At 60.6% G+C, this 56,142-nt stretch carries 55 protein-coding genes (1 of these 55 cut by a window edge); 24 read left to right on the forward strand and 31 right to left on the reverse strand.

The annotated features are described in order from the left end of the window. Positions 1-463, reverse strand: partial view of a hypothetical protein gene (locus AC07VO_RS07405; protein ID WP_026286571.1) — the 5' portion only. Its footprint begins 8 nt before the window's first position; only the first 463 of its 471 coding nucleotides appear in the window; its start codon is at positions 461-463; its stop codon lies beyond the left edge, outside the window. A gap of 410 nt (positions 464-873) precedes the next feature. Between AC07VO_RS07405 and AC07VO_RS07410 the strand changes: the two genes are divergently transcribed. The 3 genes from AC07VO_RS07410 to AC07VO_RS07420 all read left to right on the forward strand — a co-directional run bounded on the left by AC07VO_RS07410 (position 874) and on the right by AC07VO_RS07420 (position 1,891). Further along, complete coding sequence (locus AC07VO_RS07410; protein WP_081626538.1) at positions 874-1,122, forward strand: hypothetical protein; 249 nt, start codon at positions 874-876, stop codon at positions 1,120-1,122. Between the two features lie 159 nt (positions 1,123-1,281). Next, a complete protein-coding gene (locus AC07VO_RS07415; protein WP_018928020.1) occupies positions 1,282-1,512 on the forward strand; it encodes a hypothetical protein in 231 nt (76 codons plus the stop codon). A 139-nt stretch (positions 1,513-1,651) separates the two neighbouring features. Beyond that, positions 1,652-1,891: a DUF2789 domain-containing protein gene (locus AC07VO_RS07420; protein ID WP_018928021.1), complete on the forward strand. Its 240-nt coding sequence runs from the start codon at positions 1,652-1,654 to the stop codon at positions 1,889-1,891. A 7-nt stretch (positions 1,892-1,898) separates the two neighbouring features. Here AC07VO_RS07420 and AC07VO_RS07425 read toward each other — a convergent pair whose 3' ends face one another. The 15 genes from AC07VO_RS07425 to AC07VO_RS07495 form a co-directional block, all read right to left on the reverse strand. Then, on the reverse strand, positions 1,899-2,102 hold the full coding sequence (locus tag AC07VO_RS07425) for a hypothetical protein (RefSeq protein WP_495007507.1): 204 nt from the start codon (positions 2,100-2,102) through the stop codon (positions 1,899-1,901). Positions 2,103-2,223: 121 nt separating this feature from the next. Next, positions 2,224-3,828, reverse strand: a complete 1,605-nt coding sequence (locus tag AC07VO_RS07430) for a methyl-accepting chemotaxis protein (protein WP_086945497.1) — start codon at positions 3,826-3,828, stop codon at positions 2,224-2,226. A 251-nt stretch (positions 3,829-4,079) separates the two neighbouring features. Beyond that, a complete protein-coding gene (locus AC07VO_RS07435) occupies positions 4,080-4,484 on the reverse strand; it encodes a TraR/DksA family transcriptional regulator (RefSeq protein ID WP_007935965.1) in 405 nt (134 codons plus the stop codon). Between the two features lie 326 nt (positions 4,485-4,810). Next, positions 4,811-5,833, reverse strand: a complete 1,023-nt coding sequence (locus tag AC07VO_RS07440) for an ABC transporter permease (protein WP_018928024.1) — start codon at positions 5,831-5,833, stop codon at positions 4,811-4,813. Positions 5,834-5,890: 57 nt separating this feature from the next. Beyond that, positions 5,891-7,456: a sugar ABC transporter ATP-binding protein gene (locus AC07VO_RS07445; protein ID WP_018928025.1), complete on the reverse strand. Its 1,566-nt coding sequence runs from the start codon at positions 7,454-7,456 to the stop codon at positions 5,891-5,893. A 69-nt stretch (positions 7,457-7,525) separates the two neighbouring features. Beyond that, positions 7,526-8,452: a sugar ABC transporter substrate-binding protein gene (locus AC07VO_RS07450; RefSeq protein WP_086945496.1), complete on the reverse strand. Its 927-nt coding sequence runs from the start codon at positions 8,450-8,452 to the stop codon at positions 7,526-7,528. Positions 8,453-8,818: 366 nt separating this feature from the next. After that, the gene (locus AC07VO_RS07455) at positions 8,819-9,871 is read right to left on the reverse strand and encodes a Gfo/Idh/MocA family protein (protein WP_086945495.1); all 1,053 of its coding nucleotides are present in this window, start codon (positions 9,869-9,871) and stop codon (positions 8,819-8,821) included. 109 nt (positions 9,872-9,980) lie between these two features. Beyond that, a complete protein-coding gene (locus AC07VO_RS07460) occupies positions 9,981-10,841 on the reverse strand; it encodes a sugar phosphate isomerase/epimerase family protein (RefSeq protein ID WP_007939382.1) in 861 nt (286 codons plus the stop codon). A gap of 143 nt (positions 10,842-10,984) precedes the next feature. Further along, entirely contained in the window at positions 10,985-12,010 is a 1,026-nt protein-coding gene (iolG, locus tag AC07VO_RS07465; protein ID WP_086945494.1) for a bifunctional inositol 2-dehydrogenase/D-chiro-inositol 1-dehydrogenase, read from the reverse strand. A 31-nt stretch (positions 12,011-12,041) separates the two neighbouring features. Beyond that, positions 12,042-13,973, reverse strand: coding sequence for a 3D-(3,5/4)-trihydroxycyclohexane-1,2-dione acylhydrolase (decyclizing) (iolD, locus tag AC07VO_RS07470; RefSeq protein ID WP_086945493.1), 1,932 nt, complete (start codon positions 13,971-13,973; stop codon positions 12,042-12,044). A gap of 31 nt (positions 13,974-14,004) precedes the next feature. Then, positions 14,005-14,826, reverse strand: a complete 822-nt coding sequence (locus tag AC07VO_RS07475; RefSeq protein WP_086945492.1) for a TIM barrel protein — start codon at positions 14,824-14,826, stop codon at positions 14,005-14,007. 26 nt (positions 14,827-14,852) lie between these two features. Continuing rightward, positions 14,853-16,355 (reverse strand): CoA-acylating methylmalonate-semialdehyde dehydrogenase, encoded by a 1,503-nt coding sequence (locus AC07VO_RS07480; protein WP_086945491.1) that lies wholly within the window; start codon positions 16,353-16,355, stop codon positions 14,853-14,855. 30 nt (positions 16,356-16,385) lie between these two features. Then, positions 16,386-17,195, reverse strand: coding sequence for a 5-deoxy-glucuronate isomerase (iolB, locus tag AC07VO_RS07485; RefSeq protein ID WP_086945490.1), 810 nt, complete (start codon positions 17,193-17,195; stop codon positions 16,386-16,388). Next, positions 17,192-18,085, reverse strand: coding sequence for a myo-inosose-2 dehydratase (gene iolE, locus AC07VO_RS07490; protein WP_086945489.1), 894 nt, complete (start codon positions 18,083-18,085; stop codon positions 17,192-17,194). Before iolE ends, iolB begins: the two co-directional genes overlap by 4 nt. 202 nt (positions 18,086-18,287) lie before the next feature. Further along, complete coding sequence (locus tag AC07VO_RS07495; protein WP_086945488.1) at positions 18,288-20,225, reverse strand: bifunctional 5-dehydro-2-deoxygluconokinase/5-dehydro-2-deoxyphosphogluconate aldolase; 1,938 nt, start codon at positions 20,223-20,225, stop codon at positions 18,288-18,290. Positions 20,226-20,536: 311 nt separating this feature from the next. Here AC07VO_RS07495 and AC07VO_RS07500 point away from each other — a divergent pair, with 311 nt between their 5' ends. Next, a complete protein-coding gene (locus tag AC07VO_RS07500) occupies positions 20,537-21,457 on the forward strand; it encodes a MurR/RpiR family transcriptional regulator (protein WP_007939390.1) in 921 nt (306 codons plus the stop codon). A gap of 109 nt (positions 21,458-21,566) precedes the next feature. Then, positions 21,567-22,178, forward strand: coding sequence for a glutathione S-transferase (locus AC07VO_RS07505; protein WP_086945487.1), 612 nt, complete (start codon positions 21,567-21,569; stop codon positions 22,176-22,178). A gap of 93 nt (positions 22,179-22,271) precedes the next feature. Here AC07VO_RS07505 and AC07VO_RS07510 read toward each other — a convergent pair whose 3' ends face one another. Then, a complete protein-coding gene (locus AC07VO_RS07510; protein WP_064617024.1) occupies positions 22,272-23,513 on the reverse strand; it encodes a M20/M25/M40 family metallo-hydrolase in 1,242 nt (413 codons plus the stop codon). A gap of 135 nt (positions 23,514-23,648) precedes the next feature. Continuing rightward, positions 23,649-24,722 carry a diguanylate cyclase gene (locus AC07VO_RS07515; protein WP_026286574.1) on the reverse strand — a complete coding sequence of 358 codons (1,074 nt, stop codon included), beginning with the start codon at positions 24,720-24,722 and terminating at the stop codon, positions 23,649-23,651. A gap of 260 nt (positions 24,723-24,982) precedes the next feature. Between AC07VO_RS07515 and AC07VO_RS07520 the strand changes: the two genes are divergently transcribed. From AC07VO_RS07520 to hglS, 5 genes are all read left to right on the forward strand, one after another. Beyond that, positions 24,983-25,927, forward strand: coding sequence for an alpha/beta fold hydrolase (locus AC07VO_RS07520; RefSeq protein ID WP_018928038.1), 945 nt, complete (start codon positions 24,983-24,985; stop codon positions 25,925-25,927). A gap of 63 nt (positions 25,928-25,990) precedes the next feature. Further along, positions 25,991-27,490 (forward strand): glycolate oxidase subunit GlcD, encoded by a 1,500-nt coding sequence (gene glcD, locus AC07VO_RS07525; RefSeq protein ID WP_086945486.1) that lies wholly within the window; start codon positions 25,991-25,993, stop codon positions 27,488-27,490. Next, a complete protein-coding gene (gene glcE / locus AC07VO_RS07530) occupies positions 27,490-28,539 on the forward strand; it encodes a glycolate oxidase subunit GlcE (protein WP_086945485.1) in 1,050 nt (349 codons plus the stop codon). The genes glcD and glcE overlap by 1 nt, the downstream gene beginning before the upstream one ends. A 1-nt stretch (position 28,540) precedes the next feature. Further along, positions 28,541-29,758: a glycolate oxidase subunit GlcF gene (gene glcF, locus AC07VO_RS07535; RefSeq protein ID WP_086945484.1), complete on the forward strand. Its 1,218-nt coding sequence runs from the start codon at positions 28,541-28,543 to the stop codon at positions 29,756-29,758. Between the two features lie 130 nt (positions 29,759-29,888). After that, a complete protein-coding gene (hglS, locus tag AC07VO_RS07540; RefSeq protein WP_064617019.1) occupies positions 29,889-31,280 on the forward strand; it encodes a 2-oxoadipate dioxygenase/decarboxylase HglS in 1,392 nt (463 codons plus the stop codon). 121 nt (positions 31,281-31,401) lie between these two features. Here hglS and AC07VO_RS07545 read toward each other — a convergent pair whose 3' ends face one another. Beyond that, on the reverse strand, positions 31,402-32,181 hold the full coding sequence (locus AC07VO_RS07545) for a tellurite resistance TerB family protein (protein WP_086945483.1): 780 nt from the start codon (positions 32,179-32,181) through the stop codon (positions 31,402-31,404). Between the two features lie 107 nt (positions 32,182-32,288). Between AC07VO_RS07545 and AC07VO_RS07550 the strand changes: the two genes are divergently transcribed. The 3 genes from AC07VO_RS07550 to AC07VO_RS07560 all read left to right on the forward strand — a co-directional run bounded on the left by AC07VO_RS07550 (position 32,289) and on the right by AC07VO_RS07560 (position 33,972). Next, positions 32,289-32,654, forward strand: a complete 366-nt coding sequence (locus tag AC07VO_RS07550) for a VOC family protein (RefSeq protein ID WP_064617017.1) — start codon at positions 32,289-32,291, stop codon at positions 32,652-32,654. Positions 32,655-32,851: 197 nt separating this feature from the next. Beyond that, positions 32,852-33,574 carry a phosphatidylcholine synthase gene (gene pcsA / locus AC07VO_RS07555; RefSeq protein WP_018928045.1) on the forward strand — a complete coding sequence of 241 codons (723 nt, stop codon included), beginning with the start codon at positions 32,852-32,854 and terminating at the stop codon, positions 33,572-33,574. 11 nt (positions 33,575-33,585) lie between these two features. Further along, on the forward strand, positions 33,586-33,972 hold the full coding sequence (locus AC07VO_RS07560) for a DUF488 domain-containing protein (RefSeq protein WP_018928046.1): 387 nt from the start codon (positions 33,586-33,588) through the stop codon (positions 33,970-33,972). Here AC07VO_RS07560 and cuyB read toward each other — a convergent pair. Together cuyB and AC07VO_RS07570 are read right to left on the reverse strand one after the other, a co-directional pair. Beyond that, the gene (gene cuyB / locus AC07VO_RS07565) at positions 33,969-35,468 is read right to left on the reverse strand and encodes a cysteate racemase (RefSeq protein WP_086945481.1); all 1,500 of its coding nucleotides are present in this window, start codon (positions 35,466-35,468) and stop codon (positions 33,969-33,971) included. The two genes, AC07VO_RS07560 and cuyB, sit on opposite strands and share 4 nt — an antisense overlap. A gap of 11 nt (positions 35,469-35,479) precedes the next feature. Next, positions 35,480-36,772, reverse strand: a complete 1,293-nt coding sequence (locus AC07VO_RS07570) for a dicarboxylate/amino acid:cation symporter (RefSeq protein ID WP_086945480.1) — start codon at positions 36,770-36,772, stop codon at positions 35,480-35,482. A 234-nt stretch (positions 36,773-37,006) separates the two neighbouring features. On the opposite strand from AC07VO_RS07570, the gene AC07VO_RS07575 reads away from it, so the two are divergent. Together AC07VO_RS07575 and AC07VO_RS07580 are read left to right on the forward strand one after the other, a co-directional pair. After that, entirely contained in the window at positions 37,007-37,930 is a 924-nt protein-coding gene (locus AC07VO_RS07575; RefSeq protein ID WP_018928049.1) for a LysR substrate-binding domain-containing protein, read from the forward strand. A gap of 92 nt (positions 37,931-38,022) precedes the next feature. After that, complete coding sequence (locus tag AC07VO_RS07580; RefSeq protein ID WP_064617013.1) at positions 38,023-38,949, forward strand: universal stress protein; 927 nt, start codon at positions 38,023-38,025, stop codon at positions 38,947-38,949. Positions 38,950-39,092: 143 nt separating this feature from the next. Here AC07VO_RS07580 and AC07VO_RS07585 read toward each other — a convergent pair whose 3' ends face one another. After that, a complete protein-coding gene (locus tag AC07VO_RS07585; protein WP_086945479.1) occupies positions 39,093-39,905 on the reverse strand; it encodes a class I SAM-dependent methyltransferase in 813 nt (270 codons plus the stop codon). A 37-nt stretch (positions 39,906-39,942) separates the two neighbouring features. Continuing rightward, entirely contained in the window at positions 39,943-40,215 is a 273-nt protein-coding gene (locus tag AC07VO_RS07590; protein ID WP_019649301.1) for a DUF4242 domain-containing protein, read from the reverse strand. 231 nt (positions 40,216-40,446) lie between these two features. Here AC07VO_RS07590 and AC07VO_RS07595 point away from each other — a divergent pair, with 231 nt between their 5' ends. Continuing rightward, entirely contained in the window at positions 40,447-40,905 is a 459-nt protein-coding gene (locus AC07VO_RS07595; protein ID WP_086945478.1) for a GNAT family N-acetyltransferase, read from the forward strand. A 17-nt stretch (positions 40,906-40,922) separates the two neighbouring features. On the opposite strand, the gene AC07VO_RS07600 is transcribed toward AC07VO_RS07595, so the two are convergent. The 3 genes from AC07VO_RS07600 to AC07VO_RS07610 form a co-directional block, all read right to left on the reverse strand. Continuing rightward, positions 40,923-42,131, reverse strand: a complete 1,209-nt coding sequence (locus tag AC07VO_RS07600; protein ID WP_086945477.1) for a cytochrome c biogenesis protein DipZ — start codon at positions 42,129-42,131, stop codon at positions 40,923-40,925. Between the two features lie 88 nt (positions 42,132-42,219). Then, positions 42,220-42,450, reverse strand: coding sequence for a hypothetical protein (locus tag AC07VO_RS07605; RefSeq protein ID WP_086945476.1), 231 nt, complete (start codon positions 42,448-42,450; stop codon positions 42,220-42,222). Positions 42,451-42,500: 50 nt separating this feature from the next. Next, positions 42,501-42,764, reverse strand: coding sequence for a DUF2790 domain-containing protein (locus AC07VO_RS07610; RefSeq protein ID WP_019649304.1), 264 nt, complete (start codon positions 42,762-42,764; stop codon positions 42,501-42,503). 317 nt (positions 42,765-43,081) lie between these two features. Here AC07VO_RS07610 and AC07VO_RS07615 point away from each other — a divergent pair, with 317 nt between their 5' ends. Both AC07VO_RS07615 and AC07VO_RS07620 read left to right on the forward strand, forming a co-directional pair. Continuing rightward, positions 43,082-43,822, forward strand: coding sequence for a response regulator (locus AC07VO_RS07615; RefSeq protein ID WP_026286577.1), 741 nt, complete (start codon positions 43,082-43,084; stop codon positions 43,820-43,822). Then, on the forward strand, positions 43,819-45,129 hold the full coding sequence (locus AC07VO_RS07620) for an ATP-binding protein (RefSeq protein ID WP_086945475.1): 1,311 nt from the start codon (positions 43,819-43,821) through the stop codon (positions 45,127-45,129). Before AC07VO_RS07615 ends, AC07VO_RS07620 begins: the two co-directional genes overlap by 4 nt. Before the next feature lie 71 nt (positions 45,130-45,200). On the opposite strand, the gene AC07VO_RS07625 is transcribed toward AC07VO_RS07620, so the two are convergent. Then, entirely contained in the window at positions 45,201-45,959 is a 759-nt protein-coding gene (locus AC07VO_RS07625; protein WP_086945474.1) for an HvfC family RiPP maturation protein, read from the reverse strand. Then, entirely contained in the window at positions 45,952-46,788 is an 837-nt protein-coding gene (locus tag AC07VO_RS07630) for an HvfB family MNIO-type RiPP peptide maturase (RefSeq protein ID WP_086945473.1), read from the reverse strand. Before AC07VO_RS07630 ends, AC07VO_RS07625 begins: the two co-directional genes overlap by 8 nt. Before the next feature lie 299 nt (positions 46,789-47,087). Between AC07VO_RS07630 and AC07VO_RS07635 the strand changes: the two genes are divergently transcribed. Beyond that, positions 47,088-48,134 carry a class I SAM-dependent methyltransferase gene (locus tag AC07VO_RS07635; protein ID WP_086945472.1) on the forward strand — a complete coding sequence of 349 codons (1,047 nt, stop codon included), beginning with the start codon at positions 47,088-47,090 and terminating at the stop codon, positions 48,132-48,134. 106 nt (positions 48,135-48,240) lie between these two features. On the opposite strand, the gene AC07VO_RS07640 is transcribed toward AC07VO_RS07635, so the two are convergent. Then, complete coding sequence (locus tag AC07VO_RS07640; protein WP_019649313.1) at positions 48,241-49,134, reverse strand: LysR family transcriptional regulator; 894 nt, start codon at positions 49,132-49,134, stop codon at positions 48,241-48,243. Positions 49,135-49,282: 148 nt separating this feature from the next. On the opposite strand from AC07VO_RS07640, the gene AC07VO_RS07645 reads away from it, so the two are divergent. From AC07VO_RS07645 to AC07VO_RS07655, 3 genes are read left to right on the forward strand one after another with little or no spacing between them, the layout of a single operon-like run. Beyond that, on the forward strand, positions 49,283-49,981 hold the full coding sequence (locus tag AC07VO_RS07645) for a CoA transferase subunit A (RefSeq protein WP_018928063.1): 699 nt from the start codon (positions 49,283-49,285) through the stop codon (positions 49,979-49,981). A 36-nt stretch (positions 49,982-50,017) separates the two neighbouring features. After that, positions 50,018-50,683, forward strand: a complete 666-nt coding sequence (locus AC07VO_RS07650; protein WP_018928064.1) for a CoA transferase subunit B — start codon at positions 50,018-50,020, stop codon at positions 50,681-50,683. Positions 50,684-50,694: 11 nt separating this feature from the next. Continuing rightward, the gene (locus tag AC07VO_RS07655; RefSeq protein ID WP_018928065.1) at positions 50,695-51,873 is read left to right on the forward strand and encodes an acetyl-CoA C-acetyltransferase; all 1,179 of its coding nucleotides are present in this window, start codon (positions 50,695-50,697) and stop codon (positions 51,871-51,873) included. Between the two features lie 192 nt (positions 51,874-52,065). Here AC07VO_RS07655 and AC07VO_RS07660 read toward each other — a convergent pair whose 3' ends face one another. Beyond that, positions 52,066-52,668, reverse strand: coding sequence for an NADPH-dependent F420 reductase (locus AC07VO_RS07660; protein WP_018928066.1), 603 nt, complete (start codon positions 52,666-52,668; stop codon positions 52,066-52,068). Between the two features lie 110 nt (positions 52,669-52,778). Here AC07VO_RS07660 and AC07VO_RS07665 point away from each other — a divergent pair, with 110 nt between their 5' ends. After that, positions 52,779-53,675, forward strand: a complete 897-nt coding sequence (locus tag AC07VO_RS07665; RefSeq protein WP_018928067.1) for a LysR family transcriptional regulator — start codon at positions 52,779-52,781, stop codon at positions 53,673-53,675. Between the two features lie 16 nt (positions 53,676-53,691). Here AC07VO_RS07665 and AC07VO_RS07670 read toward each other — a convergent pair whose 3' ends face one another. After that, complete coding sequence (locus AC07VO_RS07670; protein WP_086945471.1) at positions 53,692-55,011, reverse strand: Nramp family divalent metal transporter; 1,320 nt, start codon at positions 55,009-55,011, stop codon at positions 53,692-53,694. Positions 55,012-55,159: 148 nt separating this feature from the next. On the opposite strand from AC07VO_RS07670, the gene AC07VO_RS07675 reads away from it, so the two are divergent. Continuing rightward, positions 55,160-55,942, forward strand: coding sequence for a hypothetical protein (locus AC07VO_RS07675; RefSeq protein ID WP_064617003.1), 783 nt, complete (start codon positions 55,160-55,162; stop codon positions 55,940-55,942). Positions 55,943-56,142 lie beyond the last annotated feature (200 nt).

The following is a 56,142-nucleotide window of genomic DNA, read 5'->3' on the forward strand; positions in this document are numbered from 1 at the left end:
TGGCCTTGAAGGTCACCAGTTCGCCTTTGCGCCACTTGGCGGCCTTGGCAGTCACGGCTTTCAGTGTCTTGGTCAGGCCTTCCTGCAATTGTTGGTGGGCCGCAAACACCATCACCACGCTATGACCTTCCTTGAACACAATGCCGTGGCCGTCCGCGGTGGTCACGAACGCGTAATCCCCCAGTCCGTACACCGTCAATTTGATTTCGCGGAACTTGATATCCAGTTTTCCGCCTTCGCGGCTGGGCAATACGGAAGCGCTGAAATGATCGCCGACCTTGAGTTTCAGCCCGGGCTTGTCGTCTACCACCAGCGCGGCTTCGGTGTCGATCTCGGCAATGTAAATGCCTTCAGCGTTCTGTTCGGTGATGTAGACGAAACGTGACTGAAACTGTTTAACCAGCTTTGCGCGCAAATCACCCAGTACGAACAAAGCATGCATATCGAGATTACTTACTGCCAAGGAAACATCCCCACATCTGAAAATGATGCCGTACGCAGGAAACGCGCACAGCAGAAAAAAGCGGCAATGCCGAGGTTTAGCCAAATGACCCGGGTCGTAATCCTGGAACGAGCAGAGGGCTCATTCATCGCGAGGTTTGGGAAGATTACTGGAACATCCCCCGCGTCGTCTTGCCTGGCGGTCGTCAGAGGTTGAAGGAAAACGCCCTTCTGACGGCCAGAAAAACCGGATCACCAACTTTAGGGAAAAATCTCTTTAAAAAAAGCACTTTTCTGACATATCGCCAGTAAAAAATTGCTTTAGATGGGCAGCAATCGCCAACCAGTGAGAGCGATTCTAGAGCAGCCATGCTCACCGAGACTACCCAAAACAACGTACGCACGTCGGTAAAACCACGAAAAGGACTTCATATGTGCACACTGACTCACTTCGCCCAGCCTCACACACACCACACAAACGGCTCGTCACTTCTGCAATCGATAGTACTCCGCCAGCAGGATTTCCTCCCTGAGGCGCATCTGCTCCCGCGTTTTCAGGTGGTATTGGCCGGCAACGCCTTTTTCCACATCAGGGAAATATCCACCGGACGTGTCAGAGGTTTCCGCGCCGACCATAACGAAGCCTGCGCCCTTGCCCGCTCGCTCGAGTCTCGCAACTGACTCATCTTGCGGCATTCACATTTATAGACGTTTCGTCACGCCGGCGACTTAACTCAGCCGCCGGCAGGCAACTACTGCCATACTGCCCGCCCCATGAAACCCGTCTCCAGGGTGGACGGCGCTCAATACAACATAATATTTCAAAGGGAAGACTGCTACGTGACGGAATTTGATATCGGTGAATTTTTTATCCGGGGCGAAGCCAGAGAGGTCGACGGTGAATTCCAGGCAGTCATTATCATGCGCGCCAAACCACCGTTGACCACGGTGTCGTATCACCAGGTCGAAAAGGATCGCTGGTTCAAGACTGCGGAAGTCGCGACGATTGCCGCCCAGGAGTCCGCCAAAGCCCTGAAGCTTGCCGTCGATGAGGGTGCGTTGAAGGGCTGACCATCGGGTTTACAGTCTATGCTCATCCCTGCTTTGAACATCGTTATCGAACTCCCTGGCGCGCGGCCCCCTCAGATGCAATGAAGCCGCACCTCAGACCTCACGCCCGAGGCGATTGATTATCTGCAAGGAGATGAAGATGGATTCACCCACACATGACTTGAAAGGCTTGTTCGACCAGCTCGGCCTGGACTCCAGCGAAAAGGCCATCGACGATTTCATTGCCCTGCATTCACCGTTGCCCGATGACAAGAAACTCATCGATGCCGAGTTCTGGACTCCGCAACAAGCCGGCTTCCTCAAGGAACAACTGCGTGAAGACGCCGATTGGGCGCACGTGGTCGACGACCTGAACCTGCGCATGCACCAGATTCACTAGCTGAGGCTCAATGCAGGCTGTCGGGCATTTCGACGTTCAATTGTGCCAACCAGGCAGCCCTGCACTCCTCGGCTTCATTACGACTGGAGAACACCATCCCCCGGCGTTCACCGTTGAACAGCACCACCCAACAGACGCTCTGCCCCATCGCTCGCAAACTGGCGGGCACGCCGCTGCCAATCATGACCGCGACATCGACTTTGCTTTGCATGCTGACCTCTCGAATTTCATTAGCGACCTAACTATGCAGGCATGTTAATGAGTTCATCCTCGAGGAAACAGCAACGGCGTTGCATAGCTTCGTTGCATATGCGGTAACAATTGCCAGGCTATCAGCGAGGCTTTTCCGGTTTGTAGCCCAACCGCAATCCACCCCAGTGGCGCCCCTTGAGCATAATCGGCACCGAGAGGTCGTGCATCAGTTCACCGGTGTCGCGGGTGTAGGTCTGCAACAGTACGGCCTGCTGGTGGCTGCCACAGCGAATCCCGGTGCGGTCGGCGAACTTGCGCTTGGTGCGGTTTTGCAGGGTATCGACCTGCACGTCGCCGGTCAGTGGCTGGCTGAACACCGTGTTGTGGGTCGGGACATACCCCTGCTGCGTGCAGGCAATGGCGAATACCAGGCCTTCGTGACGCGGCAGCAACGGTTCCTGAATCGCCGGCAAGACCTGATCGGTGTAACGGTCGAAGCGGGTCTGGTATTTGGTCGGGCTGGTGTTGGGGATCGTCTGATAATTGCGATCAAACAGGTCGTCGAGGCTGATCCGGCCCTGGTCGATATCCGCCTCGAAACGCGCCGCAATCTGACTCGCCCCTTCGCGGGCCAGGTCGTAAATCCGCTGATGATAGTCATCCAGCCCGACTTCGGCGAGACGTTCACTGATGGTTTCGGCCTGCCCTTCCATTTGCACCGCCGCCTGGGCCAGGCGCTGGGTTTGCTGGTCACTGATCGCCAGGTCGCTGCGCATTTGTTCGATGGCGTGGAACAGGCTGTCGAGTTGTTCGCGATTAGTGTCCGCGCCCAGAGCGATTTCCCCGACCTGCCTTTCAACACCGGCCGCCAGGCGCGCGATGTTTTCCAGGTGCTGCCCCGTGTGCTCGACCTGCGCAACGCCAGTATTCAGGTCGCTGGCCAACTGACGAATCTGCTCCACCACTTGCGCCGTGCGTTGTTGAATGTCAGCGACCATCTCCCCGACTTCGCCGGTCGCCGTCGCCGTGCGCGCGGCCAGGCCACGAACCTCATCGGCCACCACCGCAAACCCGCGACCGTGTTCCCCGGCCCGCGCCGCTTCGATGGCTGCGTTCAACGCCAACAGATTGGTCTGGCTGGCGATGGACTGGATCACCAGCGTGACCCGCTGGATATCGTCACTGCGCAGGCTCAGGGCTTCGATCAACTCGCGGCTGTTGCTGGCACGCTGACTGAGTTGATGCATGCGCGCGATGGACTCGATCAGTTCCGTACGCCCTGCCGCACTGCTCTGATGGGCTTCGCTCGCCGCGCTCAAGGCTTCCCGGCTGAGTGTCGAGGTAGCCTGTTCGGTGGCGATCATCACTTCAGCGCTGCTGACAATCTGTGCTGCGGCGCCGAGTTGCGATTGCAGCTTGTCGGCCAGTTGCTTGACCGAAAAGGCCACGCCGGCGGCCGACAAGGCGTTATGACTGGTGGTGTAGGAAAGATCGCGAGTCAAACCGGCGATGGCGCTGGCGTTGTCAGCCGGGGTTGCCTGCGGCAGCGTGCGCGAGCGCAGGCGCGGCAGCCAGATAATCAGCACAGCCAATGGCAGGCCAAGGTAAAGCGACCAGCCAGCCAATGCCATGCCACACAGCAAGAGCATCAGGGCGATGCTTTGCAGAGTCGGCGTGAGCCACTGGTTTTTCGGCAAAAGTACGGCTGCGGGCACTGCCCCAGCCAGAGACCCGTCTCGCGTCATCGTTTGTCACCCCAGGCATCTTCTAATTGTTGTATCCGCATTAAACGCCACCACAAGGCCATTATCTATGGTCCGTTAGTAGTGGGGGGTTGCAGCAGATCAATAGAAGTGCACGGGTGTTTTCGCAGACGTCGAAAAGCAAAGATCGCAGCCTTCGGCAGCTCCTGCACGGGTTCACATAAACCTGTAGGAGCTGCCAAAGGCTGCGATCTTTTCAAGGCAGCCAGTTATTAGCTGGCTGCCTCACAGAATCAGGCCTGACGCTGGTGCTTGTCGATCTGCTCGTGACGTTCTTGAGCTTCGATGCAGTACTTGGTGGTCGGGCTGATCAGCAGGCGCTTGAGGCCAATTGGCTCGCCGCTGTCATCGCACCAGCCGAAGCTGTCTTCTTTGATGCGTTCCAGGGCCTGTTCCAACTGAGGCAGCATGCGCTGGTCGCGATCGATCGCGTTCACCAGCCAGGTGCGCTCTTCTTCGACAGAAGCTGCGTCAGCCGGATCGGCCGGGGTGTCCAGGCTCTCGATGGCGATGCGATTCTGTTCGATGCGCTCATGGGTTTCGACTTTCATGTTCTGCAACAGCTCAGAGAAAAAAGCATGTTGCTCGGCATTCATGTAGTCATCCGCCGGCATGGCCAGCAACTTGTCCTTTGTCATTGATATCTCTATAAAAAAACGTGCATTAAGGCGAATTAGGGAGCGTTCCGTTGAGCCTTGTGCGGTCATTGGAACGGCGCCGTTTATTCCAAGCGCCACCCGGCACTCAATTTACGAGGGGCGGCAGTCTAAGGCCGACTTGAGGCCTCAGCAACTGAAAAGACAGCAAATCTGTCCGACAAAGCCCTGAAAGTGCTCTATGGCGAGCTTTGAGGCGCTTATCGGAGTGCGTTTATAGCAAGAAATTCAGTCCAGCGGCTGTATATAGAAGACAAACGGCTGCGCCACGCGGGTCAGGCGTGGCGCAGTTTCGTCTTTCGTGTGGTTTAGCGCTTGAGTTTGCGCTTGTTGCGGTACTGGTCGATGACCACCGCCACCACAATAATCAGCCCCTTGATAATGTCTTGAATATAAGCGTCAACACCGACAAAGGTAAAGCCGCTGGCCATGACCCCGAGAATCAATGCCCCGATTACGGTGCCAGTGATGCGCCCAACGCCACCGGCCAGGCTGGTGCCGCCGATGACCGCCGCGGCAATCGCGTCCAGTTCATAAGACATGCCCATCCCGGCCTGCCCCGTCGCGGCCCGTGCCGACGCCACCACCCCGGCCAGGCCGGCAAGCAACCCGGCGATGCTGTAGACAATCACCAGATGCCGCTTGACGTTGATCCCGGAGGTACGCGCCGCCTGCATGTTGCCGCCAATGGCGTAGGTGTATTTACCGTACTTGGTGTAGCGCAGGGCAATGTGAAAGATCACTGCCACCACCAGAAAGATGATCACCGGCATCGCGCCGTGCCCTATGGCTGTGTAGGAATCCGAGAGCATGCTCACCGGCTGACCTTCGGTGTAGTAGCGCGCCAGACCGCGCGCCGAGACCATCATGCCGAGGGTGGCAATGAACGGTGGAATCCCGGTGATCGCAATGATGCTGCCGTTGATCGCCCCCGCCAGCAATCCCACCCCCAGCCCGGTGATCACTGGAATCCACACCGGCAAGTCAGTCAGGGACGGAAACACCGCTCGGGCAAAGTCCGAGGTCTGGGCCAGGCTGGCGGCAATCATCGCCGACAGCGCCAGCACCGAACCGGAGGAAAGGTCGATACCGGTGGTGATGATGACCTGGGTTACCCCGATTGCCAGCAGGCCGATGATCGACACTTGCAGAATCATCAGCACCAGGCGCTGAGAGTTCATCAGGAAGCTCTGGTCCCGCACGATCCAGCCGAACAGCTCGAAGACCAGGCCGATGCCGATCAGTACCAGGAAGATACTCAGCTCGGTCGGGAAGCGCCGGCGACTCTTGACCGGTGCCATTGCAGGCTTGTTTTCCAGTATCGCGTTCATAACCACTCACCCTTCTATTGCGTCGTCGACGGCGGCCACGGCCACCGCCAGCATCCATTAGTGAACCGCGGACATGCCCGAGGCCAGTTGCATCACTCGTTCCTGGGTCGCTTCGCTGCGGTCGAGGGTGCCCATCAGGTCGCCCTCGTGCATGACCATGACCCGGTCGCTCATGCCCAGCACTTCCGGCAGTTCCGAAGAAATCATGATCACCGCCATGCCTTCGCTGGCCAGGTACGAGATCAGCCGGTAGATCTCGGCCTTGGCGCCGACATCGATGCCCCGGGTGGGCTCGTCGAGAATCAGGATTCGCGGGTTGGTCATCAGCCAGCGCGCCAGCAAGGCCTTCTGCTGATTGCCGCCGGACAAGGTATCGATGCACTGCTCCAGCGACGGCGTTTTCACCCGCAGCTTCTTGCACATGTCTTCACACAACGCGCGCAGGGCTTTCTGCTGGATGAAGCCGTTGCCGACGTAATGGGGCAATACCGCCATTTCCATGTTTTCCAGCACCGACAGGCACGGGAACAGGCCGCTGAGCTTGCGATCTTCGGTCAACAACGCGAAGCCCTTCTCGATGGCCATGTGCGGATCGGTGATGCGCACCACCTCGCCGTCTAGCCGGATCTCGCCACCGTCACTCGGAGTGATGCCGAAAATCGCCTCGGCGACATTGGTCCGCCCCGAGCCCATCAATCCGGCGATGCCCAGGATCTCCCCGGCATGCAGGTCGAAGGAGACGTCTTTGAAAATGCCGTCCAGCTTGAGGTCGCGTACCGACAGCAACAGATCGCCGATCGGCTTCTCGCGCACCGGGAACAACTGGCTCAGTTCGCGACCGACCATCATCGAAATCAGGCTGTCGCCGTCCATGCTGTCGGCCCGTTGCAGGCCGATGTAGGCGCCGTCGCGGAATACCGCCACTTCATCGGCGATGCTGAACACTTCGTTCATTTTGTGAGTGATGTAGATGATGCCTTTGCCCTGGCTCTTGAGGTCGGCAATGATCGAGAACAGGTGGGCGACTTCCTTGTCGGTGATAGCCGAAGTCGGTTCGTCCATGATCAGGATGTCGGAGTCGTAGGACACCGCCTTGGCGATCTCGACCATCTGCCGTTCGGCGATGCTCAGGTTGCCCACCTGCTCTTCCGGGTCGAGATTGATCCGCAGCCGCTCCAGCAGTTTGGCGGTGCAGCGGTGCATTTCGCGGTGATCGATCATGTGCAGGCCGTTGAGCTGCTCCCGGCCGATCCAGATGTTCTCGGCGATGCTCATGTGTGGCATCAGGTTGAGTTCCTGGTGGATCATCGCAATCCCGGCCTGGAGCGCGGCCAGTGGCGTTTCGAAGACCACCGGCTTGCCCCGCAGGCGCAACTCGCCAGCGTCCGGCTGGTAGATGCCGGCAATGATTTTCATCAGGGTGGATTTGCCGGCACCGTTTTCGCCCATCAGCGCCAGCACGGAACCGGGACGCACCCGCAGCTGTACGTCGGACAAGGCCACCACACCGGGAAAACCCTTGCTGACGTTGATGATCTCCAGCAGGTACGGCTCATCGACAGGTGTTGCGGTTGGCTGGATACCCACCAACGGGGTGCTCGAAGCAGTCGCTGAAGCGAACATGATCAGGTACTCCATCAGCAAGGTCGCGTCGCAACCTTGCGTGCTTATTGTTGTTATCGAACGGACGGACTATTTGAACTGGTCAACGTTTTGCAAGGTGATCAAGCGATACGGCACCCACACCGCCTGCTCGACCGGTTCATTCCTGGCCATTTTCACCGCGGTGTCGATCGAACCGTCGGCCTGACCCTTGGCGTCCTGGAACACCGAAACCAGCAGAGAGCCCTTCTTCACCGCGTTCAAGCCGTCGGGCGTACCGTCGACACCGGCGATCAGCACACTGCCTTTGGCGACACCCGCCTGTTGCAGGGCCATGGCCGCGCCAATCGCCATCTCGTCGTTGTTGGAGACGACCGCGTCGAACTTGCGGCCCTGGGTCAGCCAGTCGTTGACCAGGGTCATGCCCTTGTCCCGCGACCAGATGCCGCTCTGCTCTTGCTCGATCTTGATGTTCGGGTACTTGGCCAGCACCTCTTTTACGCCCTTGGTACGGTTGGTGGTGGAGTTGTTGGCCAAATCACCGAGCAGAATCACGATGTCGCCCTTGCCGCCCATTTTTTCCGCCAGGTACTGCATCTGCATCTGACCGGCCTCCAGATCGTTGGAGGCGACAGTGACCACGCCTTTGGGCAGGTTCATGTCGTCGGGACGACGATTGACGTACACCAGCGGAATACCGGCCTTGACCGCTGCTTCAGTGATTTTCTTGGTGGCGGCGGTATCCACCGGGTTGACCACAATGGCGTCGACCTTCTGGCTGATGAAGCTTTCTACCTGGCTCAACTGCCTGACCACGTCGCTGCGCGCATCCTCGAACTGCAGCTTGACGCCATCGGGATAGGACTTGGCTTTGGTGTCCATGGATTCGCGCAGGTAGGTCAGCCAAGTGTCATCGAACTGGGCCATGCTGACGCCGATCTTCATGTCAGCGAGTGCGGCACCGCTGGCGAGCATCAGGGACAAGGCGAGTGAGGCGAAACGGGTCTTGGTCTTCATGAAAGGTCTTTCTCCACATTCTTGTTGGTTTTATGGATAAGGCGTGACGATTTCAGTAAGCGGGCAAGCGGACTATCGGCGCTCCCGGAATGCAGCAGACCAGGGCGCCCTTGCGTTCGACGCAAAGCAAGCGAGAGACGGAATGAAACGAGACGCGAGGCAGGTCGCGAGAGAGGTGCAGCGCGGAACGTAAAGCATGCAGAGCAGAGTTGAAGGTTTTCATCGACGGTACCTGGCTTTGTTTCTTGTTTTTGGTGCGTCCTTCACTCGTTCAAGGCCTGCTTGAGCGTGATCGGACGTTGATAGTCGGCAACCTGGAAACGACTTTATTGGAAAATAATTTCTATATCAACTCATTTTAGAATTTTATTCTGATTTTGTTCCATGGCTTTCAAATGCGCTCAACGCCACCACTTGATGGCGCTCGAAACTGAGCCGCGCAGCGTCTAGCACGCGGGTGGTCGCCAGTGCATCACGGGCCTCGACCGGCAGTGGGCCACCGCTCTGTAACGCGGTTTGTAGCTGCAAATAGAACTGGTTCCAGCAACCTCGCTCGGACGGCACCCGCTCGCGCACCTCGCCCTGTTCGAACCATCCCCAGCGACGATGCTCTTCGACGCCCCAGCGCTCGCCCTCGGATTTGGGCGTGAGCCCGGCCAGGGCCGACGCCTCTTGCCCGTCCAGACCGTCGACGCTGTAGCAGCCCTGGGTGCCGGTCACGCGAAAACGCGGGCCGGGGGTGTTTTGCAGGCAACTGCCACTCAGGTGCGAGATCACGCCACTGGCATGGGTCAGGGACATGAAGAAGCCGTTGTCGAAGGTCTGGCCTTTTTCGAGGTAATCCAGTTCGGCGTAAACCCGGGTGACGGGGCCAAACAACAGCAACGCCTGATCCACCAGATGGCTGCCCAGATCGCGCAGGAAACCACCGCCGCTGCCGTTATTCACCGACTGTGGTGAGTAGCGTTCGATCCGCGACTCGAAACGGGTGACCTTGCCCAAGGCACCGGACTCGATGAGTTTGCGTACGGTGAGGAAATCCGAATCCCAGCGCCGGTTCTGGTAGACGCTCAAATGCACGCCCTGACGCTCGGCCATGGTGATCAGGGTTTGCGCCTGTTGCGTATCGGCGGCGAACGGCTTGTCGCTGACCACCGCCACCCCGTGTTCGATTGCGTCGAGCACCAACGCCGGACGACCTTTGAGCGGCGTGGACACCACCAGCACATCAACCCCGGCTTCGACCAGTTGGCCAATGCTGTCGAAGGCCGGCACACCGGGATGTTCCGTGGCCAGCAGTTGTCGGCGCTCGGCGGAACGGGTGACCACGCCCACAAACGTCGCCGCCGGCAAGCTGCTGATCAGCGGAGCATGGAAAAACCGGCCGCCATGGCCGTAACCGACAAGTCCGATACGCATAATTAATTCCTGTGTTCACATGATCCGTAGGAGCGAGGCTTGCCCGCGAAGCTTTTAGCGATCTTGAGGGCCTCTTCGCGGGCAAGCCTCGCTCCTACAGGGGGTGGGGCTATTGACAGAGTTCGCGGGTCACGCGTTCGAGCATCATTCGGTTGGACTCGTCCGGCCGGTCTTCCCAGGCGAATACCGAGACGGTGGCGATGCCATCGAACTTGATCTCGCGCAAGGTGCCGAAAAACGCTTCCCAGTCGACCTCGCCCTGGCCGATGTCCAGGTGCTGATGCACGGTGGCAGTGACACCCGGCGGGTTGACGATGTAGCGCAAGCCCGAGGAAGCCTTGTGGTTGTAGGTGTCGGCGATGATCAAGTGACTCAGCTTCGAGCCGGCGTACTTGAGCATCGAGGCGATGTCACCCACGCCATCGTCATAGAAAAACGTGTGCGGCGCGGCGTAGAGGTAGTTGATCCAGTCGCGGTCCAGACCGCGAATGATGTCCACCGACTCGTTGTTGCGCTCGCAGAAATCATAAGGATGGGCCTGGATATCGAGCTTGATGCCTTCGCGTTCGAACTCGGGGATCAGTTCGTCCATAGAACGCATGAACTGGTTCTCGCAGACCAACGGGTTGTCCGACTGGCCGGTGAACTCGGTGTTGACCAGCTCGCAGTCCATCTCCACGGCAATCTGGATCGCCCGCTTCCAGTTGCGCACGGCGGCCACGCGCAAACCTTCATCGGCGGCAGCCCAGTGGTACATCGGTAATAAAGAAGAGAGTTTGACCCCGGTGTCGCTCAGGGCTTTGCGAAATTCCTTGATCCGCGCCTTGTCGACTCGCGGGGCTTTATAGAACGGCAGGAAATCTTCTCGGGGCGACAGCTCGATGTGTTCGTAACCGAGCTCGGCGACCTTGTCGACCATCTTGCCCAGGGACAGGTTGCGGTACATGTAGGGGTCTAGTGCGATGCGCATGTTTTTTTGTTCTCCTTAACCAGAAATCGACACCATCCCCTGTAGGAGCGAGGCTTGCCCGCGAAGACGGACCTTCAGCCGACATCAATGTTGAATGTGTCGACGTCTTCGCGGGCAAGCCTCGCTCCTACAGGGGTCAGTGGTTAACCGTAAAAGCGTGGGCGATCAGGGAGTGCGACTTTGACAATCTGGCCGCTGTTCTGCGCCTCGATGCAGGCATCCGCAGCGACGGCGGCGGCGAAACCGTCCCACGCCGATGGCCCGCCGACCTGCCCGGCGCGCACGCCATCGATGAACGCCTGCAACTCGACGTCGTACGCGGCGATGAACCGATCCTTCCAGTCCATCAGAATCGCATTGGACAGTTTCGCTCCGCTGCGCAGCTGAACCTGCGACGGCTCCGGCAGTTTGGCGATGCCCGTCTCCCCTACCACTTCGCACTGGATGTCGTAGCCGTACTGGCAGTTGACGAACACTTCCACGTCGATGCGCGTGCCCTTGGCGGTTTCCAGCAACACGATCTGCGGGTCTTTCAAATGGGCGTGGGCCTTGCTGGTCTTGCGCGGGAACACCACTTGCACCGACACATAGTCGTCGTCGAGCAACCAGCGCAACACGTCCAGCTCATGGATCAGCGTGTCGGTGATCGCCATGTCGGTCTTGTAGTTTTCACCCACGGTCGGGTTACGGTGGGCGCAGTGCAGCATCAGCGGTTCGCCGATCTGGCCACTGTCGATCACCGATTTCAATGCCCGATAACCTTCATCGTACGGGCGCATGAAACCAACCTGCACCAGTCGCTTGCCGTGGGCCACTTCGGCCTCGACGATCTTGCGGCAGCCTTCGGCGGTGACCGCCAGCGGTTTCTCGCAGAACACCGGTTTGCCCGCCGCAATGGCCGCCAGCACGAACTCTTCGTGGCTCGGGCCCCAGGAGGTGACGAGGATTGCGTCGACGTCCGGCGCCTTGATCAACGCGTGGCCATCGGGATAGACCTCGGCGATCAGCTTCAGATCGGAGACGACCTTGGCCGCTTGCTGCAAATTGATGTCGGTGACCGCGACAACCTGACTGTTGAGCAAGGTCTGGCTGCAACGACGGATATGGTCCTGGCCGATGGCCCCGGTGCCGATGACGCCAATGCGCAACGAATTGGAAAGCGAAGACATATAAACACTCCTGTTGTTCGTTTCAGGGCAATCAGTATTGACGGGCCTTGGCCAATCGTTCGTTGAGGGTCTTGGCCACTGCGTCAGTGCGTGCGCTGGTGGAGACTTGCGCCACGCCGACCCGCCACCACGACAGGTATTTGTGAATCATGGTTTTGGGCAGGACCTTGATGTCGATCAGCGTCGACACCGTCTGCAACCGCGCATCTGCCAACGCGGCTCGCAGCTCTTCAACCGTGTTCACCTTGTAGGTCTTGCAGCCGTAAGCCGCCGCGCTCATGGCGAAATCCACCGGCACGAAACCGCCATCGAGCTTGCCGGTTTCAGGATTGCGGAAACGGAACTCGGTGCCGAAGCTGTCCATGCCGTGTTCCATTTGCAGGTTGTTGATGCAGCCGAAGGTCATGTTGTCCAGCAACACCACGTTGATCTTGCGGCGCTCCTGGATCGAGGTTGCCAGCTCCGAGTGCAGCATCATGTAGGAGCCGTCGCCCACCAGCGCATAGACCTCGCGCTCAGGCTCGGCGAGCTTCACCCCCAGTGCGGCGTTCACCTCGTAACCCATGCACGAATAACCGTACTCGACGTGGTAGGTGTTCACACCCTTGCTGCGCCAACTGCGCTGCAAGTCGCCGGGCAGGCTGCCGGCGGCGGCGACGATCACCGCGTCATCGGCCAGGGTTTCATTGAGCACACCGAGCACCCGGCTCTGGGTCAGGCAGGAACCGGTCAGCTCGATGAATTCGCGCAGCACCGCCGGGTCCAGGTGGTCGTTGATTTCCGGCACGAAGTTTTGCGTCTGGTACTCGACCTGATAGAGGCGGTCGACTTCCTCGTCCAGCTGCGCCCGGGCCTGTCGGGGTTGATCGCCCCAGCCGGAGCGATAGTCGCCCAACACAGCGGCCAAGGCGTTCAAGCCGGTTCTGGCGTCCGCCAGCAGTTGCACGCCATCGAGTTTCAGGGCGTCGCAAGGGCTGATGTTGAGGTTGAGAAATTGCACGTCCGGGTGTTTGAACAAGGATTTCGACGCGGTGGTGAAATCGCTGTAGCGGGTGCCGATGCCGATGATCAAATCTGCGTCCCTGGCCAACAGGTTCGCCGCCAGGCAACCGGTTTCGCCGATCCCGCCGACGTTCAGCGGATGGCTCGACACCACCGCGCTCTTGCCGGCCTGGGTTTCGGCGAAAGGAATATCGAAGCGCTCGGCAAAGGCCTGCAACGCTGCATTGGCACCGGAATACTTGACCCCACCGCCGCAGATGATCAGCGGTTTGCGCTTGCCTTCAAACAACGCCACGGCATCGTCGAGCATCGCTTCGGTGGCCGGACGGCGCTCGATGCGGTGCACGCGTTTTTGCAGGAAGTAATCGGGATAGTCGTACGCCTCGGCCTGCACGTCTTGCGGCAAGGCCAGGGTCACGGCGCCGGTTTCGGCGGGGTCGGTGAGCACGCGCATGGCGTGGATCGCCGCAGTCATCAGTTGCTCGGGACGGTTGATCCGATCCCAGTATTTGCTCACGGCCTTGAACGCATCGTTGGTGCTGATGCTCAGGTCGTGGAACTGCTCGATCTGTTGCAACACCGGGTCTGGTTGACGGCAGGCGTAGACGTCGCCGGGCAACAGCAGCAAGGGAATACGGTTGGCGGTGGCCGTCGCGGCAGCAGTCAGCATGTTCGCCGCGCCCGGGCCCACCGATGAAGAACAGGCGTAGATCTTGCGCCGCAGGTGTTGCTTGGCAAAACCAATGGCCGCGTGGGCCATGCCTTGCTCGTTGCGGCCCTGATGGACGATCAGGTCGCCGCTGTCCTGTTCCAGGGCTTGCCCCAGACCCAGCACATTGCCGTGGCCAAAAATGGTAAAGATCCCGGCGACGAATTTGCTCTGAACCCCATCGACCTCGATGTACTGGTTATCGAGGAATTTCACCAGGGCCTGGGCCATGGTCAGTCTTGTTGTGGTCATGCTTGCACCTTTTCCGTATGCAAATCCGATGTCAGCTCAGGGATTTCTGCAGGTGATCCATACTCGCGCCGATCGCCGTCTGGATATCCGCCAGGTCATGGACGCTGTCGGCAAACGGTTCGAACGACAGGTAGCCGCTATAGCCGCTACTGAGCAAGGTGTCGATCTGCGCCGCATTGCCGAGGATGTCGCCCTCGCCCACCAGCACCCGATGGCCGTCACGAATGGTCGCCAGTGGCGCCTCGGCATCTTCGACGCCGGAGATGTGCACCAACCCGGTCAGTTCAGGGAAGAATTCATGCTCGCTGGCCAGGTGATGGTGGAAGGTGTCATGCACCAGACGAAACACATCCAGCCCTCCGATGGCCTTGATCGCATCGACTGCCGTGCGTTTGCGCCGCAGCGAGCATTCTTCGAAACCCAGCGGTTCGATGAAGCCGAGAATGCCGTGATCGCGCAGGATCGGTGCCAGTTCACTCAACGCCGTGCGCAGGCCGGACGCACGCTGCGCTTCGGTTCGTGGATCGGCGCGGTCGTTCAATGGGCACATCACCAAGCCCCGTGCGCCACAGTCACGGGCATAAGCGGCAAGCTTCAGGGCATGTGCGCGGCGCTCGTCATTCCAGACATCGAACGGATACAGCGCGTTGATCGACAGCACCGTGATGCCTTTGGCCGCGCACAGCTCACGGACGTGTTCGGGGGCGGTGCCATCCTCGATCTCGACGCCTTTGAGGTCGTTGCGAATCTCGATGGCGTCGGCCTTGAGGGTCACCGCCAACTCGATGAATGCTGGCAGGGACAAGCGTGGGGCGACCATACGATTCAAGGCGAAACGCAGGGGTTTGCTCATTTTTTGTTGTTCTCCGCACACGTGAATTATTTGGCTGTCGGCATGCTGAATTCAGGGCCCTTGGCGATGCTGTCGGGCCAACGCTGCATCACGCTTTTGTAGCGGCTGTAGAAGCGAATGCCTTCTTCGCCATAAGCGTGGTGATCACCGAACAGCGAGCGCTTCCAGCCGCCGAACGAGTGCCAGGCCATGGGCACCGGAATCGGTACGTTGATGCCGACCATGCCGACCTTGATGCTGCGGGCAAACGAGCGGGCGATGCCGCCGTCGCTGGTGAAACAGGACACGCCGTTGCCGAATTCATGGGCGTTGATCAGCGCCACGGCGCTGGCGAAGTCCGGCACGCGCACAATGCCCAGCACTGGTCCGAAGATCTCTTGCTGGTAAATGCTCATCTCGGTCGTGACCTTGTCGAACAGCGTCGCACCGACGAAGAAACCGTTCTCGGCGCCTGGCACCTTGAAGTTGCGCCCGTCGACAATCAGCTGCGCGCCCTGGGCCACACCCTCGCCGATAAAACCCTCGACTTTGGCCTTGTGTTCGGCGGTCACCAGCGGCCCCATGTCGCTGTCACCCTGCATGCCGTTGCCGACCTTCAGTTGATCGATGCGCGGCAGCAGTTTGGCAATCAACTGGTCGCCGACATCACCCACGGCCACAGCAATCGAAATCGCCATGCAGCGCTCACCGGCCGAGCCGTAAGCCGCGCCGATCAGTGCATCCGCCGCCTGGTCCAGATCGGCATCGGGCATGACGATCATGTGGTTCTTCGCCCCGCCCAGCGCCTGTACACGCTTGCCGCGCGAGGTGGCTTGCTGGTGGATGTACTCGGCAATCGGCGTCGAGCCGACAAAGGAAATCGCCTCGATGTCCGGGTGTTGCAGCAAGGCGTCGACCGCCGCCTTGTCGCCCTGGACCACGTTGAACACACCGTCCGGCAACCCGGCTTCGGTGAGCAAACGAGCCATCAACAAACTGGCGGATGGATCACGCTCAGACGGTTTGAGGATGAAGCAGTTGCCGGTGACCAGCGCCAACGGGATCATCCACAACGGCACCATCACCGGGAAGTTGAACGGCGTAACGCCGGCGCAGACGCCCAATGGCTGGCGCAGGTTCCAGTTGTCGATGCCACCGCCGATGTTGTCGCTGAAATCGGTTTTCAGCAGGTTCGGCGCACCGCAGGCGTATTCGACGATTTCGATGCCACGGGTCACTTCGCCCTTGGCGTCGGAGAACACCTTGCCGTGTTCGCGGCTGATGATTTCGGCCAGTTCGTTGTGATGGCGATCGAGCAATTCCTTGAACTTGAACATCACCCGCGAACGGCGCAGGGACGATTGCTCGGCCCAGGCCGGGAACGCCTTCATGGCCGAAGCGACGGCCTCGTCCACGGTCTTCTGGCTGGCCAGCCCGACCCGCGCCTGAACGCTGCCGGTGGCCGGATTGAAGACATTGCTGAACCGCTCGCTACCGCTGTCCTGCACCTGACCGTCGATGTAATGGCCTATGACCGGGGCGTCGCTCATTGTTCTTGTTCTCCCTTTGAATGTTGGAATTTAGAGATCCAGTAGCCAGCTGTGCTGCGGATCGTTATGGAACTGCCAGACGCGTTTCGGGCCGGCCATCACGTTCAGGTAATACGACTCATAGCCGTAGGGCACGCTGACCGGGTGATAACCCTTGGGCACCACAACCAGATCGCTGTTTTCCACCGCCATGGCCTGATCGATGCTGCGATCGTCGGTGTAGACCCGCTGGAACACGAAGCCCTGGGGCGGGTTGATCTGGTGGTAATAGGTTTCTTCGAGAAAGCTCTGGTGCGGCAGATCGTCGGTGTCGTGCTTGTGCGGCGGGTAGCTCGACGAGTGACCGGACGGCGTACGCACTTCCACCACCAGCAGCGAATGGGCGGGCTCGGTGTCCGGCAAAATGTCGCAGACATAACGGGTGTTGGCGCCCTTGCCGCGCACACTGCGTTTCATGCTGTCGGGTTTGATCAACCGTGGGCCGAGGTTTTCGGTAGTCGAACCGGGGGCCGCGCACACGGCGATTTGCACGTCGCTCAACGCCACCACCTGGGCCTGGCTGCCGGGTGGCAAATACACGGCGAACGGTGATTTGTCTTCGAACACCGACTGACGATCGCCGATGTTGTCCCAGTCGAACGCGCCCTGCCCCGGTGCTTCGCCTTTGATGCCGACCCGACCGCTGAGCAGTACCAGACACAATTCCTTGTCACCCGCGCTGACCGGCAGGGTTTCGCCGAGGCTCAGGCGGTAAGCGGCAAAGCCGACGTATTCCAGCTCACCCTGCCCCAACTCGACCATGGTCCGGCCACGGGCATTGCTTTTGACCAGCAGGCTCATTGCGCGGTCCTCTCGTCGAGCAGCGCACGCAAGGTGTCGTAGCCTTTTTTCGCGTAGACGTAACTTGGTGCCACCGCCGGATCCTGCTCGGCTTCCACCACCAGCCAGCCGTGGTAGTCGGCGCCCAGCAATACGTCGAGCAATGCGCTGAAGTCGATGTCGCCATCGCCGGGCACGGTGAAGGTGCCGTTGATGATGCAGTCCGGGAAGCTCCAAAGATTGTTGCGCGCCAGTTGCACCACCGGTTTGCGCACGTCCTTGAAATGCACGTGGCAGACCCGTTCGATGTGTTTGCGCAATACCTGCAACGGCTCTCCGCCGCCCATGTAGCAGTGGCCCGAATCGAACAGCAGGCCGACTTCGCTGCCAGTCAACGCCATCAGTTTGTCGATGTCGGCCGGGGATTCGACGTAGGCCCCCATGTGATGGTGATAGGCCAGACGCACGCCCTGGGACAGGGTGAAGCGCGCCAGTTCGGTGAGTTTGTCGGCGTATTCTTGCCAGGCCTGCTCGGTGTGGAAACGTGGGCGCTCGACCAGTGGAATGCGCTGGCCTTGAATGGAGTCGGCGACTTCGCCATAGACCAGCACCTTGGCGCCGTTCTTCGCCAGCAGCTCGACATGGCTGCCGATGGCGTCGATTTCCTCGGCCACGGAACGGCGGGCCAGACGGCTGGAATACCAACCGGACACCAGTGCCAGGTCATACGGGCGCAATACATCGCCGACGCCCTTGGCGTCCTTGGGGAACTTGCCGTTGAGTTCGAAGCCTTCGTAGCCAATGTCCTTGCCTTCGCTGAGAGCGGTGCTCAACGGCGTTTCACCACCGAGGGACGGCAGGTCGTCGTTGCTCCAGGAGATCGGGTTGATGCCAATTCGGATAGCGGGCATGGCTGCACCTTTTATTGTTTTCTCAAAAATGTTCAACCGATCACCTGTGGCGAGGGAGCTTGCTCCCGCTGGACTGCGAAGCAGTCCCGAATCAATCAGCCCGGTGTATCAGGTAAACCGCATTCACAGGTTTGCGACTGCTTCGCAGCCGAGCGGGAGCAAGCTCCCTCGCCACAAAAGCCCCATCAATCAATTAATGTGTTCAGGCTCGGGCCGTGCGCCAGGCATCGATCAGTTCGACGAAGGTGCCCTGCACCTGGCGAATCAGCGCCTCGTCGTCGATTTCACCGGCCAGCCACGCGCGGCTCGGTTCCTGGAAGATCGTCCGGCCCACGGCGAAACCACGGCAGGTCTGGCTCTGGCTGGCCTGTTGGAACCCTTCGGCCAAGGTCGCCGCCGGGGCATTCAGGCCCAGCAGCACCACGCCACGGCAATACGGGTCGCGTTCCTGGATCAGCTCGTCGAGTTGTTTCCACTCCTTGGCGCTTTGCGCTTCGATCTTCCACCACGCCGGGTAGATGCCCAGGTTGTAGAGGCGTTTGAGAGCGCGATAGAGCACGTCTGGATGCGGTGATGGGTGATCCTTGGGCGGAATGATCTCCAGCAGCAATTCATGCCCGCTGACCTGCGAGGCCTGGTACAGGCCCTTGATCTGCGCCTCTTGCTCCAGACGCAACAGCGGCTCGTCGTCGGGATGGAATTGCACCAGGCATTTGATGATCTGTTCTTGCGGCCAGGCGATCAGGTTGCTGCCGATCGAGCGCCCGTGTTCGAACGCCAATGGCCGCGAACCCTGCACTTCCACTGGCCGCGCCACCCACCAGCCACGACCGGTGGCGGCGTTCAGCGAGTCCTGGCCGAAACGTTGATCGGCCAGCAAGCCGACATCGGCGTCGACGCCCTGCTCACGCAAATCCGCCTCGACCCGTTCCACGGCTTTGATAAAGAGTTGTTTGAGTTCGCAGATGGCGCTCAGGTCGCGCCCGCCCTTGTGGGCCAGCTCCACCAGTTGCCCGCGATGATCGAAGGCAAAGATGAACAGTTGCTTCCACTGTTTGCGCGGCACGCTGACCTGATGCAGACGCTGCAATGTCACGTCCTGATCCGGCCGGGTGATCGGCACCGGGCTGTTGAACAGGTAATCGAGTTCGGCGCGGGTCGGCATCGCCGGGGCGCAGGCATGGCGCGACACCACCAGACCGCCGCAGGCATTGGCCAACTGGCAGCAGCGCTCGTCGCTGGCGTCCTCCAGCCAGCCACTGAGGAAACCCGACATGAAGGCATCGCCGGCCCCCAGCACATTCAGCACTTCGACGCGCACACCGGGATAGATCGCGCCGTCTTCGAGACGCGCCGGGATCGCCCCGTGGATCACCGTGCAACCTTGCGGGCCAAGCTTGACCACCAACGTCGCCGCGCTCAGGCGCCGGACATTGCGCAGCGCGGTGAGCAGATCCTCGGCGCCGCCGGCGATCAGGAATTCTTCTTCAGTACCGACGATCAGGTCGAAACGCGGGAGGATTTTCTGCACATGCTGGCTGACGTTCTGGTCGGCGACGAAACGGGTTTCGCCGTCCGCCTTGCCGGCCAGGCCCCAGAGCACCGGGCGGTAGTCGATGTCCAGGACCCGCTTGACGTTGTGCTTTTCGGCGTAGTCCAGCGCCTGAATGCTCGCCTTGTAGACACCGTCGGTGGAGAAATGGGTGCCAGTGATCAGCAGGGCTTTGCTGGAAGCGATAAAGGCTTCGCTGATGTCTTCGGCGCGCAACGCCATGTCGGCGCAGTTTTCGCGGTAGAACACCAGGGGAAAGGTTTCGCGATCCTTGAGGCCCAGCAGGACCATGGCGGTCAGGCGTTCCGGATCGACCTTGATGCCGCTGACGTCGCAGCCTTCACGGACCAGGGATTCAACGAGGAAACGGCCCATGTGGTCGTCCCCTACCCGGCTCAACATCGCCGACTTCAGCCCCAGTCGCGCGGTGCCGAAGGCAATGTTGGCGGACGAACCGCCCAGGTACTTGGCGAAGCTGCTCACATCCTCCAGCCGCGCCCCGACTTGTTGCGCATAAAGATCGACGCCAAGGCGTCCGAGGCAAATCAGATCCAATTGACGCCCACTGGCAAAACGAGTCTGGCCCATGCTGGCTCCTGTTATTTTTATCAGCCTGCGTCCGGGGCGATGAAGGCGCCGAACACTCTTGGTGGATGCAGACTAAAACGACCGGGACCGAACAATCAATATTTATTCTATATATTTTTTACGTGGAATATTTTTTCCAATAAACTTTGATACAAGCGTTCCAGACAGCGTGCATCGTTTCAGCAGGCCCCAGGCCGATTGCAAGCTCAAGATTTTATTCCGGCCTACCCTGTAGACTGCGCACAGCCAACCTATTGTCAGGGGGTGACGAGAACCGTCATCCCTATAAGAACAAGCCAGAAGGATTTCTTATGTCCCGCACCGATCAGCCGGCTACGACCGAGAGCTCGCCCGACAGCGATCTCGCCAGCCCTCCGATCAATGCCGAGCGTCTGTTGCAGCTGATCACCGAGGAGTACGAAAGTCTGCCGCGCCAGCTCAAACGCATCGCCAGTTACATGAGCCAGCAGAGCGACCGGATCATGGTCGACCGCATCAGCGACATCGCCCGCGAGTGCGAAGTGCACCCGTCGGCCATCGTGCGCTTTTCCCAGCGCTTCGGCTTCAGCGGGTTCAGTGAAATGCAGGCGCTGTTCCGCGAGGCCTACACCCACAAGACCACGCCGGTGCAGAACTACCAGCAACGCATCCGCAGCATGATCGCCAACAAGTCACAGAAGGCCAGCGGCGGCGACCTGGCGCGCGAATGCATCAACGCCACCCTGTCAGGCATCGAACGATTGGGGCTGGAACTCGATGACCAGGCTTTCGACAAGGCCGTGGACCTGGTGGTGAATGCCGACAACATCTACGTGGTCGGGGTGCGCCGCTCGTTCGCGGTGGCCGATTACCTGGTCTACAACCTGCAACACACCAACAAGCGCATCCACTTGGTGTCGGGCCTTGGCGGCAGCTACCGCGAGCAGATGCGCAGCGTGCGCGCCAACGACCTGGTGATCGCCATCAGCTTCACGCCCTATGGCAAGGAAACCCAGCACTGCCTGCGCATCGCCCAGCACCATCAGGCGAAAACCCTGATCATCACCGACAGCAACCTCTCGCCATTGGCCAAGCGCGCCAACACCGTGCTGCTGGTCAACGAGGGCAGCTCGTTTGCCTTCCGTTCATTGAGTGCCACCTTGTGCCTGTGCCAGGCGCTGTTCATCGCCGTGGCTTATCGACTGGAATTGAAGGTCGATGAGATTCATGAGCAGGCAGGCTTTGAGGATTAGCCTTCGAGGATGAACGATAGGCCTGAGGATTAGCGCGAAACCGCTTGCAGGTCGCTGAACCTCGGCTAAGGTTGTCCATCCCCAAGGACCGTCTGTAAGGAGAGGCTCAATGAAACTGATCGGCATGCTGGATTCGCCCTACGTGCGGCGCGTCGCCATTTCCGCCAAATGCCTGGGCATCCCGCTGGAACACGCGTCGGTTTCGGTGTTCAGGCACTTCGAGCAGTTCCAGCAGATCAACCCGGTGGTGAAGGCGCCGACGCTGGTGCTGGATGACGGTGAGGTGTTGATGGATTCAACGCTGATCATCGATTACCTCGAAGCCTTGGCCGCTCCGGGTAAAAGCCTGATATCCGACAATCCGGTTCAACGCTTGCGCTCGCTGCGGCTGATCGGCCTGGCATTGGCGGCGTGCGAGAAGTCGGTGCAGCTTTACTACGAACGCAACCTGCGGCCAGCGGAAATTCAGTACGCGCCTTGGGTGGAACGGGTCGAAGGACAATTGGCGGCAGCGTATTCGGCGCTGGAGCGGGAGCTGGAAAAGCAGCCGCTGAAGACCGATGGCTCGATTGCTCAGGATGGGATTAGCCTGGCGGTGGCCTGGAGTTTTACCAACCTGGTGGTGCCGGATCAGGTGGATGCTGCGCAGTTTCCACTGATCAACGCGTTCACGGCGTATGCCGAAGGGCTTGAGGTGTTTATCGATACACCGATCGAGTAGGCAATACGCAGTAAGCCGAAACACTGAAAATCCCTGTGGGAGCGGGTTCCGCATTGGGCAATGCTCACCACAGGGGCCTGACGATCTGGCTGATTACCGCTTGGCCAATTCCATAATCATCCGCGACAGCAAATAAATCCGCGGCGCCACGCTTTCGACCTCGGCGTACTCTTCAGGCGTATGGATATTGCCGCCGACAATCCCGAACCCGTCCAGCGTCGGAGTGCCAACACCCGCGGACAAACTCGCATCTGCTGCCCCGCCGCTGCCTTCTTCCGTCAACTTGCGGCCAATTTCGCCGTAAATGCCTTGAGCCATGGCCATCAAGCGATCCGATTCCGCCGTTTGCGGCATCGGTGGCAAGCCGCGCTTGAGGCTGGTGGTGACTTGCGTATCAGCAATCAGTTTGTCCTTCGACACCCGCGCCAGGTCCTTTTCGATCCGGTCGAATTCCTCCGGCACCGCCGCCCGCACATCAGCCTTGGCCGTAGCCTGATCCGGAATCACGTTGGTGCGGTCGCCGGCCTTGAGCACGGTGAAGTTGATGGTGGTTTTCTTCGCTTCATCGCCCAGTTTGCCGAGTTGCAAAATCTGGTGCGCGGCTTCCATGGCAGCGTTACGCCCCAATTCCGGGGCAACGCCCGCATGCGCAGCCTTGCCTTTGACCTCGACCACGGCAGTGGCGCTGCCTTTGCGCCAGACCACCAGGCCATCGGCCGGGCGGCCCGGTTCGAGGTTGAGGGTCACATCGTGGGCCTTGGCGGTTTTCTTGATCAGGTCGGTGGCGACGTCCGAGCCGGTTTCTTCACTGGCATCGAGCAGGAAGGTGATCTGCGCGTAGTCCTTGAAGTCGAGGTTCTTGAGGACTTTCAGCGCGTAGATCCCGGCGACGATGCCGCCCTTGTCGTCCATCACGCCCGGCCCATAGGCGCGGCCGTCCTTGATGTGGAACGGGCGCTCGGCGGCGGAGCCTTCCTTGAACACAGTGTCCATGTGCGCCATCAGCAGAATCTTCGCCTTGCCGGTGCCTTTGAGGGTAGCCAGCACATGGTTGCTCTCGTCCGGGGTGTTGGGCACCAGTTCGATGGTGGCACCCAGTTTCTTCAACTCTTCGATGGCGATGTCGCTCACCTGGGTCAGGCCCGGTTCATAGCCGGAGCCGGAGTCGATGTTCACCAGCCGTTCCAGCAGTTTCAGGGCTTCAGCCTTGTACTGTTCAGCATCGGCGAGGACTTGTTTGTGGGGTTCGGCGAAGGCTGCGGGGGTGAAGGTGCCGAGGGCGAGGGTCAGGCCAAGACTGGTGGCCAGGAAGGAACGCGGGAGCTTGAACGTCATGAATCGATCCTTGTTTCGTGTCGGGGGTCTTTAGACCCTACCTGACTACGACGCAAGGCTCTACACCGGATGCGACACATACAAACCTGCATGACCACACATTCCCTGTGGGAGCGGGCTTGTGTGGTTATTGGGTTACACAGAATCCAGCAACTCTTTACGCGGCTTGCCGTCGCCATGGCAAATGACGCGGTTACGGCCGGTGCTCTTGGCTTCGTAGAGCGCCTGGTCGGCGTCGTTGAGCCACAGGGTCGCTTCGTCGTGGGCCGGGTTGAAGGCCGCCAGGCCGATGCTCAAGCTGACCTTCAGCGCCGGGTTCTGCTCGTAACCCAACGTGGCGAAACGAGCACGCAGCGCATCCATCGCCACGGCGGCACGCTCCAGCGGCAGGTCCGGCAGCAGCACGCAGAATTCGTCGCCACCATAGCGGCCGGCGACATCGGCTGCCCGCAGGTTCTGCTTGAGGATTTTGCTCAGCTGACGCAAGACGATGTCCCCGGCGACATGGCCGTAGGTGTCGTTGATGGTCTTGAAATGGTCGATGTCGATCAACGCAATCGCCCCACCCTTCTGCTGGCGCCGGCAACGCTGAAACTCGATTTCCAGCTGGTCTTTCCAGGCGCCGTGATTCAGCAGGCCAGTCAGGCTGTCGGTGCGGCTCAGGGCCAGCAACTCGCGCTTGTGTCGGCCCAGAGTGTGGGCCTGACGGAAGCAGACCCAGCCCAGGGACATCGGATAAATCGACAGTAAAGGTAAACAGGCGTATAGCTGAAATGGACTGGTTTGCGGGACAAAAGCCGGCATGAACACCAGCAGCCCGAGGCCGATCCCGAGGATCTGCGCGACGGCGCCCGCCAACAGAAAACGCAAGCCACCGATGGCCACGTTGTGCATCGCCATCATCGACAGCGTAGCCGCGCTGGGTAGCGGATTGAACTGCATGGCGGCCACCCAGAAACCGCCGAGAAACGCGTCCACCAGAATGTTGCGGTGTTCGGCGTGATAAGGAATTTTCGCCCGACGCGCCCATTGATAGGCCACATGCGGCCAGATGACGCCGTTGAACAGCATCACCACCCAGACCCAGGGCGCGGGGTCGAGTGGATACATCCCTGCACCGACACACAATAGTCCAAGGGCCAGACCCAGGATGCGCGACCCATAAAGCCTCCTGGCCAATGAAAGTCCCTTTCCTCCCTTTTTTTCCATAGAGGCCTCTGTACTACTGAACCGAGCCTGACATCACATGGGTGAAAGTGATTGAAGTCTATCAGGGGAACGGCGAATAGCCATCACCGGATGACGGTCTGACAGCTGGTAGCTCCAATAGTGTGGTATCGCGATGAGGCGAGTGCCCAATGTTTGTCTATACATGAAGTAAGGGATCGATAAACCACGATAAACAGGAGGCCGCTGCAGAGGCTCCGCCAACCACCTTCCGTCCTGATCACTGCAAAAGGAATAGCCTGATGCTTTTGTTGGTTGTCGCTATCGCCGTTTTCGCGGCCTGGAGCTGGTTGAGCTACCCGGCCATCGGTTACTGGCTCTATGACTTGAACATGGCGCTGGAGGCCCGGCTGTATCGGTTGCACAAGCTTATCGTGCCGATCACCGAAATGACCGTCTCGACCTGGCAAGGCGGCCCCTATGAAGCCTCCAGCAACATACTGATGCTGCACGGCTACAGCGCCGACAAGAATATCTGGCTGCGCTTCGCCCGGCATTTCGTCAACGACTACCGGGTGATCATCCCCGACCTCGCCGGCCATGGCGAAACCGGTTTCAAGGCCGGTGGTGGCTACGACATTCCGGTCCAGGCCAAACGATTGATCCAGTTGCTCGATGTTTGCGGCGTCGAGAAGGTGCACGTGATCGGCAATTCCATGGGTGGCTACATCGCGGCATGGCTGGCGGTCAATTACCCCGAGCGTATCGTTTCACTGGCGCTGCTCGATCCGGCTGGCGTCACTGCCCCGGAACCCAGCGACATGGAGCGCCACCTGGCTCGCGGCCATAACCCGTTCCTGATTCATTCCCGTGAAGAGTTTCAGCATTTCTACGCCATGACCATGGCGTCGCCGCCATGGGTACCGGGGATCGTGCTGGACGCCGTCGCCCAGCGCTATGAACAGCAGCGCGACGAGCTGGAAGAAATCTTCAGGGACTTCCGGGCCAGCCCGCCGATGGAACCAAAACTGCCCGATATCAAATGCCCGGCGCTGCTGCTGTGGGGGCGCAAGGACCGCTTGATCGACGTCAGCAGCGTGCCCGTCTGGAGCAAGGGCATCGCCGATCTGCGGGTGGAAATCTGGGACGGTGTCGGCCACATGCCGATGGTTGAGCAGCCGACCAAAACCGCACGCTTGTACCGGGAGTTTTTGCGGGCGCATCACATGACCCCCACCGCCTCATAGCAGCTGCTACGGGTTGGCAGATAATTCGGGGGGATGCTCGGCGATTCATACGAGGCGCGATTGATGAACATTCTTTACGACGAACGCATCGACGGCGCCCTGCCCAATGTCGACAAGGCGGTGCTGCTCAAGGCATTGCAACAGGAGGTGCCGGACCTGGACATTCTCTGGCGCGAGGAAGAACTCAAGCCCTACGAATGCGACGGTCTCTCGGCCTATCGCACCACGCCGATGCTGGTGGCGCTGCCCCGGCATCTTGAACAGGTGCAGGCACTGCTCAAGCTCTGCCATGCCCGGAACGTGCCGGTGGTGGCGCGCGGGGCCGGCACCGGGTTGTCCGGCGGTGCGCTGCCGCTGGACAAAGGCGTGTTGCTGGTGATGGTGCGATTCAACAACATCTTGCACATCGACCCCGCCGCCCGCACCGCACGGGTCCAGCCAGGGGTGCGCAACCTGGCGATTTCCCAGGCAGCGGCGCCCTTCGGGTTGTATTACGCACCGGACCCGTCCTCGCAAATCGCCTGTTCCATCGGCGGCAACGTCGCGGAAAACGCCGGTGGCGTGCATTGCCTCAAGTACGGCCTGACCGTGCACAACCTGCTGAAACTCGAAATCCTGACCCTTGAAGGCGAACACCTGACCCTCGGCGCCGACTCGCTGGACGCGCCGGGGTTTGACCTGCTGGCGCTGTTTACCGGCTCCGAAGGCTTGCTGGGGATCATCACCGAAGTCACGGTCAAACTGCTGCCCAAACCCCAGGTCGCCAAAGTCCTGCTGGCCAGTTTCGATTCCGTGGAAAAGGCCGGCCGCGCGGTGGCCGAGATCATCGCCGCCGGGATCATCCCCGGTGGCCTGGAGATGATGGACAACCTGGCGATCCGCGCCGCCGAGGATTTCATCCACGCCGGTTACCCGGTGGAGGCCGAAGCGATCCTGCTGTGCGAACTGGACGGCGTCGAAGCCGATGTCCATGACGATTGCGAACGAGTCCGCGAGGTGCTGCAACAGGCCGGCGCCAGCGAGGTGCGCCAGGCCCGGGACGAGGCCGAGCGCGTGCGGTTCTGGGCCGGGCGCAAAAACGCCTTCCCGGCCATCGGCCGCCTCTCGCCGGATTACTACTGCATGGACGGCACCATCCCCCGCCGCGAACTGCCCGGCGTACTCAAGGGCATCGCCAGCCTGGCGCAAGAATATGGCTTGCGGGTGGCCAACGTGTTCCACGCCGGCGACGGCAACATGCACCCGCTGATCCTGTTCGACGCCAACCAGCCCGGCGAACTGGAACGGGCCGAAGCCCTCGGCGGCAAGATCCTCGAACTGTGCGTGAAAGTCGGCGGCAGCATCACCGGCGAGCACGGCGTGGGCCGGGAGAAAATCAATCAGATGTGCGCGCAGTTCAACAGTGACGAATTAACGCTGTTTCACGCCGTGAAAGCCGCGTTCGACCCCCAGGGTTTACTCAACCCCGGCAAGAACATCCCGACCCTGCACCGCTGCGCGGAGTTCGGTGCGATGCACATCCACGCCGGGCAATTGCCGTTCCCTGATCTGGAGCGTTTCTGATGGCAGATTTCGATGCCAGTGCAACCCTGCTCGACCAGGTCAGGCAGGCGCTGGAAAACGCCACGCCGCTGCGCATTCAGGGAGGGAACACCAAGGCCTTTCTCGGCCGTGAAGTGGCCGGCGAAGTGCTCGACACCCGCGCCCACTGCGGCATCGTCAGCTATGACCCGACGGAACTGGTGATCAGCGTTCGCGCCGGCACACCGCTGAGCGAACTGTTTGCCGCGCTGGATGCCGCGGGGCAAATGTTGCCCTGCGAGCCGCCGTCGTTCGGCGAAGGCGCCACGGTCGGCGGGATGATCGCGGCGGGGCTGTCCGGGCCACGGCGCCCGTGGGCCGGCTCGGTGCGGGACTTTGTCCTCGGTACGCGGGTGATCAGCGGTCTGGGCACTCACCTGCGCTTTGGCGGCGAAGTGATGAAAAACGTCGCCGGTTATGACCTGTCGCGCCTGATGGTCGGCAGCTACGGCTGCCTCGGCGTGCTGACTGAAGTCTCGCTCAAAGTGCTGCCCAAACCCCGGCAATGCCTGAGCATCAGCCTGGACATCGACTGCGCCCGCGCCTTGGCCAATCTGGCGCAATGGGGCCAGCAACCGCTGCCCATCAGCGCCGCCAGCCACGACGGCCAGCGTTTGTACCTGCGCCTGGAAGGCGGCGAAGGCTCGGTCGCGGCGGCCCATCAACGGCTCGGTGGCGAACCGTTGGACTCGGCCTATTGGTCTGACCTGAACGAACAACGACTAGACTTTTTCAATGAAGGCCTGCCGCTGTGGCGCTTGTCATTGCCCAACAACCTCGGGCCACTGGACTTGCCCGGCGAGCAACTGATCGACTGGGGTGGCGCGCAACGCTGGTTGAAATCCGCAGCCGATAACATTCAATCACTGGCTCAGCAGCACGGCGGCCATGCCACCTGTTTCAGCCATGGCGTCACAGAAATGCCTTTCCAGCCCCTGGCCCCGGCGCTGCTGCGCTATCACCGGCAACTCAAGGCGCAACTGGACCCGCAAGGGTTGTTCAACCCCGGCCGGATGTACGCGGAGCTGTAAGATGCAAACCAATCTCAGCAAAGAGGCCCGCCAACTGCCCCGCGCCGAAGAAGCGGACAAGATCCTGCGCACCTGTGTGCACTGCGGGTTTTGCAACGCTACATGCCCGACCTATCAACTGCTCGGCGACGAACTGGACGGGCCGCGTGGGCGCATCTACCTGATCAAGCAAGTGCTCGAAGGCGCCCCCGCCACGGCCCAGGCCCAATTGCACCTGGATCGCTGCCTGACCTGCCGCAACTGCGAAACCACCTGCCCGTCCGGGGTGGATTATCACAACCTGCTGGACATTGGCCGCGCCGTGATCGATCAAGCGGTGCCACGCCCAGCCAGTCAACGACTGTTGCGTCAGGGCCTGCGGGCATTGGCGCCAAACCCGAACCTGTTCAAGACCCTGCTGCAGATCGGCGCCACTTTCCGGCCGTTGCTACCACGGGGGGTTGAGGCGAAGTTACCCCACGACCTCCCTGCTCCGGGCGAACGCCCGGTCCCTCGGCATGCGCGCCAGGTGTTGATGCTCGAAGGCTGCGTACAACCCGGTCTGTCACCGAACACCAACGCCGCGACGGCGCGGGTGCTGGATCGGCTGGGAATCAGTGTGATTGCGGCGCTGGAAGCCGGCTGCTGCGGCGCGCTGGACTATCACCTCGACGCCCAAGCTGTGGGCCTGGACCGCGCCCGACGCAACATCGACGCTTGGTGGCCGTACCTGGAAAGCGGCGCCGAAGCCATCGTGCAAACCGCCAGCGGCTGCGGCGCATTCATCAAGGACTACGGGCATCTGCTGGAGCGCGACCCGGTTTATGCGGCCAAGGCACGGCGAGTCAGCGAAATGGCCCTGGACCTGGTGCAAGTGCTGGCCGATGAGCCGTTGGAGCGAGTTTGCGCCGCCACCGACCGACGGATCGCCTTTCACTGCCCCTGCACCTTGCAGCACGCACAGAAACTCGGCGGCGCGGTCGAGGCCGTGTTGACGCGGTTGGGCTTCAATCTCACAGCTGTACCCGACAGTCATTTGTGTTGCGGCTCGGCGGGCACCTATTCGATCACCCAACCGGAGTTGGCCCGGCAACTGCGCGACAACAAACTCAACGCCCTGGAAAGCGGCCACCCAGAAGTCATCGCCACCGCCAACATCGGCTGCCAGAGCCACCTCAACAGCGCCGGACGCACCCCAGTCAGGCACTGGATCGAATTGGTGGACCAAGTGCTGCGTTAACCGAACACTTCCGCGTTGCAAGAACAGTCCTTGGCAGAATGAAGTTCGTCAGAAACTTCGTTTGTCGGCGCCGCCGAAGGCTGCGATCTTTTCCGGCATCCGTTACGTCACTGCGCCAGGAATTTTTTTCATGAGCCACCCGAATTTCGTCAGCCCTGACCTGATCCGCCAACGCTTCTCCAAAGCGATGTCCGACATGTACCGCGAAGAAGTGCCGCTGTACGGCGCGCTGATGGAACTGGTGGAACAGACCAACCGCCACGTGCTGGACAGCGACCCGCAAATCGCCCGCCAGCTGCACAGCACCGGGGAAATCCAGCGGCTGGACCTGGAACGCCACGGTGCAATCCGCGTCGGCACCGCCACTGAACTGGCAACCCTCGCCCGCCTGTTCGCGGTGATGGGCATGCAACCGGTGGGCTATTACGACCTGACCCCGGCCGGCGTGCCGGTGCATTCCACCGCATTTCGTGCCGTGCATGAGGCGGCGTTGCAAGTCAGCCCGTTCCGGGTGTTCACCTCGCTACTGCGCCTGGAACTGATCGAAGACACCGAACTGCGGGCCTTTGCCCAATCAGTGCTGGACCAGCGTTCAATCTTCACCCCGGCTGCGCTGACGCTCATCGAGCGCGCCGAAACCCAGGGAGGGCTGACCGAATACGAGGCGCAGGACTTCGTCGCACAAGCCTTGGAAACCTTCCGCTGGCACCACAGCGCCACCGTCACCGCCGAGCAGTACCAACAACTCAGCGCCCAGCATCGACTGATCGCCGACGTGGTGGCGTTCAAAGGCCCGCACATTAACCACCTGACGCCGCGCACCCTGGACATCGACATCGTCCAGGCACAAATGCCCGCCCATGGCATTACCCCCAAAGCGGTGATCGAAGGCCCACCCCGCCGCCAATGCCCGATTCTGCTGCGTCAAACCAGCTTCAAGGCGCTGGACGAGCCGATCGCTTTTACCGATCAAGCCGAGATGCGTGGCAGCCACAGCGCCCGCTTCGGTGAAATCGAACAACGCGGCGCAGCGCTCACGCCTAAGGGCCGGGCGCTTTACGACCGTTTGCTCAACGCTGCCCGGGATGAGCTCAAGGAGTTTCCCAACGAAGCCAATGCCGCACGCTACAACGCGCTAATGACGCAGCACTTTGGCGAATTCCCTGACACCGTTGAGGATATGCGCCAACAGGAACTGGCGTACTTTCGCTACTTCGTGACCGAAAAAGGCCTGGCGGCGGATGGGCTGAAAGACGCGTCGCTGGAGGATTTGCTCCGTGACGGGTATGTGCGGGTAGAACCACTGGTGTACGAAGATTTCCTGCCGGTCAGTGCGGCGGGGATTTTTCAGTCGAACCTGGGGGACGCGGCGCAAACCCACTATGGCGTGCATTCGAACCAACAGGCGTTCGAAAAGGCGCTGGGACGGCCGACGATTGATGAGTTGGGCTTGTATGCCGAGACGCAGCGGCGATCGATCGAAGAGTGTTTTGCAGCATTGGGCTTGAAGGTTACCGATTAGGCGTTATGGCCGCGAAAAGATCGCAGCCCTGCGGCAGCTCCTGCAGGAATACGTATTTCATGCAGGAGGGGCCGCCTCGTCGTTCGTCGCGTCGTTGCCGGCACGGCACGTTTTCAACCTTTTAAGCCGCACCGCCCTTGGCCTGTTGCTCCAGGTGCAGTTGCAGCTCTGGATCGATCTTCAGCGCAGCGGCCAGTTCATCCAGATAATTGCGCTCGGCGTCCTGCTGATCGTCCACCAGCATCACGCTGGCCAGGTACATCTCGGCGGCCATGCCCGGGTCCTGGGCGGACTGCGCCACATCGGCGGCATCCAGCGGCCGGGCGACTTCGTCATCGAGCCATTGTTGCAGTTGCGGGTCGTCGGTATGGCGGCCGATTTCAGTGCTGATCATTTGTTTCTCGGCGTCGTCGATACGGCCGTCGGCCTTGGCGGCGGCGATCAAGGCGCGAAGGATGGCGTGGCTGTGGTCTTCGATTTCCGGACCGGACAACAGATCAACGGTACGCGGCGCCTGTTGGGGTGCCGAGGCCTGGCTGCGTTGCCATGCCTGATAGGCCTGGAACGCCATCATCCCCAAAGAGGCCAACGCCGCATAGTTGGTGCCGCCCGAGCGCGTTTGGCTTGAACCGCCCGAAGGGGAACCGCCGCCCAACAGACCACCGAGCAAACCTCCCAGCCCTCCGCCGCCAGGACCTCCACCCGCGCTGCCACCCAACAGGCCACCGAGCAAGCCACCCAAATCGCCCAAGCCGCCTTGAGTCGACGCCGCACCACCTTGTTGCGACAACGAGCCCTGGCCGGCCCGTAGTAATTGCTCAAGCAAATCGCTGGTGTTCATGACGACGTCCTCATTGATGGGCAGAAACCAAGTCAGGCAACGATAGTCCTCGCCGGACATTCCGCCAACTCCGTCTGGCTGACGTCAAAAGGTGCCCCTTCACACTCCTGACAGAAACTGACAGCGCCTCCTTTTATGCTGCGCCCACCTTCTAATGGAGCAACCCCATGATCACTCCCCGTTTCATTTTGCTTTTCGTGGACAACCCCGCCGTCAGTGCACGGTTTTATGAGTTTCTGCTGGAGCGCAAGCCCGTGGAAGAGTCGCCGACCTTCGCCCTGTTTGTCCTGGACGACGGCTATAAACTGGGGCTCTGGTCGCGGCATACCGCCGAACCTGCAACGACTGTAACAGGCGGCGGGACCGAGCTGGCGTTCCCGGTGGAGTCTGCCGAACAGGTCGATGCACTGTTTGCCAAGTGGAGCGCTCTGGGGCTGACCATGCTGCAAACACCGACCGAACTCGACTTCGGTCGCACCTTCGTCGCCCTTGACCCGGATAACCATCGGCTGCGTGTGTTCTTTCCTCATTAAGCTGACAACACAGGCAGACAACGCTCATGACGTACCCCGGATATTTCCGGGGTATTTTTTTGCGCGGCGTCTAAGATTCAAAGGTGGTGAACCTTATCCCCGAAAATCCGGTCGATACCTGCAACCCGATCCGGTTTGCCGACGCCCTCAATAGCAGGGTGATAACTGGCTTGCTTCATTTTCTGGAGAACGCCCCCGTGATATCCACCGTACACATCGCCAGGCTCAAAGCATGGGGCGCCCATGGTTTTACCGCCACCGGCGTGGTCACTGCTTTCCTCGCGACCCTCGCCCTGCTGGAGAACCAGCCCACCCATTGCCTGCTGTGGCTGGGCGTGGCGCTGATCGTCGACGGGCTGGACGGCGCGCTGGCACGCAAGGTCAATGTGCAATCGGTGCTGCCAAGTTTCGACGGCTCGATCCTCGACCTGGTGATCGACTACCTGACGTATGTGTTTATCCCCGCGCTGTTCATCTACCGTTACATCCCGTTGCCGGACTACACCCTGCTGCTGACCGTATCGCTGATTCTGGTGTCGTCGCTGTTCTGCTTCTGCAACGTCAACATGAAGAGCAAGGACAACTACTTCCAGGGCTTCCCCGCCGCGTGGAATGTGGTTGCGTTGTGCCTGTACATCATCGGTCCGTCGCCGTGGATCACGTTGCTCACCGTGATCGGCCTGGCGCTGTTGACCGTGACTCGAATGAAATTCCTGCACCCGTTCCGCGTGCGCCGCTTCATGCCGATCAACATTGCCGTGACGGCCATCTGGTTGCTGTGCAGCTTGTCGCTGGTGCTCAACCATCCGGTCATCAATCCACTGGTGATGGGCCTGTGGCTGCTGATGTCGGCGTACTTCCTGGGGATCTGCATCTGGCGCACGGCGCTGGAGTGGTTCGACGGCTCGCGGCTCAAATAGGCACTGCATTCATGCCCATCCATATCGTGCGACTCGGTTCACCTCGCACCGCAAATGAAGGCCTGCGCCTGGGCACGGTACGCCGCCCGCCCCGTGGCGTACCGAAGGCCGAATTCGCCAGCCGTGATTTCTATGATGTGTGGCAACCGCTGCTGTCCCCCAGCCCCGAACTGGTGGCCGAAGCCAAAGCGGCAGAAGATGCCAAAGCCTGGGAGACCTTCAAGCGCAAGTTCAAGGCCGAGATGAACCATCCCGCGCCCAGTCAGCTGCTGGACCTGCTGGCCGCCCTCTCCCATCAAACCTCGCTGGCCGTGGGGTGTTATTGCGAAGACGAAGCGCACTGCCACCGTTCCGTATTGCGGGAGTTGCTGGAGGCACGGGGCGCAAAAATTGTTTAGCCAAGATGCAGATTTGATCGCTCGCCCGAATGTTCACGGGCAAGCTGAATACACTTCATAGCCAGAATGGTCGTCGGGTCGATCAATGCCACTTGATGCCCCTTGATCATGAAGGCCTCGCTATGCTGCAGCACCAGCGGCAACTCCGTGCATCCCAGGATGAGCACATCGGCGCCCAGTTCACACAAGTGCTCGGCGGCGATCAGGAGTTGGTCCCTGCAAAGGCCCTCTGTGAACCCGGCCTTGATCCCGAGCGACCCATAAATCGCATCCATCACCAACGCCTGGTAATCCACACCGGGGGCGATTATGTGCAGCCCGGCCCGCCGGGCGGCCTCGTGGTAGACCTGACTCTTGATCGTGCCCGACGTCGCCAGCAGCCCCACTGTTTTCCCGGCGCCATACCGCTGAACGATGGCCTCTACCGTCTCGGCCAGCATGTTCACAATGGGCACACGCAAGTGTGCCTGGATACGCTCGACAAACGCGTGAGCGGTATTGCACGGGATCGCAATCGCATTGGCTCCTGCGCTTTCAAGCCGCTTGCAGGTGGCATACATCGCCATCGTCGGATCGGTTTCGTCATTCAGCAAATTGGCGGTGCGATCAGGAATCTGGGGGTTTTGTTCGACCACCATCTTGATGTGCTCCTGGTCACGGCCGGCCGGTGTATGCGCAACCACCTTGCCCATGAAATCGACCGTTGCCGCAGGCCCCACCCCGCCTACGATCCCAAGCTTGAAGGGTGGGCGATTCGACTGACCTTTCTGCTGAGTCGCGAAGCCGGCATAAATCTCATTGATATCCAACACCGTGATGCCCCGCCGCTGCAGGTCGCCGCAGACCAACGAAAGCTCGGTCATGCCCGGCAAGACCATCGTGGCCCCCTGCTCCTGAAGTGACAGGCAGGCCTGATACACACATTCCAGCGGTACACCGTCAAGGTAGCCATCCTTGATGCCGTTGACGCCATACATCGCTTCCATCAACCCCGATTGTTCGTCGGCACCTGGATAAACGAGTTTGAAGTCGGAGCCGAAGTAGCGTTCGAACAAACCGGCGTGGCGAACATAGTCTGAGGCGAGAATGCCCAATACCGCGCCGGGTTCAACAACATGGTCGATGTGCCTGCGCAATGCGGCCATCATGTCCAGAACCGGTATGCCTATCTCCTCCTGTATCTCTTCGCGGAAAGTGTGACTGGCAAAACACGGCAGTACGATCGCGCTGACCCCGCTGGCCTCGAAAGTCTGACAGACCTGGAAAACATAGAACTTTCTGGAGGTCATGCTCGCGCCCCGATCCAACGGCATCAGCACATCTTTGAACGGGTGCTGCTCGAACAGGAAGTGATAGCGGCCTTGATCCTCAAGCACCGCCCTGGACTTCACCAACTTATAGAAAAGATCGCCGCCGGCCAGTGAGCCAAGCCCGCCGACGATGCCCAGTTTGTGTACCAATGAAGACTCACGGGATGGCTTTGATTTCGTTTTCATGGTGATAGCGCTCAGACGGTGGCTACAGAGCGAACAGGCAGTGGGGACGCCTCGGATTGCGGCACGTCGTCCGGCTCTTCGAGAGGCTCGGATTTAGCGATCACGGCCGTTGCGATGCTGTTGCCCACCACATTGGTGGCCGTCCTGGCCATATCGAGGAACTGATCAATACCGATGATCAGCAAAATGCCAGCCTCTGGCAGATTGAACATGGGCAACGTCGCCGCCACGACCACCACCGAAGCCCGGGCAACACCCGCCATGCCCTTGCTGGTAATCATCAGCGTCAGCAAGATCAGCAGCTGCTGCGTAAAGCTCAAATCAATGTTGTAGGCCTGAGCGATGAACATAATGGCGAAGGCTTGATACATCATCGAGCCGTCGAGGTTGAATGAGTACCCCAGTGGCAGTACGAAACTGGATACCCGCTTGGGTGCGCCGAACTTCTCCAGGGCTTCCATGGTTTTTGGATAGGCGGACTCACTACTGGCTGTCGAGAATGCCAGCAGAATGGGTTCGCGGATCAACTTGCCCAAGGTAAAGACTGAACGCCCCAGAAACAGGTAGCCGGCAGCGAACAACACACCCCATAGAATCACAATGCCCAGGTAGAACTCGGCAATCAGTTTTCCATAATCGACCAGCAAGCCGAGACCTTGGGTGGTGATGGCCGAAGCGATGGCGGCAAAGACACCAACTGGCGCAAAGGCCATGACATAGTCAGTGATCTTGAACATCACCTTGCCCAGTTCTTCAATGCTGTCGGTGATCTTCGTGTAGCCAGCGCGCTTGATGCCTGCCAGCGCAAAGCCGAAAAACAAAGAGAACACTACAATTTGCAGAATCTCATTGTTGGCCATGGCTTCTGCGATGCTTCGAGGGAACACGTGACTGATGAATACCTTGAGGCTGAAGTCACCCGTGCTGACAACGGCCGGCGCCGCTGCGCCTTGAGTCACCTGCAGATCCAGACCCGCGCCTGGCTGGAACACATTCACCAGCAACATGCCAATGAACAGCGAAATGATTGAGGCCGACACGAACCAGATCATCGCCCTCGCGCCGATCCGCCCTACGGATCGGGAATTACCCATGCTGGCAATACCACCGACCAGTGTGGCGAACACCAAAGGCGCGATGATCATCTTGATCAACCGCAGGAAAATGTCCGTCACCATCGAGAAGTAGGAGGCGATCTCCCGGGCGGCTTTCTCATCCGCTGCGAAATGATGGCAGGCCCAACCTGCAAGGACGCCCAAGGCGATAGCCATCGCAATCTGGCGGGGTAGTCTGTTTCTTTTCACGGTGCATTTCCTCAAGTGGTTTTGTAGGTCTTTTTACTTGGCAGGAGACAAGATTGAAGTGCCCCGATGTTCTGCGGCAGCGGGGTTGTGGCACCGATTCTAAGGACGCCCTTCACGCCGGATGATGAGTAATCACCATAGGCTGATGCGTTTTTGGAATAGTTTGCGAAATTCCCTCAATGGCGCCAGCGCACCGCAGTAAACTCTTCGCCAGAGACGCAATGAGGTGCCAGCATGCAAACCAAATGGTTGGACGATCTTCTGGCGATTGCCGAATGGAAGAACTTTTCCCGAGCGGCGGAAGTGCGTTGCGTCACGCAGTCCGCGTTGTCCCGGCGGATTCGTTCACTTGAAGAATGGGTGGGCGCCGAACTGGTGGATCGCGGCACTTATCCTGTCCAGCTGACTCAAGCGGGCCGCAGCTTCTGTGAAGAGGGGCGCGAGGCGCTGTCGGCGTTGCTGCAATTGCGCCTGGCCCTTCGCGAAGGCGAACGAATGCCGGGGCGCTCGATTCAGGTCACCGCCGGGCACAGTCTTTCAATGACCTTCCTGCCTAAATGGCTCACCCAGTTTCAACAGCAGAATGAGCCCTTCAATGCTCGCGTGGTGGCCGCGAACATCCACGATGCGGTGATTGCGCTGGAGGAAGGTAGCTGCGATTTGATGATCGTCTACCACCATCCCCTCGCCCCGATCCAGCTCGACCCCGAGAAGTTCGGCAGCTTGACCCTGGGGCATGATTCGTTCGTTCCACTGTGCGCGCCGGACAATAACGGCAAACCGTTGCATCGGCTGCCGGGGACGGCCGCCAAACCAGTGCCGCACCTGGCCTATACCGCGACCACTTTTTTGGGTCGCGTGGCCGATATCGTCATCAAGAATGCACCGACTGCTTGCGTGCTTGATCGTTGCTTTGAGGCGGACATGGCCATGTTGCTGATGAGAATGGCGATCGAGGGCTACGGCGTTGCCTGGCTGCCCCTGAGCGCCGTGACCGATGAGCTGGAGCGAGGGCAATTGGTGCTGGCCGGCGGCGATGAATGGAAGACCCGGCTGGAGATTCGTTCGTATTGTTCGATCGCCAATCAGAACCCGACGATGCGCGAGCTTTGGAAGACGCTTGAGACCGCATCGCGAGCAAACCCGCTCCCACATTAGAACCGGACGAGGGGTTGATCATGGTCAATAATGAAAGGATTGAGATGTATTGAACGACCACCGTCTGCTCGCTTACCCACGGGAGGTTTGTCATGTCTGGTGAATCACGCTTCATGCTGGTCGCTTCACCGCTGATGGAACACAGCCCCGCCTTCGACCGGGCCGCGATGCTGGCCAAGGCCGAGGGGGCGGCCCTGCACATCGTGGCCTTCGACTATCTGGAAGGTCTGGCGACCGCCAGCCTGGTCAACGAAAAAGCCCTGGAACAGATGCGCCTGGGCTACGTCGAGCGTCACCGCCAGTGGCTTGAGGAACAGGCCCATCCCTTGCGCAAGATCGGTGTACACGTCACCACCGAGGTGGCCTGGGTCGAGCATCCGCTGGAGGAAATCCTGATTCACCTCAAAGAGCAGCCGATGGACGTGCTGATCAAGGCGCTGGAGCATCAATCGCGGCTGTCGCGACTGGTGTTTACGCCCCTCGACGTGCATTTGCTGCGCGAATGCCCGGTGCCGCTGCATTTCGTCAGCCATGCCACTCGCGCGTTGCCGCGCAAGATCGTCGCCGCGGTCGACCCGCTTCATCGCGACGATCACTACAAAAGCTTCAACGACAGAATCCTTCACGAAGCATCGAAACTGGCGAGCGCCTGCAATGCCGAGCTCGATGTGGTCTACGCCTGTGACCTTTCAGCCATCAGCGCGGATGAGTTCAACTTCTATAACGGTTCGGCGCTTTTCTCTTCAGGCCAGATCAAGACCCTGTTCGACCTCCAGGAGGATGCGTTCAACGAACTGGCCGCGCGCAACGGCATCGCGCCGGAGCAGCGTCACATGATCATGGGCAACCCGACCAAGGTACTGACCCACTACACCGAGACCCATGATGTGGATGTGATCGTCATGGGCCGGATCGGCCATCGCGGCATGGGCCGGTTGATCGGCAGCACGGTGGAGCATGTGCTGTACAAAATGCCATGCAGCGTGTGGGTGGTGTATACCGAATCACTGGATGAGTGACAATGCCATTAAGTTAAGGCACAGAACCTGTAGGAGCGAGGCTTGCCCGCGAAGAATGCACCGCGGTTTTTCAGGTATTACGCGTCATCGTTCTTCGCGGGCAAGCCTCGCTCCTACAGGATTTTCGTCGCTCCGTTCCCGGTTCAGCGCCGGGTGATCACCACCTCCAGGTATTCACCGGGCACCACCAGCGACCGCTCTCCCGCTCGGTTCAGGCGCTTGAGCAGTTCCGTCAGGTCGTGTTCCAGGGCGGCGGACCCTTCGGGTGGCAGGGTCGCAAAAGCCTTGTGAACCGGGCCATACCAGGTGCGGAAGGTGTCGATGAAATGGGCGGCCGAACGATAGCGGAAGTTGAATAAGCGTCGTGTCACCTGAAGCACGAAGTCGCGCTGATCGAAGTGCGAGTGCAACCACGCTTCGGAGCCCCAGTTTGAAGGCGGTTGAGCGCCCACGGGTGGCGGCATGTGGCGCCCCAGTACCTTGAACATCTGGCCAACGAAGCCTTCAGGCGTCCAGTTGGCAAGGCCGATCCGGCCTCCCGGGCGGCACACCCGCGCCAATTCCGCGGCAGCCTTTGGCTGATCCGGGGTAAACATCACCCCAAAGGTCGAGAGCACGGCATCGAAACTGGCATCCTCGAAAGGTAGCGCCTCGGCATCGGCCACCTGAAAGGTCACGTTCAGGTGTTCCGCCCGTGCCCGGTCTTCGCCACGCTCAAGCAGCTTGGCCACATAGTCGGTGGACGTGACCTTACAGCCCCGGCGCGCAGCGGCAAGCGTGGCATTACCGTTGCCCGCAGCGACGTCCAGCACCCGCTCATCGCAGAGCAGGTCGCAGGCTTCAGCCAGTTGTTCGCCGACGATCTGTAAAGTGGTGCCGATCACGGCGTAGTCGCCGCTGGCCCACGCAGTCATCTGACGGTTTTTCAGGGCGGTGAGATCAATGGGTGTGCTCATGAAGTCTGCTCCGCTGCGGGTTGGAACGCGTCCCGGCTTACTCCGCCGTGGTGGGGTCGATGATGCTCATGACTCGGGAAACGCTGTTGATCGGAAAGCCACCTTGTTTGGCATGCTCCCTGATGAGTTCCTCACTCGGCGCGATATACACGCAGTAAATCTTGTCGCCCGTGACGTAACTCTGCTGCCATTGCACTTCTGGCCCCAACCCGCGCAACACATCGCAGGATTTTTGCGAGATCGCTTTGAGTTCCTGCGGCGGCAGTGCGCCGGCTCCCGGAAGCTCGCGTTCAATAATGAACTTAGGCATAACCCTCTCCCTTTCATGATGGTGATGGCAGGGTCGCAAGTGACCCCGTCCACAAACTAAAGCTCCCGGACAGGTATCCGTCCTGCCCGGTCGTCCGGCAGACTCACGAAATACGCCGGTCTCCGATGCATGGTCATGCGTTTGTAACGCAGGATTAACACCCGACCCCGGGATTGCCGATGCGCCCTGAATCAGCTCTTATGGGCCACCGCCTTTTGAAAGGATTCCCCCATGCCTCGCCTGGACTGGCTCACTCACCACATGCACCACAGCGACATCTTTGCTTCATGGATTCACCAACAATTCCACTATGAATACGCCGACCAGCCCTTGCCTCAGTGGCAACGGGAATTCGCTGACGGCCAATTCGACGGCACATGGCAATGTTTGATCGCCCTGGATGAAGACCGCCTGCTGGGTGGTGCGGCACTGGCCGCCGCCGACCTGGCTCACCGGCCTGACCTGGGTCCTTGGCTGGCTTGTGTGTTCGTCACACCCCAAGCAAGGGGAAAAGGATTGGCGGAGCGCTTGATTGAGGGGATATGCGCGCAGGCCAGGGAACGTGGCGTGGCGAAGATCTATTTGCACACCCGGGACCAAAGCGATTACTACGCCAGACGCGGATGGACAGTGCTGGAGCGTTTTCAGGCCTGGGAAAACGACCAATGGCTCATGGTGCGCAACCTGTGAGCCATTGATTGGAAAGGTTACGCGGCAGGCGCCTTGGCCTCTTCCAACAGCTGCCGGATCATCTGCTCCTGAGTCTCGTAGCGACCCTCGCCAAAGTGGCTGTAACGCACCTGCCCCTTGGCATCGATCAGGTAGTGAGCCGGCCAGTATTGGTTGTCGAAGGCGCGCCAGATCGCGTAGTTGTTGTCGATCGCCACCGGGTAGGTGATGCCGAGCTTTTTCACCTGATCGCGAACGTTGTCGAGGATGCGTTCGTAACCGTATTCCGGGGTGTGCACGCCGATCACCACCAAGCCGTCCTTTTCATATTTTTTCGCCCAGTCCTTCACGTAGGGCAAGGTGTGCTGGCAGTTGATGCAGTCATAGGTCCAGAAATCCACCAGCACCACCTTGCCGCGCAGGGAGTCGTTGCTCAGCGCTGGCGAGTTGAGCCATTCGACCGCGCCGGAGAGTGACGGCATCGCACCTTTGGCCGCGTCCATCGGGTCGGCCTTGACCTTGCTGACCAGGTAATCGACCACTTTCGGTACGGTTTCCAGCACCTGCTGTTCAACGGTCGTGACGCCTTCGGACGAAGTGCCGGCGAGCAGCCTGTTATCGGTTCCGGTGGCGATGACCGCCGCCGCGACCAACACCCCGGCACCGGCGCCGCGACGCAGCCAACCGGTGACCGGAATCGACGGTTTCAAGCGATTGACCAGGCCGCGACCGGCGAAGATCAAGGTGCCCAGTGACAACGCGCTGCCCAGGCCATACGCCACCAGCAGCAGACTGGTCTGCACGTTGGCGCCTTGCAGCATGGCGCCGGTGAGGATCACCCCGAGGATCGGCCCGGCACACGGAGCCCAGAGCAGACCGGTGGCGACGCCAATCATCACCGAGCCCAGCGGGCCGGACATTTTGCGAGTGTTGGGGTCGAGGCGATTGCCCAGCAACACGAACGGTCGCGCCAGCCAGCCGCCGATGCGCGCGGAGATCAGCGACAGCGCAAACAGCACCATCACGATCAGCGCCACATGGCGGCCGGTGTTGTTGGCTTGTATCACCCAATCGCTGCTGACCACGGCCAGGCTAGAGATCAGGGCGAAGGTCAGGGCCATGCCACCGAGGGTGAGCAGGATCGAGGTGCGTGTGCGTTTAACACCGGCAAACAGAAACGGCACGACCGGGAGGATGCAGGGGCTGAGGACGGTCAAAATGCCGCCCAGGAATGCGATGAGAAACATGGGGATCACCTTGAATATACGAGTCCGATATGCGAGCGAGCCTGCTCCCACACTGGGAATATTGAGTTCATCAGAACAGTGCCTGGCTTCAAGCCATCTGGTTTTCCAACTGCTGGCCCTGTGGCGTCCGGCTGTAACCGTTCTCTGCAAGCAATTGCCCCTGCGGTGTGCGGCTGGAACCATCCTCAGCCACCAGCGGCGTCAGTTGGAAGCAGGTGCTGCTGCCACAGCTGCTCTGTTCAACAGCCGCGTTGGCATGGGCGGCGACGCCGGCTACGGAAAAGACGATGGCGGTCAAAAAGCGGGTGACGTTGTTCATGGAGTTATTCCTGTTTCAAAAAAGGGATTGATAACGGGTGAGCAAAGGACTCAGTTGTCTTCGTTGCAGTTGTCAGCGAATTTGCGGTAATCAAGGGCCTGGGTTTTGCCTTGGGAATCCAGGTAGGTCATCCGCGCATTCACAATCCCGCAGGAAGGCGTGGCGTCCTCTTTCATCGACAGCACTTTCTGGATGTCCAGGTGCGTGCCATAGGTGTAGGTTTGCGGGGTGACATTGGCTTCGGCCCGGGCCGACAAGGTGCAGATGTTCAGGGCGGCAAACAGGCAGGCGGCGTAGACGGCTTTGGTATTCATGGTGGTTTCCTCGGGGCTTCAATGGGTCAATCGTTGCCAAATCGTTGATGGGGCCGAGGCGGTTTGGGTTTGCCTCGATGGAAGCCATTAGAAGCCCGAGAGGTATCCCGTCTGTGTCTGGAACAGGCGCGAGTAAATTGCTATGTATCAGCACCGGCCGGCGATACACAGCGATACAAAACCCCTGAAACCGGCTGTTTTTGAGTCCCCGTGTATCCGCCGACAGGCCAGATACACTGCAATACAAACCGCTGCGGGCGAGCGAGCCTTGACTCGGTAGACTGCGCGAAAACTCCTACTCAAGAGGCATGGCGACCATGGAACACGTCGATCACATTCTCATCGTGGACGATGACCGCGAGATCCGGGAACTGGTAGGCAATTACCTGAAGAAGAACGGCCTGCGCACCACCGTGGTGGCGGATGGACGGCAGATGCGCGCGTTTCTGGAGACCACGCCGGTGGACCTGATCGTGCTCGACATCATGATGCCGGGCGACGATGGCCTGCTGCTCTGCCGTGAGCTGCGCGCCGGCAAACACAAGGCCACGCCGGTGCTGATGCTCACCGCGCGCAACGATGAAACCGACCGCATCATCGGCCTGGAAATGGGCGCCGACGACTACCTGGTCAAACCGTTCGCCGCCCGTGAACTGCTCGCCCGGATCAACGCCGTGCTGCGCCGTACGCGGATGCTGCCGCCGAATCTGGTGATCACCGAAAGCGGTCGCCTGCTGGCGTTCGGTCGCTGGCGCCTGGACACCTCGGCCCGGCATCTGCTGGATCAGGATGGCACCATGGTCGCCCTCAGCGGCGCGGAATACCGTTTGCTGCGGGTGTTCCTCGATCATCCTCAGCGGGTGCTCAATCGCGACCAGTTGCTCAACCTGACTCAAGGTCGCGACGCCGACCTGTTTGACCGCTCCATCGATTTGCTGGTCAGCCGCTTGCGTCAGCGCCTGCTCGACGACGCCCGGGAACCGGCCTACATCAAGACCGTACGCAGCGAAGGCTATGTGTTTTCCCTGCCGGTGGAAGTGCTCGGTGCGCCGTCATGAACCTTGCGCTGCACTGGCCCCGCACGCTGGCCTCGCGGCTGTCGCTGATTTTCCTGATCGGCCTGATCCTCGCCCAGGCGCTGTCCTTTGGCGCGCAGTACTACGAGCGTTATGAAAGTGCGAAAAATACGATGTTGGGCAATCTGGAAACCGACGTTTCGACCTCCCTCGCCATCCTCGACCGCTTGCCCGCCAACGAACGAGCGAGCTGGCTGCAGCGCCTGGAACGCACCAACTATGGTTATCTGCTGAATGAAGGTTCGCCCGGCACACCGATGGCGCCCAGCGATGTGCCGATTGCAGTCCCCTCGATTCAGGACGCCATCGGCCATGAGTATCCGCTGACTTTTACCAACATCCCCGGCCCGAAGAAACACTTCCAGGCCCATCTGAAACTGAAGGACGGCAGCCCCGTCACGATCGACGTGCGCCCCGCGATGGTGCCTTTGTCCCCGTGGTTACCGGCGGTATTACTGGGACAACTGGCGCTGCTGATCGCCTGCACCTGGCTGGCCGTGAGAATCGCCATCCGCCCGCTCACCCGCCTCGCCCAAGCCGTGGAAACCCTCGACCCCAACACCCACGCCGTGCACCTCGACGAAAAAGGCCCGACCGAAGTCGCCTACGCCGCCAGGGCATTCAATGCCATGCAGGCGCGCATCGCGGCGTATCTCAAGGAGCGCATGCAACTGTTGGCGGCGATTTCCCACGACCTGCAAACCCCGATCACGCGCATGAAACTGCGTGCCGAATTCATGGACGACTCCAGCGAAAAAGACAAACTGTGGAATGACCTCGGCGAGATGGAACACCTGGTGCGCGAAGGCGTGGCCTACGCCCGCAGCATCCATGGCGCCACCGAGGAAAGTCGCCGCACCGATCTGGATTCGTTCCTCGACAGCCTGGTGTTCGACTATCAGGACATGGGCAAAGACGTGCAGCTGGGCGGCAAAAGCGCCGCAGTCATCGACACCCGGCCCCATGCCTTGCGGCGAGTGCTGGTGAACCTGGTAGACAACGCGCTGAAATTCGCTGGCGCGGCTGAGTTGTGGGTGGAAACGAAGGCCGACGGCAGCTTGTCGGTGAAGGTCATGGACCGAGGGCCGGGGATTGCCGAAGAGCAATTGGCCCAGGTGATGCAGCCGTTCTACCGCGTGGAGAATTCGCGTAATCGCAGCACCGGCGGGACCGGGTTGGGGTTGGCGATTGCCCAGCAATTGGCGCTGGCGATTGGCGGGGCGCTGACCTTGAGCAATCGCGTGGACGGTGGGTTGTGTGCGGAGCTCAAGTTACCGAAGCCCCAATAAGCACCGCCAACCCCAGTGGGAGCAGGCTTGCCCGTTCCCACGGGGATTGGTGTTTGGGGGATTGCGTACGGTCAGGCCGCTATACCGATTACCCCCTCCCCATGCATCTGCCGCAACAACGCCATTCCACTGTCGATAAAGGCCTGCGACCCGGCCATCCCCGCCTCCACCGCCAGCCCTTCCAGTTGCGACCGACCATCGAGTTGAGGAAATTCCCCGATCCGCTGCAACAACCGCCACGCCAACGGGCTCAGTTCAGAGAAGCGCACACTCCAGTCTTCAGCCCGACGCACCAACAGCAACGTCGGCTGAGTCGGTGGCACTTGCGGCCGGTAATCCGGCCCCACTTTTTGCACCGGCCAGCCATAGGCCAACGGCCAGGCCAGTGGTGAAACCTGCAACGGTTGATCCAGCAGCAATCCAGCATCACTGGCCGGCAACGGCTCAGCGTCGGATTGTTGCAGGGCCATTTCGACCCATTCGTAATGCGCCAGCTCGACCATGAACGGTGGCCACGGCCCATCGTTCAGCGCCTGAGGCATTGATGCGAGGAACTCGACGAACTCCTGAGCAATCTCGCCGAATTTGGGCGTTTGAGCGCGGTAGTCCCGCAGGAAGATCCGCACCAGAGAACGCCAGTCACTGTCCCCCAGTATTCTCACCAACACCGGAAAGGTGCCGCTGAGCAACGACGACAGGTTAGAGAACACCAGGTCGCGATAAACCTGCGCCCGTGCCACGTCCATCCCGGCAGGCGGTGCGCAGTGGTCGGGATCGCGCAGGTAACGAGTCAAGGTGTCTTGCTGCTGATATAGCGTCGGCTTATCCATGGTTAGCCTCCTGCTGCAGTCGGCGGATGGTCTGCAACTCGCTCACCAGTTCAGAGAACGCCGGGTAGTTGAAGTCCCGCTCAAGCAGCGTCGGCTGTACGCCGAACCGCGCATACGCCTCGGCCAGCAAAGCCCAGACCACCGGTTTGACCGAGGCGCCGTGGGTGTCGATTTTCAGGGTGTCGGATTCGTCGAAATGCCCCGCCACATGCATCGCGACCACTCGCCCCGTGTCGATGCCCGCCAGAAACGCTTGCGGATCAGAACCGTGATTGATCGAGTTGACGTAGACATTGTTGACGTCCAGCAGCAGGTCGCAATCGGCTTCGCGCAGCACTGCGTTGGTGAACGTCAATTCGTCCATGTCCTGCTGCGGCGCGGCGTAGTAGGAGACGTTTTCCACCGCCAGACGCCGACCGAGAATGTCCTGTGCCTGACGAATTCGGGCGGCAACGTGATGCACCGCTTCCTCGGTAAACGGCAACGGCAGCAGATCGTAAAGATGCCCGTCATCGCTGCAGTAGCTCAGGTGTTCGCTGTACAGCGGCACTTTGTAGCGATCGAGGAAAACCCGCACTTCCCGCAGAAACCCGACGTCCAGCGGCGCCGATCCGCCCAGCGACAAGGACAAGCCGTGACAGGACAACGGATAACACTCGGCCAGGGCACGAAACGCCGCGCCATGCGCGCCGCCGATGCCAATCCAGTTTTCCGGCGCGACTTCCAGAAAATCGAAAGCGCCCGCCGGGGCCGCTTGCAGGTCCTTCATCAAACCGCGGCGCAAGCCTAGCCCGACGGTCGCCTGCGCAGATGTAAGGGGAATTTGCATGGTGTCGATCTCATCCTGGGATCCGGTCTCCAGCGCCTGAAAATCAGTGCCGGCCGGCAGGCCCAGTCAAGCGCCTCGGTGTGTCGGGTCTGTGTGCGCAAACACCCCTATTCTCAGCGCACTGTATCGGACAGGCAGCCAGATACAGAGGGATACACGAACTAGACTTGTTGATTACCCCCCGCGGGGGGAGCCAGGACGCGGTTATCGTCCTGTTCATTCCCACGATCACCGCCCACAGGCGCATGCCTCGACAAACAATGCCTGCGGGCCGTGATCCTGCTGAAGGAGCACACAAGATGGACGAGGCCAGACTCAATGATTTCATGGGCAAACTGGTGAGCGACATGGGGGGCGCGGCGATGCTCGCCAACGTCATCCTCGGCGAAGAACTCGGCCTGTACCGGGCCATGGCCGACAGTCAGCCCGTCACCCCCGAAACACTCGCCGCGAAGACCGGCTGCAACACCCGCCTGCTGCGTGAATGGCTCAGCGCCCACGCGGCCTCCGGTTACATGGAACACCGCGACGGCCAGTTCCGCCTGCCTGAAGAGCAAGCCCTGGCGCTGGCGATCGAAGACTCACCGGTCTATGTGGCCGGCGGTATGGCGGTGGTTGCGTCGTTTTTTCATGACAAGGACAAACTGGTCAACGCCATGCGCGGCAACGGCGCCCTGCCCTGGGGCGATCACCATCCGTGCATGTTCAGCGGCACCGAGCGGTTCTTCCGCCCAGGCTACAAGGCGCATCTGGTCAGCGAGTGGCTGCCGGCCCTCGACGGGGTGGTCGCCAAACTGGAGGCTGGCGCGAAAGTGGCAGACATCGGCTGCGGCCACGGCGCCTCGACCGTGATCATGGCTCAGGCTTTCCCCGAGTCGCGGTTCGTCGGTTTTGATTACCACGCGCCCTCGATCACCGTCGCCACCCAGCGCGCCGAAGAAGGTGGCGTGTCCGGTCGGGCGCGGTTCTTCCAGGGCACCGCCAAGAGCTATCCGGGCGACGACTATGACCTGATCTGCTATTTCGACTGCCTGCACGACATGGGTGACCCGGTCGGCGCCGCAAAGCATGCCTATGAATCGCTCAAACCCGACGGCACGGTGCTGTTGGTTGAGCCCTTCGCCAACGACACGCTAGACGAGAACGCCAACCCGGTGGGACGGCTGTTCTACGCCGCCTCGACCTTTATCTGCACACCTAACTCGCTGTCCCAGGAGGTCGGCCTCGGGCTCGGTGCCCAGGCAGGCGAGGCACGGTTGCGCAAGGTCTTCACCGAGGCGGGGTTCACCCAGTTCCGGCGAGCCACGGAAACGCCGTTCAACCTGATTCTGGAGGCGCGTAAATAAGGGTAGGCGCATCACCCAGGCAGGCTAAACCCACCCTGTCGGGGTGTGCTTTTGTGGCGAGGGGGCTTGCCCCCTCGCCACAGTCCATTTCAACAGGTGACCGTGATCAGCTCAGACGCTCACCCAGGTTTTCGGCCTTGAGAATATCGAACAACGCCTGCGCCGCCGCCGACAGTTCTTGCCCCGTCGTCAGCACCCCGATCGCCCGTTCCACCACCGGGTCGCGCAGGGTGATGCAACGCGCGCCCAGCTCGCGCATCTGCCCGGCGCACAACGCTGGCACCGCGCTCACGCCCAGTCCGCTGGCCACCATCCGCCCGACCGTTGCCAACTGATGACTTTCAAACTCCACCGGCAATTTCATGCCCCGCGCTTGCAAATGCTCTTCGAGCATCACCCGCACCGTGGACGGTCGCTGCAAGGTAATGAACGGTTCCTTGAGCAAGGTCTGCCAATCGATATCGCCCAAGTCCGCCAGCGGTGAATCAAGCGGCACCACCGCCACAAACCGGTCGATGTACAACGGGGTAAATTGCAGTGACGAACTCTGGGTCGGCTCAAACGCCACGCCCAGCTCCACTTGGCGGTCGCGGACCATTTCCAGCACCTGCTCGTTGATCACGTCGTTCACCGTGACGTTGACCTTGGGATAACGCGCGCGGAAGGTCTTGAGGATCGGCGGAAGCAGGTTGCCGGCAAACGACGGCATCGCCGCCAGCGTCACGCGGCCACGCTGAAGGGTGAAGCGTTGGCGCAGTTCATCCTCGGCATTGTCCCAATCCGCAATCAACCGACGGGCCAATGGCAGCAGCGATTCACCCTCGGCGGTCAGAGCGACGTTGCGGGTATTGCGGGTGAACAGGCGCCCACCCAGGCCCTCCTCCAGCGCCTTGATGGTCAGGCTCAACGCCGACTGGGACAGGTGCAGCCGTTCGCAAGCCACGGCAAAGCTCAAACTCTGGGCCACGGCCAGGAAGGCGCGGATCTGTTTAACGGTCATGGCCACTGTCTCCAACGTAGCGCGCACTCATTGGTGAGTTTTATCTATCAATCAACCTTAAAAATCAACTTAACAAATAAATCCTGTGGCGAGACACTCCCTCCCCATCCGGCTAGCCAGCCGCCCACAAAGAATAAAAGAGGTGCATATGGCAGGGTTCGACAAGCGCGTGTATTCCTATGAGGAAGCGATGGCCGGTCTTGAAGACGGCATGACCGTGATCTCCGGCGGCTTCGGCCTGTGCGGGATTCCGGAAAACCTCATCGCCGAGATCCAGCACCGGGGCACCCGTGACCTCACCGTGGTCTCCAACAACTGCGGCGTCGACGGTTTCGGTCTCGGCGTGCTGCTGGTGGACCGGCAGATCCGCAAAGTGGTGGCCTCCTACGTCGGCGAGAACAAACTGTTCGAAGACCAACTGCTTAAAGGCGAAATCGAAGTCGTCCTGACCCCCCAAGGCACCCTCGCCGAGAAAATGCGCGCAGGCGGTGCCGGCATCCCGGCGTTCTTCACCGCCACCGGCGTCGGCACTCCAGTCGCTGAAGGCAAGGAAGTGCGCGAATTCAAAGGTCGCCAGTACCTGATGGAAGAATCCATCACCGGTGACTTCGCCATCGTCAAAGGCTGGAAAGCCGACCATTTCGGTAACGTGGTCTATCGCCACACCGCCCAGAACTTCAACCCGCTGGCCGCCACCGCCGGCAAGATCACCGTGGTCGAAGTCGAAGAAATCGTCGAACCCGGCGAGCTGGACCCGTCGCAGATCCACACCCCTGGCATCTACGTCGACCGGGTCATTTGCGGCACGTTCGAAAAGCGCATCGAACAGCGCACCGTGCGTAAGTGATCCCCTGCCCCCGGACCGAATGAAGGAATAACAACAATGGCACTTTCCCGCGAACAAATGGCTCAGCGCGTCGCCCGCGAAATGCAGGACGGCTACTACGTGAACCTCGGCATCGGCATTCCGACCCTGGTCGCCAACTACATCCCCGAAGGCATGGAAGTCATGCTGCAATCGGAAAACGGCCTGCTCGGCATGGGCGCCTTTCCGACCGACGCCGAAGTCGACGCCGACATGATCAACGCCGGCAAGCAAACCGTGACTGCGCGTATCGGCGCGTCGATTTTCTCCTCCGCCGAATCGTTCGCGATGATCCGTGGTGGCCACATCGACCTGACCGTACTCGGCGCGTTCGAAGTGGACGTCGAAGGCAACATCGCCTCCTGGATGATCCCCGGCAAACTGGTCAAGGGCATGGGCGGCGCGATGGACCTGGTGGCCGGTGCGGACAACATCATCGTCACCATGACCCACGCCTCCAAGGACGGTGAGTCGAAACTGCTGCCGCGCTGCAGCCTGCCGCTGACCGGCGCCGGTTGCATCAAACGCGTGCTGACTGACCTGGCCTACTTGGAAATCCACAACGGTGCGTTCATTCTCAAGGAACGCGCACCAGGCGTGAGCGTTGAGGAAATCGTCGCCAAGACCGCCGGCAAACTGATCGTGCCTGACCACGTCCCGGAAATGCAGTTCGCTGCCCAGTGAGGAATCCGTCCATGCAAGACGTTGTGATTGTTGCTGCCACTCGCACTGCCATCGGCAGTTTCCAGGGCGCGTTGGCCAATGTGTCCGCGGTTGATCTCGGTGCTGCGGTGATCCGCCAGTTGCTGGCGCAAACCGATCTGGACCCGGCGCAGGTCGATGAAGTGATCATGGGCCAGGTATTGACCGCCGGCGCCGGGCAAAACCCTGCGCGCCAGGCTGCGATCAAGGCCGGCCTGCCCCACGCCGTACCGGCCATGACCCTGAACAAGGTCTGCGGCTCGGGCCTCAAAGCGCTGCACCTGGCGGCGCAGGCGATTCGCTGCGGCGATGCCGAGGTGATCATCGCCGGTGGCCAGGAAAACATGAGCCTGGCCAATTACGTGCTGCCGGGCGCCCGCACCGGTCTGCGCATGGGCCACAGCCAGATCGTCGACACGATGATCAGCGACGGTTTGTGGGATGCGTTCAACGATTACCACATGGGCATCACCGCCGAGAACCTGGTGGACAAGTACGGCATCAGCCGTGAAGCCCAGGACGCCTTCGCTGCCGCCTCGCAACAAAAAGCCGTGGCCGCCATCGAAGCCGGGCGTTTCGTCGATGAAATCACCCCGATCCTGATCCCCCAGCGCAAGGGCGATCCACTGGCCTTCGCCACCGATGAACAGCCGCGTGCCGGCACCACCGCCGAGTCTCTGGGCAAGCTGAAACCGGCCTTCAAGAAGGACGGCTCGGTGACCGCCGGCAACGCCTCTTCGCTGAACGACGGCGCCGCCGCGGTGATTCTGATGAGTGCAGAGAAAGCCAAGGCCCTCGGCCTGCCGGTGCTGGCGAAAATCGCCGCGTACGCCAACGCGGGCGTCGACCCGGCGATCATGGGCATCGGCCCGGTCAGCGCCACCCGTCGTTGCCTGGACAAGGCCGGCTGGTCCATCGATCAACTGGAGCTGATCGAGGCCAACGAAGCCTTCGCCGCGCAATCCCTGGCGGTGGCCAAGGACCTGGAATGGGACCTGAGCAAGGTCAACGTCAACGGCGGCGCGATTGCCCTGGGTCATCCGATTGGAGCGTCGGGTTGCCGGGTGCTGGTGACCTTGCTGCACGAGATGATCAAGCGTGACGCCAAAAAAGGCCTGGCCACCCTGTGCATTGGTGGTGGTCAGGGCGTGGCATTGGCGATCGAGCGCTAGCCCGAGACCGCGTTGTCGTTCATCGCGAGCAGGCTCGCTCCCACAGGTGACCGCATTCTCCCGAGAGCACTCGGTTACCTGTGGGAGCGTGGCTTGCCCGCGACGACGGCGGCACAGTCAACATTGATGTCGCCTGACACACCGCTTTCGCGGGCAAGTCCCCTCACCACAACGGCTGGAAACCTCTGGCCCTCAGGCAAATTTCACCAGGTTCAAGACCGGCAACGGACCGCCCGGGAACTGCACCAGCCGCGCCCCGACACTCAGTTCGCCCAGATCGATTCCAAAGAAGCCCAATCGCTCGATCAGCGCTGCCACTTGAGCCTTGGCCTCGGCATCGTCACCAGAAAGAAACAACACTCGCCGCCCACCCTCCGCCGCCGGATCACTCTCAAGCAGATGCGCTTGAAGGTGATTGAAGGCCTTGACCACCCGCGCGCCAGGTACCCATTCGGCAAACACTTCACTGGACGGACGGCCCTGCAAATCCACCGCTTTGAACGATGGCGCCTCGATCGAATTGTTCGCGTCGATGACAATCCGCCCGCCGAAATCCGGCAATCCGGCCAGTGCCGTTGGCAATTTCGACCAGTTCACCGCGACCAGAACGATCGGCTGCGCGGCCGCTTCTTCACGGGTGCCGGCCCGCGCCGTCGGCCCGAGTTCTTCCACCAGTGAGGCCAGGGTTTCCGGGCCGCGGCTGTTGGCGATGACGACTTCAATGCCCTGACGGGACAATGCTTTGGCGAAGGCTGTGCCGATGGCGCCGGCGCCGATGATTCCGATAGTGCTCATGGTGTTCACTCCGTAGTGGGTTGGTGGAGTGAATACTGCGCTTGCCATTACTACTTTATTAGACGGTAATGAGTTGAATGATCTTCAAGTATCAATATCAGGTGTCTGAGATGGAAACACTCGCCAACCTCGAATCTTTCGTGCGCAGCGCTGAAACCGGCAGCTTCTCCGCCGCCGCACGGTTGCTCGCACTGACGCCCGCCGCCGTCAGCCGCAACGTGGCGATGCTTGAACGCAATATCGGTGTGCGGCTGTTCCAGCGCTCGACCCGCAAGCTGTCACTGACCGAAGCCGGCGAACGCTTTCTGGCCAGCATCGGCGGCAATCTGCAGGCGCTGCAGACGGCGATCAGTGCGGTGTCCAGTGATCGCGGGGAGCCGGCGGGGGTGCTCAAGGTCAGCTTGGCGCCGACGTTCGGCATTGACCACGTGTTGCCGCTGTTACCGGAATTTCTGGCGCGCTACCCGCTGATTCGCTTGGAATGGCACTTTGAAAACCGCCAGGTCGATCTGATCGCCGAAGGGTATGACGCCGCCATCGGCGGCGGTTTCGAGCTGACACCCGGGGTCGTCTCGCGGACATTGGCAGCGGCGGATGTGGTGGCGGTGGCCTCACCGGCGTACATGGCCGGACGCACCCTGCCCAGCAGCCCGGCGGACCTGGCTCAGTACAACGGCATTGTGATGCGCGGCATTCGCACCGGGCGGGTGCGCCAATGGGTGATGCGGGATAGCGTGGGCAATGAAGCCAGCGCCGAGCTGAGTGAAAACATCGTGCTCAATGACCCTGCCGCCATGCGTGAAGCGGCCCTGCTCGGCCTTGGTGTGACGCTGCTGGTGTCGCCCGATGTCATCGCCCATATCCAGCACGGCGAACTGCTGCGCTTGTTGCCGGACTGGCATGCCGACGCGGGATCGATCTCGCTGTATTACCCGAGCCGCACGTTGATGCCGGCCAAGACCCGGGTGTTTATCGATTATCTGGTTGAGGCGTTTGAGCGGGGGTGAAGATCAAAAGAATGACTCAGCCCACAAACTGCAAAATCAACCAGCTGTTGGCCGCACTGATTACCGTAAACAATCCCCACGCCAACACCCGAGTTGGCAGCCGATTCACAAACGGCCCCATGAGCGTCTGATCGTTGGTCATGCGAATCAACGGGTACAACGCGAATGGCAGTTGCAGGCTGAGTACCACCTGACTCAACACCAGCAGTTTGCCGATTGCCCCGTCGCCCATCAGCCACACGCCGATAAACGCCGGGATCAGCGCCAGCCCGCGAGTGATCAAGCGCCGTTGCCAGCAGGGCAAGCGCAGGTTCAGGTAGCCCTCCATGATCACCTGGCCCGCGATGGTGCCGGTGAAGGTCGAGCTCTGCCCCGACGCCAGCAACGCCACACCAAACAACACGCTGGCCAACGCCCCGCCCACCAATGGATCGAGCAAGTGATAGGCATCCTGGATGTCCACCACGTCGGTGTGCCCGGTCTTGTGGAAGGCCGCCGAAGCAAGAATCAGGATCGCCGCGTTGACCAGCAGTGCCAGGGCCAGGGAGCCGATGGTGTCGATGCGCGCCAGTTTGACCGCGTCCTGCTTGCTGGCCAGGTCTTTGCCGATCATCCGCGTCTGCACGATCGAGGTATGCAGGAACAAGTTATGCGGCATCACCGTGGCCCCGAGAATGCCGATGGCCAGGTACAACGGCGCCGCATCGCCGATCACCGAAAGTGACGGTGTGAAACCGCGAGCGACATCCGGCCAATAGGGTTTGATCAGCAGCAGTTCGACGAAGAAACACGCGCCAATAGTGCCCACCAGCACCAGCATGATCGCCTCCAACCGGCGGAAACCCCGGTTTTGCAGGGCCAATACCAGCAACGTGTCGAACGCGGTGAGCGCGATGCCAAACGTCAGCGAACAGCCCAACAGCAAGTGGAACGCCAGGGCGCAGCCGAGCACTTCGGCGAGGTCGGTGGCGATGATCGAAATTTCCGCCAGCAGCCACTGGGTCCGTGCGGTCCGCGTGCTGTAGCGCTCCCGGCATAACTGCGCCAGGTCGCGCCCGGTGGCGATACCCAGACGCGAGCACAAACACTGCACCACCATCCCCGCCATGCTCGCCAGCAACACCACGAACAACAGGCTGTAGCCAAACCGCGAACCGGCCTCGATGGCCGTGGCCCAGTTGCCCGGGTCCATGTAGCCGATGGACACCAGCAAACCGGGGCCGGCAAAACGCAGAACGCGCTTGTAGAACGAAGCACCAGGGTCAACGGCAACCGTGCCGGCCACTTCCGGTGGGCAAAACGGCGCGGTGCCGACTTTGGGCAAACTGAATTTCACGCAAGCATCCGTCAACAGGTGGGAGCGCGCAGCTTAGACGTTTCGCGCCCCCGGGTGTAGGGCGCTCAACGCTTGCGCAGAGACCGCCTTAAGCAATCCATCGCCCGCAATGCTAACGTGACCGGCACACACAAATGGAGATGCGTGCGTGCTGATGCTCAAGCTGCTGGTGATCCCGGGGTTTCTGCTGCTGATTTCCCTGGCCGGTAAACGCTGGGGACCAAGCGTGGCCGGTTGGCTGTCGGGGTTGCCGGTGGTGGTCGGGCCGATTCTGTTGTTCCTCGCCATCGAGCAAGGCCATGTGTTCGCCGCTCAAGCGGCAACGGCGGCGCTGTCAGCCATGTTCGCGATGATTGCCTTCTGCGTGACGTATGCCCAGGTCGCACAACGCTTGAGCTGGCCGTGGGCGCTAACGATGGCGCTGCTGGTCTGGGCGTCGGTGGCTGTTGTGCTGTCGCTGATCCCGCCATCGCTGGCGCTCTCGGTGATCGCCGCCGCCACCGCGTTGCTGGCCGCGCCGTACCTGTTTCCCTCGGTGCAACCCGTCGTTTCAGGCCCGGCGCCCAAATCCGACAAACTGCTGCTGCGCATGATGGCTGGCGCCCTGCTCACGTTGGCCGTGACGGTGCTGGCCAGCACCGTCGGCGAGCGCTGGAGCGGATTGCTCGCAGTGTTCCCGGTGCTGGGCAGTGTGATGGCTGTGTTTTCCCAGCAGACTCGCGGTCCGGCGTTTACGGCGGCGTTGCTGCGGGCTACAGCTACCGGGATGTATTCGTTCGCGGCGTTTTGTCTGGTGCTGGCGTTGGCGTTGCCGAGGTTCGGCTGGACGGGATTTGCATTGGGGATAGGCGCCTCGCTCGGGATGCTGTTGGTGACTAAACAACGGGCATTGCGCCCAGCGCCTTATCGTTTCAACGAACGGCAACGATGATCACCACACGCCTTGTGTAGCAGCTGTCGAGCCTGCGAGGCTGCGTTCGGCGGCGGAGCAGTCGTGAAATCAGGTACCGCGGTCTTTCAGATACACCGTATGCACCGGTTTACGACGGCTCCGCCGCCGAACGCAGCCTCGCAGGCTCGACAGCTGCTACAAATCGCGATCCATGGGATGATCGCCGTCATAGCGCGACC

The sequence above is a fragment of the Pseudomonas sp. GW821-FHT03E01 genome, from assembly GCF_059420765.1.

What these genes read in the sequence shown, in the direction of transcription:
- AC07VO_RS07600 (WP_086945477.1), bottom strand. Translation starts at nt 42,131, where the DNA reads ATGTTTCTCATCGCATTCCTGGGCGGCATTTTGACCGTCCTCAGCCCC.
- AC07VO_RS07500 (WP_007939390.1), top strand. Translation starts at nt 20,537, where the DNA reads ATGTCCCGCACCGATCAGCCGGCTACGACCGAGAGCTCGCCCGACAGC.
- AC07VO_RS07475 (WP_086945492.1), bottom strand. Translation starts at nt 14,826, where the DNA reads ATGAGCAAACCCCTGCGTTTCGCCTTGAATCGTATGGTCGCCCCACGC.
- AC07VO_RS07545 (WP_086945483.1), bottom strand. Translation starts at nt 32,181, where the DNA reads ATGTCCGGCGAGGACTATCGTTGCCTGACTTGGTTTCTGCCCATCAAT.
- glcD (WP_086945486.1), top strand. Translation starts at nt 25,991, where the DNA reads ATGAACATTCTTTACGACGAACGCATCGACGGCGCCCTGCCCAATGTC.
- AC07VO_RS07590 (WP_019649301.1), bottom strand. Translation starts at nt 40,215, where the DNA reads ATGCCTAAGTTCATTATTGAACGCGAGCTTCCGGGAGCCGGCGCACTG.
- AC07VO_RS07505 (WP_086945487.1), top strand. Translation starts at nt 21,567, where the DNA reads ATGAAACTGATCGGCATGCTGGATTCGCCCTACGTGCGGCGCGTCGCC.
- iolE (WP_086945489.1), bottom strand. Translation starts at nt 18,085, where the DNA reads ATGCCCGCTATCCGAATTGGCATCAACCCGATCTCCTGGAGCAACGAC.
- AC07VO_RS07510 (WP_064617024.1), bottom strand. Translation starts at nt 23,513, where the DNA reads ATGACGTTCAAGCTCCCGCGTTCCTTCCTGGCCACCAGTCTTGGCCTG.
- AC07VO_RS07625 (WP_086945474.1), bottom strand. Translation starts at nt 45,959, where the DNA reads ATGGATAAGCCGACGCTATATCAGCAGCAAGACACCTTGACTCGTTAC.
- AC07VO_RS07455 (WP_086945495.1), bottom strand. Translation starts at nt 9,871, where the DNA reads ATGCGTATCGGACTTGTCGGTTACGGCCATGGCGGCCGGTTTTTCCAT.
- AC07VO_RS07605 (WP_086945476.1), bottom strand. Translation starts at nt 42,450, where the DNA reads ATGAACAACGTCACCCGCTTTTTGACCGCCATCGTCTTTTCCGTAGCC.
- AC07VO_RS07615 (WP_026286577.1), top strand. Translation starts at nt 43,082, where the DNA reads ATGGAACACGTCGATCACATTCTCATCGTGGACGATGACCGCGAGATC.
- AC07VO_RS07595 (WP_086945478.1), top strand. Translation starts at nt 40,447, where the DNA reads ATGCCTCGCCTGGACTGGCTCACTCACCACATGCACCACAGCGACATC.
- AC07VO_RS07635 (WP_086945472.1), top strand. Translation starts at nt 47,088, where the DNA reads ATGGACGAGGCCAGACTCAATGATTTCATGGGCAAACTGGTGAGCGAC.
- AC07VO_RS07560 (WP_018928046.1), top strand. Translation starts at nt 33,586, where the DNA reads ATGCCCATCCATATCGTGCGACTCGGTTCACCTCGCACCGCAAATGAA.
- cuyB (WP_086945481.1), bottom strand. Translation starts at nt 35,468, where the DNA reads ATGAAAACGAAATCAAAGCCATCCCGTGAGTCTTCATTGGTACACAAA.
- AC07VO_RS07445 (WP_018928025.1), bottom strand. Translation starts at nt 7,456, where the DNA reads ATGTTCGCTTCAGCGACTGCTTCGAGCACCCCGTTGGTGGGTATCCAG.
- AC07VO_RS07480 (WP_086945491.1), bottom strand. Translation starts at nt 16,355, where the DNA reads ATGAGCGACGCCCCGGTCATAGGCCATTACATCGACGGTCAGGTGCAG.
- AC07VO_RS07580 (WP_064617013.1), top strand. Translation starts at nt 38,023, where the DNA reads ATGTCTGGTGAATCACGCTTCATGCTGGTCGCTTCACCGCTGATGGAA.
- iolD (WP_086945493.1), bottom strand. Translation starts at nt 13,973, where the DNA reads ATGACCACAACAAGACTGACCATGGCCCAGGCCCTGGTGAAATTCCTC.
- AC07VO_RS07650 (WP_018928064.1), top strand. Translation starts at nt 50,018, where the DNA reads ATGGCACTTTCCCGCGAACAAATGGCTCAGCGCGTCGCCCGCGAAATG.
- AC07VO_RS07450 (WP_086945496.1), bottom strand. Translation starts at nt 8,452, where the DNA reads ATGAAGACCAAGACCCGTTTCGCCTCACTCGCCTTGTCCCTGATGCTC.
- AC07VO_RS07585 (WP_086945479.1), bottom strand. Translation starts at nt 39,905, where the DNA reads ATGAGCACACCCATTGATCTCACCGCCCTGAAAAACCGTCAGATGACT.
- hglS (WP_064617019.1), top strand. Translation starts at nt 29,889, where the DNA reads ATGAGCCACCCGAATTTCGTCAGCCCTGACCTGATCCGCCAACGCTTC.
- AC07VO_RS07620 (WP_086945475.1), top strand. Translation starts at nt 43,819, where the DNA reads ATGAACCTTGCGCTGCACTGGCCCCGCACGCTGGCCTCGCGGCTGTCG.
- iolB (WP_086945490.1), bottom strand. Translation starts at nt 17,195, where the DNA reads ATGAGCCTGCTGGTCAAAAGCAATGCCCGTGGCCGGACCATGGTCGAG.
- AC07VO_RS07440 (WP_018928024.1), bottom strand. Translation starts at nt 5,833, where the DNA reads ATGAACGCGATACTGGAAAACAAGCCTGCAATGGCACCGGTCAAGAGT.
- AC07VO_RS07435 (WP_007935965.1), bottom strand. Translation starts at nt 4,484, where the DNA reads ATGACAAAGGACAAGTTGCTGGCCATGCCGGCGGATGACTACATGAAT.
- AC07VO_RS07430 (WP_086945497.1), bottom strand. Translation starts at nt 3,828, where the DNA reads ATGACGCGAGACGGGTCTCTGGCTGGGGCAGTGCCCGCAGCCGTACTT.
- AC07VO_RS07515 (WP_026286574.1), bottom strand. Translation starts at nt 24,722, where the DNA reads ATGGAAAAAAAGGGAGGAAAGGGACTTTCATTGGCCAGGAGGCTTTAT.
- AC07VO_RS07645 (WP_018928063.1), top strand. Translation starts at nt 49,283, where the DNA reads ATGGCAGGGTTCGACAAGCGCGTGTATTCCTATGAGGAAGCGATGGCC.
- AC07VO_RS07665 (WP_018928067.1), top strand. Translation starts at nt 52,779, where the DNA reads ATGGAAACACTCGCCAACCTCGAATCTTTCGTGCGCAGCGCTGAAACC.
- AC07VO_RS07550 (WP_064617017.1), top strand. Translation starts at nt 32,289, where the DNA reads ATGATCACTCCCCGTTTCATTTTGCTTTTCGTGGACAACCCCGCCGTC.
- AC07VO_RS07420 (WP_018928021.1), top strand. Translation starts at nt 1,652, where the DNA reads ATGGATTCACCCACACATGACTTGAAAGGCTTGTTCGACCAGCTCGGC.
- AC07VO_RS07495 (WP_086945488.1), bottom strand. Translation starts at nt 20,225, where the DNA reads ATGGGCCAGACTCGTTTTGCCAGTGGGCGTCAATTGGATCTGATTTGC.
- glcE (WP_086945485.1), top strand. Translation starts at nt 27,490, where the DNA reads ATGGCAGATTTCGATGCCAGTGCAACCCTGCTCGACCAGGTCAGGCAG.
- AC07VO_RS07460 (WP_007939382.1), bottom strand. Translation starts at nt 10,841, where the DNA reads ATGCGCATCGCACTAGACCCCTACATGTACCGCAACCTGTCCCTGGGC.
- iolG (WP_086945494.1), bottom strand. Translation starts at nt 12,010, where the DNA reads ATGTCTTCGCTTTCCAATTCGTTGCGCATTGGCGTCATCGGCACCGGG.
- AC07VO_RS07610 (WP_019649304.1), bottom strand. Translation starts at nt 42,764, where the DNA reads ATGAATACCAAAGCCGTCTACGCCGCCTGCCTGTTTGCCGCCCTGAAC.
- AC07VO_RS07410 (WP_081626538.1), top strand. Translation starts at nt 874, where the DNA reads ATGTGCACACTGACTCACTTCGCCCAGCCTCACACACACCACACAAAC.
- AC07VO_RS07660 (WP_018928066.1), bottom strand. Translation starts at nt 52,668, where the DNA reads ATGAGCACTATCGGAATCATCGGCGCCGGCGCCATCGGCACAGCCTTC.
- AC07VO_RS07655 (WP_018928065.1), top strand. Translation starts at nt 50,695, where the DNA reads ATGCAAGACGTTGTGATTGTTGCTGCCACTCGCACTGCCATCGGCAGT.
- AC07VO_RS07520 (WP_018928038.1), top strand. Translation starts at nt 24,983, where the DNA reads ATGCTTTTGTTGGTTGTCGCTATCGCCGTTTTCGCGGCCTGGAGCTGG.
- glcF (WP_086945484.1), top strand. Translation starts at nt 28,541, where the DNA reads ATGCAAACCAATCTCAGCAAAGAGGCCCGCCAACTGCCCCGCGCCGAA.
- AC07VO_RS07630 (WP_086945473.1), bottom strand. Translation starts at nt 46,788, where the DNA reads ATGCAAATTCCCCTTACATCTGCGCAGGCGACCGTCGGGCTAGGCTTG.
- AC07VO_RS07425 (WP_495007507.1), bottom strand. Translation starts at nt 2,102, where the DNA reads ATGCAAAGCAAAGTCGATGTCGCGGTCATGATTGGCAGCGGCGTGCCC.
- AC07VO_RS07575 (WP_018928049.1), top strand. Translation starts at nt 37,007, where the DNA reads ATGCAAACCAAATGGTTGGACGATCTTCTGGCGATTGCCGAATGGAAG.
- AC07VO_RS07640 (WP_019649313.1), bottom strand. Translation starts at nt 49,134, where the DNA reads ATGACCGTTAAACAGATCCGCGCCTTCCTGGCCGTGGCCCAGAGTTTG.